Here is a 47,085-nt window from a genome sequence, read left to right on the forward strand (position 1 = left end):
ATCGGTGTCGGTCGAACAAATCAGTCTCTAGGTCTTGACTTCATATAGCTGGTCTTCATTGCCCGGGACCTCCTTACGTGTCGATAGCAGGAGGTGGCATTGTAGCCGGAAGGCATGGAGGCCTCGCGAAGGGCGCAGCCGACCGCACGACAGCGCCTTGCGTCCTTGCGTGCGAGTCCGAATTGCACGTGAACCCACTGTCCTCACACAACCGTCTAAGATGGTAGGGCACGAATGAGCAACCCTTTGGGAGGAAGTATGGCACAGACCACAGACGGACAGCTTACGGCCGAGGTCGACGCATACGTGGAAGAGGTGTGGGAGGATGTCGTAGAAGACATCCGCACGCTCGTGAAGATCGAGTCTGTCGAGGACCTCTCGGCAGCCGAGCCCGGCAAGCCCTACGGTCCCAAGGCCAACGAGGCCCTGATGGCAGCCGAGGGCATCGCCCGTCGTCTTGACCTTGCCGTGACAGACCTCGACGGCTACATCGGCTACGGAGATGTGACCGGCAATGAGGGTGCACCCTACGTGGCCACCATCGCCCACTCGGACATCGTACCCGTGGGGCTTGGCTGGAGCGTTCCCGCACTCGATGTCACCCGCAAGGACGGCTACCTTCTGGGCCGAGGCGTGCTCGATGACAAGGGGCCTCTGGTCCTCTCGCTCTGGGCTGCGCACTTCTTTGCCCGTCGCGTCGAGAGCATGGGCAAGCCGCTCCCCTACACGCTGCGCTGCATCATTGGCAACAACGAGGAGACCGGCATGGCCGACGTCGGGCACTACCTCGCCTGCTGCTCCGAGCCGGCCTTTTGCTTCTCCCCCGACGCGGACTTCCCTCTCATCTGCGGGGAGAAGGGGCTCTACAGCGGCAAGTTCACGTCCGAACCCATAGGTGACGGTGTCATCGAGTCTCTTGACGGTGGCACCGTGTCAAACGCAATCCCCGGGCAGGCAACGGCCGTCGTGCGCGTAGACGCGGACAAGCTGCCATCGCGGGACGGCATTGACGTCAAGGCCGCAGGCGAGGGCCGCGCATGCGTGACCGCACACGGCAAGGGAGGCCATGCGTCCATGCCGGAAGGCACCGTGAACGCAATTGGGGCCCTCGCCGACTACCTCCTTAAGCATGTAGAGAACCTCACCAATGCCGAGAGGCTCTGGTTGCACCTCGAGCAGGAGGTCTGCCACGCCAGCGACGGCAAGTCCCTGGGCATCGCGGCAGCAGACGACAAGTTCGGCGCGCTCACGTGCGTTGGCGGCACCGTCCGCACGGTTGGCGACCGCTTTGTGCAGACAGTCGATTCGCGCTATCCCACCTCGACCTCGGGCAGCCGCATCACGATAGAGCTCAGGCGCTTCGCCGCTCTCTACAACGCAACGTTCGAGGAGGGACGCAACGTTGCGCCCTTCTACATCGACCCCATCTCGCCCGAAATCACCACGCTGCTCAAGACGTACTCCGAATACACGGGCCGCAAGGGCAAGGCGTTTACCATCGGCGGCGGAACCTATGCGCGCCACTTCCGCCGGGCCTGCGCCTTTGGCCCTCACGAGCCCCATGCAAAGGAGCCGAGCTGGGTTGGCATCGAGCACGGCGCCGACGAGGGCGTCTCTGAGGAGAGCCTCAAGCGCGCGCTCAAGATCTATATCGTGAGCATTGCACGCCTTATGGAGCTGGAGCTCACCCAGCCCGAGGAGTAGCCGTCCGCCTCAGCCGGCATCGCGCCTGTCTAACAGCTCATCTCGCCGCCAGTTGCCGCGCCCTTGTGGCCACGCGACTGGCGGCGAGTCTTCACGCTGAGATACGTGCAGGCGCCGTAGAGCAGCGCATCGGTGATCGAGCTCGTCTGGACGCTGCCCAGAGAGCCTGACGAGAGGATTGCGCCCACGAGCTGGACTGCCGCATACGCGAGCGAGATGGCGGATACCCAGAGAAACGGGCGAATCTTCTCGGGTTGGTTAGCGCCTCGAAAGCCCAGGGACCCCACAATGAGGTTGACTGCCGAGGAGACAAGACCTGCTGTGAGGGCACGGCCCGCAAGCTGCCCCGCCATAAGCGATGCCGAGCCAAGCGTCACCGTTTGCGAGGGGTCAAGTTGCGAGATGGCATACCACAGGATTACCGTGATCACTGCATTTAGGGCTGCCGAGACCATGAGGACCTCGGAGAGCAGGCGCAGTGCCCGCTGGTGACCGTCGAGCAGGAAGGACTCCCCCCTCACACCCTCGTCGTGCTCGCGCTGCACGCGGTCGGCAAGCGACGAGCACACCACCACGTAGGTGATGGTCGCCGAGAGCACGATGGGATTGAAGATGAGCACGGTTCCGGCACCCCAGCTCCAGAGGATGGCCACGAGAAGCACGAGGCCAACCAGATAGCAGAGGAACCGATATGGCCCTACCCTACCGGAGCTGCGCGATGCAACAAGCCCCAACCACGCCGTCACGCAGAGCAGGACCCCGGCACCGAGAACCACTACCGCAAGGCCCAAAGGCGACCAGCCAGAAAGCGTGATGCCCGCAATGCTCAGCCCCGAATCGAAGGCATCCACCTGCCCGGTTGCGGCAGCAAAGAGCACAAGGCCGCCCGCAAGCAGGACGATCCCGCCCAAGATAGCCATCACAGCAGAGATGACGCCAAGCGTCACCTGAGCGGGCGTCTGTGGAACAGAGGTCACCTCGCCCCTCTCGCGCAGGCTATGCAAGAACGACGCCGCCCAGCCAGCCCCACCTGGGGGTGGAGGTAACGCCAAACTGGTTGATCCACGAGTCCAGGCTCTGGGTTGTGATCACGCCGCTCAGGCAGTGCCGGACGGTGCCGTTCCCCACGTAGATGCCAATGTGACCGTACAGGCGCGCGGCGGCGGAGTACGGCTCGGTGGGTACGGCAATGATCATGCCTGCCTGGATAGACGACTTGTCTGAGCTGGAGCAATACGACCAGTACATGTCGCAGGCGTTGCCACCAAACGAGCCGATGCCCGCATTGGCAAAGACGTTGGAGACCCACGCCGCGCAGTAGCCCGCACCGGTCGACCCCGTACTGTAGGTGGCGGAGATGACAGCCGCCTGAGAGCCCGAAGAGCCCGAGGGAACGCTTGCGGTGCCGCTCGCAGAGCTGCTGCTGGAAGAGCCACTTGAGGCTCGGCTGGCCGCCACGCGACGAGCCTCCTCTTGGGCGGCGAGAAGCTCGGCGTTTCTCTGGTCGATAAGGCTCTGCACGTTGGAGTTGAGCTGGCCGACGAGGTCCTGGGCCTCTTGCTGCTTGGCCTGGACGTTGGCAAGCTGGGACTCCTGGTCGCTCTTGAGCTGGCTGAGCTGGTCCTTCTGGGAGGAAAGGTCGGCCTGCTGGCTTTCGAGCGCGGCCTTGTCGTCCTCAAGCTGCGACTTCTGGACCTCGAGATCGGCCCTGAGGCTCTTGACCTCCTCGATCATGGAGTTGTCCTGCTCGGACACCTTGTCAAGATAGTAGATGTTTGATGTAAGCTCCTCGAAGGACGCCGAGGAGAGAAGCAGATCGATGGTGTTGGCATTGCCAGACTTGAACGCAGCGGCCATGCGGTCGCCGAGGACCTGCTGCTTCCCTTCAATCTCGTCCTGCTTGGCGTCGATGTCCTTCTGCTTTGCGTCGATGTCGGTCTGCTTGGCCTCGATGTCGGATTGAAGCTGGTCAATCTGCGCGGAAACGTCATCGATCTTGCCAACAGTATCGGAGAGCTGCGAGGACAGGTCCGAGACTTCCTGACCGATCTGGTCGAGCTGCGACTGGGCGGCGTCAGCGTCCGACTGGGCGGCGTCGATGTCCGACTGGGAAGTTGCAAAAGCGGTGGCAGGGCTTACAAGAGCAAGTGCCCCAGCACCGATGAGCAGCCTGAAGGCATCCCTGCGCGTGACGGTACGCGCGGGGGCGAGCGCTTCGTTGGCGCGTCGGCTGCTGGTGCCGCTGGTCTGCATAAGGCCTCCTGGGTACGACTGGGATACGTTTAGGTCACGGATGCCATTCTACCCGTTAGCCGCGGAGAGGACGAAAAACACACGGTGCCAAGCGGCCAGCGGCGGTGCCGACGCCAATGCCAGGGGCGCGCGAAACCGCCAGCCGCCAATTCTACCGATTCTCGATGCGGGCAACGTTACTGATCACAATCGAGATGCTGCCGTCCTCTTGATGCGCGAAATCGATGTAGCCGGGACGCTCGGCAAGCTCGGAGGGAAACGCAATCTCCACGCCCGTATCGGTGCGGATGCGGTGCGTGCGCGTGAGTCGATTGGCCGCACCCCTTCGCACCGGCACCTCCTCGGGCAGCTCGCGCTCGCGGGTGCGCTCCTCGAAGCGCTGCGCCATCTCGGGATTGTCCTCAAAGACCTCGCGTCCCACATCGGCAGGCTGGATGGCCTCGTCGGCATCGGCACGGCGAGCCAGCGCCGCCTTCGCGCGGGAGACCTCCACGGCCGCGGTAAGGCCGTACTCCTCGGAGAGGTCCCCCACGATGCTCGTGACCTCGTCGATAACCTCGTGACTCGAGGCCTCCTGAGTGCACTGCAAAAAGAGCTCCGGGATGATCTGGCGCGGCTCCCCGGCAACGCTTCGCTCCTTGTCGTGGAAGTCGATGTCCAAGGTCTCGGCGTTGATCAGCACATACGTGTCGACCTTCTGCGTAGGGTTGGGAAGCGTGGCGTCCTGCCGGGCAATCTCGTTGCCATTCTCGTCCACCTCGTGGATGAACGCCTGCTTTCTGGGCAAAAGCACCATAGCAAATAGGTGCGTCCCCTCGGACTCGTAGGCATCGGCAACGGCGTCCTCGTCCGCATTGGCCGAGGCTCTCATATCGCCCGTGTCCGTAAAATCCGCAACGAGAAGGTCGCACTGCTCGAGGTCCTCGGCACGTCGCAGCTCCTCCCAGAACCACTGGGCAATCTGGACGGAGAAGTCCGCAAACGACACCCGTCCAGCAAAGTACTCCTTGAGCCCCGAGGCAAAGTTGCTCTCGGGGGCAAACGTCCCGTGCTTGCTCTCGGCGCTTGAGCATATGCGGCGCAGCCTTCGCGTCACGTAGGAGCGGGTCTGGCGGTTGTCAAGGTCAAGCTCGCTTTGCGAGAAGAACGTGCTGCCGCTCTCGAAGTCAAAGACGTGCAGTATGGCATGGCCGATTCTGAGCATGGGCCTCATCCCTCCCGTGGGTCTGCCGGCGGGCGCCGGCTCAAGCACCCAAGTCTAGCGCAGGCCCCGCAGACGAGGCCTCTAGCCTCGAGGCTTTCTGTGCATCCTTCTGCTGCACCTCCCTGCCAGGCAAGCCACCCATGACCCCGGCATGGCAAGGGGCGGGCGCCCGGCCGGGCGCCCGCCCCAATCTCTAGAACTTTGGACTCTCCCCCTTAGGGAGGTCGCTCCCCTGTGGGATGCGACGTATGTTGTAGGCACGTGCTATCTCACAACGGCTCGACTGGTGCGAGCCCAATCTTTGTTCCTCTCGCGTAGTAGGAACCCATCTGGAGTTGTCGGCTCTTCGCCGACCGGGGAAAAACGCGCCTGCTCCTTCTGGGAATCACGTCGCCGTCTCGTTCGGCGTATCCGCGGTGCCACCATGTCGACTTTAACGTTGCGAAGGACCTGCTACCGCCTCGGGGGTGATTTCACGCATTCCGAAGCAGGCGCCTGGATGCTATCTCTTCTGTGCCCATCGGAATGCACCTCCTTGATCGGCCGTCCTTGCTGGGCGACAACCTTTAGTTATTGTCTTTATAACCAAACCGCTGGGGCCATATTATGTGATTCCTCGGCCATACCGCAAACGGTGCCATTGGCTCCGTGACGGAACGCCACGCGCGCTGCTTCGCGAAGAGTGGAATAATGGATAGCTGGTGCAATTCCTGGTCCGATTCCATCCCTTTGCGCGCCTACTCCCGTCTCGCGCCCGAGCGCTCCACAATTCCTCTTGAGGTCTCGTAGGTCACCCAGAAGTAGCCGCCATAGAGCGCCAGCACTATCGCACCCGTGACGAGCGTCGGCCGCATGAAGTTGGCCATGCCCAGCGTCTCCACAACGTTCTTGATGACCCCAAGGGCAACGAAGGAGTGCGCAAGGGCAAGCGCCAGCGGAAAGACAAAGTACACGGCAACCTGGAAGAGCAGGGCGCGGTCGATCATTAATCGCTCGGCGCCAAGCTCGCGAAGGATTCTATAGCGCGTGACGTTATCCGCTGCCGCGGAGAGCTGCTGAATGGCAAGGATCGAAGCGCAGGAGACGAGAAGCACAAAGCCAATGTAGATGGCTACGTAGGCAATCGTGGCCGAAATGCCAACGGACGCAGTGCGAATCTTTGTCGCTGTGGTGTAGTTGAAGTACGGCCAGGTGCTGAGCGTTGGCGCATAGGCATCGGAGAGCGAGCCCTCGGTCGGGAACGCCACCTCAAGCGCATCGAGGAAGTCCTGCTCGGAGATGCCCGGGCGATACGTCACGTCGAGGACGGAATAGCTGCGTGAAAGCTGGTCTCCATGGGTCGCGAGGAATGAGTCGGGAACGACGATGGAGCACCAGGAGCCTCCATCGGTATCCGCAAAGAGGGCGACATCGTCTGCCGAGACAAGCGAGAGCTCCTCGCCAGCAATGGTGATTGACCCGCGCTTCGAGGCGACCTCGCACCAGAAGTCGAGGTAAGAGTGGCTGGTCGTGACAAGCATCGCCCGACCATCGGCGAGAGAGAGCTCCGCCTTGCCTTGCATGCGAAGGGCAGCGTTGAGCTGCGAGATGCCCATGATTCCGAGTGAGGCATCCCCTGACTGCTGGAACTGCTTGGGGATCTTCACGTCCAGACCTTCCAAGAGGGCGCTTCCCGTGAGGCCGTCGGCAGAATAACGGTCAATCTGGCAGCTCTGCTCGACGTACTCGTCCCAGCTTGGTGCTGCAGCACGGATGGACGCAACCATGTCACCACCGACAGCATCCATTGCCGCCACATTATCCGGAAGCGTTTGGTCGAGAGCAACGCCGTTCTCGTCCGTCTCGGGTGACGCCGCAGACATGGCCGTGTAGGACGTAAAGGAGGCGTCGAACGGAGTTCTCTCCTCAATGCTCTGGTTCATCGAGTCTGCGATGGCAAACCCGCCGCAGGTAGATGTTATTGCCAGGAACAGAGCCGCGCACACGATCGAGATGGAGAGCCACGCGCTGTTGATTCGGCTGTTGAGCTGGCGTAGCGAGAACATGTTGAGGCCACGCAGGTAGAGCCTCTTGTTCGACTGCACCGCACGCAGGAGAAACCCCGAGAGCGAGAAGAAGAACAGCAGCGTGCCCACGCTCACGAGGAGGGTGGCAAGTCTGAACTGGCTGTCGATGTAGAGCATGCCGTTCTGGATGAGTTCGTGGTACGCGACACCGATGAGCGCCAGCGATACCACAAACAGCACGACACAGACCGGCAGGCTGCGAATCCTTGCCTTCTCGCTCACCTTGTCGGCGTTGATGAGGTCGATGAGCCCGAAGCAGGAGACGGCACGCACGTTGAACAGGAGCGTAACGGCAAACATGAGCAGAAAGCAGCCAAGCGTGGCAAGGGCTGCTGTGGGCGAGAACACGAGAGAAAAGCCCGAGATGGTCACAGCAAAGACGTGCGCGGTCACCACAAGCATAATCTGCGAGAGAAGAATTCCCGCAAGAAGCCCTACGGCAAGCGCCCCTACGCCAACAATGAGCGCCTCAAGCATCACGATGAGCGACACCTGGCCACGACTCATGCCCAAGGTGAGATAGATGCCAAACTCACGCTTGCGACGTCGGATGAGGAACTGGTTCGCGTAGACGACGAGCAGCCCCAGAACAACGGCGACAAAGACGGACACACCGCCGATGAGCCGCGAAAGCATGGCGATTACCTGGCGAGAGTCCTCGTTTAAGTCGAGCACGGCAGATTGCTGCGTGATGGAGTTGAACGCATAGAAGACACAGATGCCAAAGACGAGGCTCAAGAAGTAGACAGAGAAGTCGCGCAGTGACCTGCGGACGTTGCCGAAGGCGATTTTAGCGAGCATCGGCGGCCTCCCCGCCCAGGAACGACACCACGTCGATGATTTGGTCGAAGAAGTGCTTTCTCGTCTTGGCTCCGCGGACGACCTCGTTGAACACGCGACCGTCCTTGATGAAGAGGATGCGTTTGGCATAGCTTGCGGCAAAGGAGTCGTGGGTTACCATCACGATGGTCGCGCCCGAAGCGTTCATCTGCTCGAAGCTCTCCAGGAGGTTTCTGGAGTTCTTTGAGTCGATCGCACCAGTGGGCTCGTCGGCGAGAACCAGCGAGGGCCGTGTGACGATGGCTCGGGCTGCGGCTACGCGTTGGCGCTGTCCGCCGGACATCTCGTAGGGATACTTTGCGAGGACGTCCGTGATGCCCAGGCGCGCTGCCACCTCGTCCACGCGGCCCTCAATCTGGGACGGCTCGATGCGATTGATCGTGAGGGCGAGCGCGATGTTCTCGCGAGCCGTCAGCGTGTCCAGGAGGTTGGAGTCCTGGAAAACGAAGCCCAGGCGCTCGCGGCGGAATCGCGCGAGCTGGCTCTGCTTGAGTTTCGTGATGTCCTGGCCTTCGATGAGGATGTGGCCAGCCGTCGGTCGGTCTATGGTCGAGATGCAGTTGAGCAGCGTCGTCTTACCGGATCCGGATGCTCCCATGATGCCCACGTACTCGCCTGCGTGCACCTCGAGTGAGACCCCGTCGAGGGCCTTTGTGATGTTTTCCCTGGTACCGTAGTACTTTTCGACGTTTTGACAGGTAAGGATGGCTGGTGGTGAGGCTGATGGCGCTGCGTCTGACATGCCATCGATGGCCGGGACGGTGAATGAAGCCATATACGTTCCTTTCGCTCGTTGACATGACCATACTCGGCGAGCGCGCAGGCGACTGCCATCGATTGAGCTGCATCATACCTTGTGTTTTCGTAAGGAAACGGCGTCGGTGATTGCCGCGAGGCCCTGGCGCAGGGCGTAACGTAACTACGCGTAACAAGAAATCGCCAAACTACACACAGAATTGAGGTTTTGAAGACCTCCGGTGTACTTGAGCGATAAGTGGGAAGAGACCCAGGCATCTCCGCAATGCATCCATTCAACACTCAAATGGGATAACATAATTATCCACTTGCCGATGGAAACCTATCGCTTGCCGGAAGTATTCCCAGGACAATTAAATAACCTTCATATCCTCAATTTTGCGTGTAGTTTCGCCAATCTCAGCTTCACGGAGTACATCGTGATGGGAGGAAGCCATGCAAAAGAGGTTGATTGTCGCCGGGGCTACTCTCGATCGAGCAATATCTGCCATGCATACGGGGGATTTGCTCTACGAACGCTGCCGGATAACTACTCTTCCCCCGAACTCATGCGTCAACACCCGCGAGGAGTTCGACAAAACAAGCCTTATTAATCTGCGATGGCTGTTGGATCCCGCAGAGAATGAGCCTGTCGAGCTGTTCGTGAGTTCACCGAGCGATCGAAATAACAGTGGCGCAACCAAGACCTACCTCCTCCCACAGCAACTGCCGATGGGTAGCCTGGTCCGACTAAGGGATAACATCTTCACGCTTTCACCCGAGTGCTATTTTGTGTGGAAATGCCGCCAAATCCCAGATTTGCCATCACGGCTCATGCTCTGCGATGAGCTGCTTGGCACCTATGCCCGGAAGATACCAGGCGAAAGAGGCTCGGGGTGTGCGTATTTCCTGGAGCCTCTCACCACCGCGCGAAGACTACACGCCTTCCTTCGGCGAGCCGGCGGCATGCGGGGTATACGACCAGCGCGCGACACACTTCGCTGGGCATTGGGAAACTCCTTCTCGCCGATGGAGTCCATCCTCGCAGCAGTCATCATCCTTCCCCAACGCTATGGCGGGTGGGGGTATCCGCGGCCTACTCTCAACCCAACGCTGGTCGTACCAGCCGACAAGCGACACCTCACCCATGGGGATAGCTATATGCCAGACATCGCATGGGCTGAGTTTCTGCTGGACGTCGAGTACGACAGCCGAGAGCGTCACGACACGCTGGCCGAACGACGCAAAGACGAAATCAGGAAGAGCGACATAGAGGCCTTGGGATACAAGGTCATTCCCGTCCACCCCAATGACCTGACAGACTTTGCCGAGGCCGAGAGGCTTCGCTTGAAGATTGGGGAACATCTTGTTGGCCACAAGGGAAGGACAATGCGTCAGCACCTCAAGAGGCTTGACACACCAGAGCTTGCAGAGGGCCGCCGCAGTCTGTTAGAGATGCTACTGCACGGATAGCCGGCAGCGCAAGCAACCGCTATTCTGGTCGCTGCGTCGTTGCCTCAGGGAAGGCAAGGCGTACCTCTGTTCCGGTGTTCGAGCCTATCGCCCGGGACTCAAGGGATATCCCCAGCCCCATCTTCTGGCAAAGCGCCCGGCACAGATAGAGGCCCATGCCTGTCGACTTGGCAAACCGCCGCCCGTTCTCCCCGGTAAATCCTTTGTCAAAGACGCGCGACACATCCGACTCCGGAATGCCAATGCCATCGTCCGCAATCGTGAGCACAGTTTCGTACGCATCCATACCGCGGCTGCGTCGCAGCGCGGAGATGCGCACGTGACCAGCAGCCGCCGCGTCTTCGGGCCGGCGATACTTGGCCGCGTTCACCAAGAGCTGCCCCACGATAAACGACAGCCACTTTGGGTCGGCGCGAACCGTGGCGTCGAGGCCCTCCCCTAGTCCGGGCGTAACGCGCGCGTCGATCAGGGCGCGGGCATTCCTACGCAGCGCATCGCGCACAACGTCTCCAAGCACGACCTCGCGAATGGAGAAGTCACGGTCAAGCGAGCTTCCACGCGCGTAGTAAAGGGCCTGCTCAACGTATCCCTCTATGCGCGCCACCTGCGCATCCATGGCATCGACATTGGGGCTGGGGTGGTTTTGCGCCACGAGGTGCGCCGCCGCAATGGGGGTCTTCACCTCATGCACCCAGGTCTCGATGTACTCGCGATACTCCCGCGAAGCCGTCCGGAGGTCCGCCACCTCGTCTGCCATCGCCTTCGACTCCCGCCCGAGGACGTCGTACAGCACGCGCCCCTCAAGGAAGTCCGGCCGCTCAAGCAGCTCGGGCGTGAGGTAGGGCCTGTCAAGGCCGTCCGCGCTGCGCGACACCTCACGCAAGAAGCCAATGCGGCGCCTGTAGTCAAGAACGTCTGCAGCCAGGCAGGCGACAAGGACGAGAGCCGCCGAGAAGCACGCCGCTCCGGCATCTGTTCCATACCCTACCAGCATAAATGCCCCAAGCATGACGGCTGCGCAGCGAAGGGTAATCGCCGCCGCATGGTCCTTGAGATACGACCCGAATCTCATGGCAGGTCTACTCGATGATGTAGCCCATGCCACGCTTTGTGGCAATGAAACCCGTGACGCCAATGCCCGCCAGCGTCTGCCTCAGGTGGCTCACGTTGACCGTCAGCGTGTTGTCATCCACGAACTCGTCGGACTGCCAAAGCTCCTCCTGGATGCGCTGCCGTGACACCACCGAGCCAGCATTTCTCATAAGAAGCGAAAGGATGCGCAACTCGTTTTTCGTAAGCTCGGCAGTGCGACCGTCATGCGACACCCCGCAGCGCGCCGTGTCGAGCGTGACCCCTCTGTGGGTGACAAGGGAGGACTCAAGCGTTGTAGCAGAGCTGCGCTTGAGCACAGAGGCTATGTGGGCGAGGAGGACTTGGCCGTTGTAGGGCTTGGGAACAAAGTCATCGGCGCCGGCAGAGAGCGAGACGAGCTCGTCCATTTCGTTGTCGCGACTGGTTACCACCACAATGGGGACGCTGCTCTTGCGCCTAAGCTCGCGGCACACGTACTGTCCGTCGATGCCGGGGAGATTAAGGTCAAGGACCACAAGGTCTGGTGAGGCATTGAGGATCTGCCCCACCACGTCCGAGAAGCCCTCGATGGCCCGAGCGTCGTAGCCGTTGCGGCGCAGGAGTACGAGAAGCTCGTTTTTGATATCCAGGTCGTCCTCGACAACCACAAGGCGCTGCATACCCACCCCCATATGACGCGGCGCGGCCACTCTCAGACCGCGTCGAACCGTTGAAATGAGGGTAGCACGAAGACGCACCGAGAAGCAGCCACCTAGCCTTGGGCGGCAGACGAGGGGGCCTGGGACTGCCCACCAGAACCGCCTGGGGCCTGCGTGTCGCTCGGCACCTGACCACCCGAGCCGGGCCCACCCATACCCATGCCACCGTCTGCGCCAAAGCCACCCGAGACGTCCGAGTACGAACCGTCGCTCAAGGTGACACTCGTCTCGGAGGACCCCACGCGCAGCGTGTAGGCCCCGTTGGACTCAAGCCCCGCGCAGCTCACGACCACGCAAGCAAACTGCTTTGTCGCGGTTGTGGAGCAAAGCACGTTACCCGCAGAGTCAAGCACCTCGATCGAGTCGCCGGCGCTTCCGGACGCCGAGACGAGCATGACGCCCTGGCTGCCTGATGCCGCAAGCGTTTGGACCATCCCGGTCGAGCCCGTCGCGATGATTGTGCCGCCCGTCACCGTACCGCTGCCTGCATAGTCAAGCGCACCGTTGCCGTCGTTCGTGGGTCCGCTCACGTAGGTCTCGCCGCCAGAGATCGTAAGGTTGCCGTTGGAGTCGATGCCATCACCCGAGGCATCGACGCGCACGGTGCCACCTGAGATGGTCACATAGGCGGTGGAGTCATTCTCATCCATGCCGCCCATGCCCCCGCCCACCGCGCCACCATCGGCCGCAGACGTCTCCGTGGGGTCCCCCGCCGCGTTGATGCCGTCATCCGTTGCGGTGGCATCGATGACGCCGCCCGTGATGGCGACGTAGGAGCCCTCGAGCGCCTCGGAGCTTTGGCTCACCGTGATGGTGCCACCGTTTATGACCAGCCCGTACTCGGCGTGCAATCCGTCATCTGCAGCGGCAACGTCAATGGAGCCGCCGTCCACCTCGAGGAAGAGTCCGGCGTCAATGCCGTCGGATGTGGCCGTGGCCGTGATGGTGCCGCCAGAGACGTAGACCCAGCCCTTCTCGGCGTCCTCGTCGTTGGCGCAGTGGATCGCGTCGGTGCCCGCCGTGAGCTTGAGCGTTCCCGCCCCAATGGCTACGGAGTCCTTGCCCTGCATGGCGTGGCCGGCAGCCGTGACGTCAACCGTCCCGCCATAGATCACGAGATCGTCCTTGCACACGATGCCATGCCCCTGCGCGCTTGAGACCGAGAGGGACCCCGAGCCGTTCACCGTGAGGTCAGCCTTCGAGAAGACCGCGCCGTCCACGTTGTTGCCATCCCCGGCGTCCGCAAACGAGCCCGTGGTGGCAAGCGCGTTTGTGGTACCCTCGGCCAACGTGAGGAAGACCTTGTCGGCAGCCTTAACGTAGATGGCGGCGGCATCCGCGGAGGTCACGCTCGTGCCGGAAAGGACTATCTGCACTTTGGCATCATCGGCAGCGTCAACCACGATCTGCCCGTCAGAAAGCGTACCCGAGACGACATAGGTCCCTGCCTGGGTGATTGTGACGGTCGAGCCGTCAACCGTAACGCCCGAGCCCGTAACCGTGGTACCACCGTCCGCGAGCGTGATAGCGGTTGCATTGGAGGCATCGTAGTCACCGCTTTGGTCGCGGTCCGAGTAGACGTCCGTCGTGTCGAGCAGTGTGACGGCATTGCCGGACGTGGTCGCAGCCGTAGTGGTAGCCGCCGTCTCGTCCGTTAACACCGCGCTGGCCGCAGACGTGCCGGACCCCGATGACGCTGACGCGCACCCCACAAGCGGGGCCGCGGTCAGGGCAAGGGCAAGGCCTGCAGCCACACAGGTGCGAAGGATGCCAAATCCGGTGTGCATGTTCCTAGAGCCCATAGCCGCTCACCTCCTGATGAGAGAGGGACACTTCCAGGTTGCCGTTGCGAGCCCTCAGCTCGTCGATCATGGCCTTCTCGCTCGTTCCCGCCTCCATACCAACGTCGTAGGTGAGCCTAAAGAGGCTTCCCATGTTGCAGGTCCTGACGGAAGCCAGCTCGTGGTAGGTGGTGTAGCGCGCAAGCACGTCGTCGAAGGCGCCGCTGTAGTCAAGGTCCTCCGGGACGGTAATGCGCAGGCTGAGGTCGCGCGCGTGCGTGCGCGACCGACCCGTGAACTGCTGCAGCGCAAGGCAGGCCCCACCAATCACCACAGTCACCATCGCTGCGGCGGCAAGGTAGCCCATGCCGGCCACAAGGCCCACCGCCATGGCGAGAAACACGTAGGCGATGTCGCGGCCAGAGCCGGGTGCGCTCCTAAAGCGCACGAGGCTAAAGGCGCCCGCGACGGCCACGCCTGCGCCAAGGTTGCCGTTCACCATGGCAATCACCACGCACACGATGGCAGGAATCACGACAAGCGCAATGGTGAACGAGCGCGTGTGCCGCTGCCGGTACGAGTACACGGCGGCAAGCACGGCACCCAGGACAAGCGCGCACAGCGTGCAGACGAGAAGCGGCAGCAACTCGACGCTCGTGGCCGTCGACGCGGTCGCCGTGGAAGTTGAAAACAGGGAGTCAAGCATGCGAGACCTCCTTTTGCGTTGGATGGGATGCCCGCCTAGGCGTGCCAGGCCCTGGCGATGGCCCCCACTGGATTGGTGGCCGGCAGTGAGACGCCTCCCGGCACCATTACGGGAGCGGGTGCCAGCTGGGGACGATACCCCTTGGGATAGCGCAGGCGATATGCGGTTCCGTACTTCGAGAAGGTGGCCTTTCTCAGCCTCTCCTCCGAGAGAAACGCCACAAACCACAGGGGCATGGCCTTGCTCGTCTTGACCTCGAGGATGTTGAGGCCCTGCGAAAGCACCGGCTCGCCCACATCTTCGGTGAGCGAAAGCGAGCTCCAACGGGCATGCACGCGCCTGTCAAACGTGAGCCTAAGATCGCGGTCCTCCGTGGAGAAAAACGCCTCCCTGTCGTAGGCGACGTAGGCCACGGGGAGAAGGCCGCCCTCGCGCGCAGCGGTTACGGCAAGCTCAAGCTCCACCTGCGTCCGTGGCTCGCGAAGGCATTGGCACAGGCCAAGGGCGTCGTCAAGCTCCATGGTGCAGCGACGCTTGTACACGACGCCGTCGCACTTCTTCTTGAGCTCGAGAAAGACCTTGTCATGCTCCCCTGCCGCACGGTAGCTGCGCACGCGAACCTTCTCCTTGTAGAGCGGATGCCCCAGGGAGCGGCGGGCGAGAAGGAGCGTGGGTGTGTCCAGGTAGAGGTTGCGCACCGTAGAGGGGCCGAACTCGTCGGGCGCAACGTGCGCGGATATGAGGCGCTCCAGGCGGAAGCGCTGCGCATCGGTGAGAAGGTACTTGGCCTCCGTGCGCTTGAAGACCATCTGGACGTGCACCGAAGCCTGACCAGGAGACGGCAGTGCTACCTGCGATGTGATCATGCGCCACCTCCCGCATCCCGCCTTGCGCTTCGATTGCATAGCAACAATCTACGAGGTGGGACTTAAAGCGAGCTTGAGCAGCGGACCCCCGCGCCGCAATGGCACGAGGGTCCGACAACGTTGTTGGTTTGCTGAAAGGGACGTGGGCCGGCGCCGGTGACGCAAAGGCCGACGCGCTACGCCTGTGGCGCCTCGCCAGTCGTGAGGACGTGCGCAAGCGCCGCCTCGTCAAGCACCGGCACGCCGAGTGACTGGGCCTTTGTGAGCTTCGAGCCGGCGGAGGCGCCCGCCACAACGAAACTCGTGCGCTTGGAGACCGAGCCCGACACCTTGGCGCCCATGGCCTTGAGCTGGGCTCCCGCTTCGTCGCGGGTGTAGTTCTCAAGCGTCCCCGTGAGCACGAAGGTAAGACCCGCAAGCGTCTGCGGGCGCTCGGGTGCCGTGACCCGCTCTTCCAGGACCACCCCCGCCTCTCGCAGGCGCTCGAGCACAGCGGAGTTTTCCGACACCGAGAAGAACTCGCGCACGGAGGCTGCGATCTTTGGGCCGATGCCGTCGATAGCCGCAATCTCGCCCTCGCCCGCCGCCATGAGCGCCTGGAGCGAGCCAAAGTGACGCGCGAGAAGCCCGGCGACGTTTGCGCCCACGTGGCGGATGCCCAGACCAAAGAGGACGCGCGCAAGGCCGCGAGAGCGAGACTCGTCCACCTGTGCCATGACCTTCTCGGCGATGGTGCGGCCGACAAGAATGTCCTCGCCCTCCGTGTGGTCCTTGTTGCTCGTCTCATAGGCGCGGCCGGTGGGGGTTGCCGCCAGCGCGTCAACGGTGAGCTTGTCGTAGTAGTCTGCGACATCGGTGAGTGTGCCCTGCTCCACAAGGCGCCCTACCAGCTCGTCTCCCAGGCCATCGATGTCCATGGCGTTGCGGCTGCCCCAGTGGATGAGGCGCTCGACGGCCTGGGCCGGGCAGTCGATGGAGACGCAGCGATACGCCACCTCGCCCTCCTCGCGCACCACGGGGCTCCCGCAGCTGGGGCAGTGCGTGGGCATCTGGAACTCCTGGGAGCCTGCGGGGCGAAGCTCGAGCACGGGCCCCACGACCTCGGGAATCACGTCACCAGCCTTGTGCACCACAATCGTGTCTCCCACACGCACGTTCTTGCGGCGGATCTCGTCGATGTTGTGGAGCGTGGCACGCGCGATGGTGGAGCCGGCCACGCTCACGGGGTCAAACTCGGCAACGGGCGTGAGCACGCCGGTGCGCCCCACCTGGATGCGGATGTCACGCAGCACCGTGCGCCTTTCCTCCGGCGGGAACTTGAACGCGATGGACCAGCGCGGCGCGCGGGCGGTAAAGCCCAGCGCCGCCTGACTCGCGAAAGAGTCAACCTTCACCACGACGCCGTCAATGTCGTAGTCGAGGTCCTCCCGGTGCGCCAGCGCCGTGGCGCAGAAGTCGTGCACCTCGGCCGCGCAGGTGCAGCGGCGCGCGTTGGGGTTCACATGGAAGCCACAGCTAGAGAGCCAATGCAGGAACTCCCATTGGCTTGTCACCGAGAGGGGCGACTCGTCTGCCACGGCGTAGATGAAGGTTTCGAGGTCGCGGTGGGCCGTGATCTTGGGGTCTTTCTGGCGAAGGCTGCCGGCGGCGGCGTTCCTCGGGTTGGCAAAGGGCTCACGGCCAGCAGCGTCGGCAGCCTCGTTGAGACGGGCGAACGAGCGCTTGGGCATGTAGACCTCGCCACGGACCTCGATCGAGCGCCCGAGGCCGGCGCCTGCCACGCGAGAGAGGCCCTCGGACGCAAGGGCACGGGGCACGTCGTGGACGGTGAGGACGTTTGCCGTGACATTCTCGCCCACGGTGCCGTCACCGCGGGTTGCCGCGCGCACAAGCTGGGCGTCCGTATAGGTGAGTGCCACGCCCAGGCCGTCAATCTTGAGCTCGCAGGTGTAGGCGACGGGGTTCTCGGGCGTGGATCCCAGCGCCTCGTCGGTACGGGCGAGCCACTCGTCCAGCTCGTCCAGGTTCATGGCATCGTCGATGGAGTACATGCGGCTGGCGTGGCGCACGGGCTCGAACTGCTCCGAGACATAGCCACCCACGCGCTGGGTGTAAGAGTCGGGCGTGACCAGCTCGGGGTGGGCCCTCTCGAGGGCGAGCAGCTCCTGGAGGTGGCGGTCGAACTGGGCGTCTGTCATCTCCGGCGCGTCAAGCGCGTAGTAGGCGTAGGCGGCGTGGCTGAGGATGCGATTGAGCTCGGCCGCGCGGGCGCGCGGCGTGCGCGCGGGAGTCGGAGCGCTTGCGCTGACATCAGCATCGACATCGCCGAAGGGCGACCCTTGCGCTCTCGGCACGTCCACGTCGTTCTCGCTGGTCTTCTCAGCCATGCTTTCCCCTCTCGTACTCGGAAGCCACTACGAAAGGGTAGCGCAAACGCGAGACGGAATTTGGGGCCACGGCTTTTGGGACGTCGCCTGGGCTTGCAGAACGTTCGAATCGCACCTGGCTAGGCGAGAGCGGCCACCGAGGGCGACATGAGTCCCGTGGCCGATACACATTCGGACCCGAATGTGTATCCCGCGCAGGTCGGTACAGATTCGGGCAACGAATGTGTACCGTTTGCTTGTCTACAGGCTCGGAAATGAGTTACACGCTCCGCGTACGCCTTCGCATGCACCAATAGAAAGAGAGCCAGAGGACATAGCCTCTGGCCTGCGAGCTTGTGGTGGGGGTTAGAAGATTTGAACTTCCAATCTTCCGCGTCAGAGATTCCTTTCGCTCGTCGTGCGATCTCAAGCCTACCATCGCTGCCAGAGGGAACCGCGCACGAGCCCCCACTCCATCGTTCCGAATTGTCAGGCCTCGCCCACCGCCCAGCTACAGCAGCACCTGTCGCATAGCACTACGGGGCGTATACTATTTCGCGATATTGACTAATTTTTGTTTTGCGTAATAGGAGCGCATCTATGAAGCTAATACAACGCACGGCATACCTGGACAGGCTCCGGAATGTCGTGGGCACCCCAGACATCAAGGTAATCACGGGCGTGCGTCGCAGCGGCAAGTCGAAGCTCATGGAGGCCTTGGCTCATTGCGCCGGCGAGACCATCCCAAGTGCAAACATCATCCAAGTCAACTTCAACCTGATTGAGTTCGAGGGGCTCCTCGAATATCACGCGCTCAATGAATGCATCGAGTCGCAATACCGTCCCGACGCCGAGAACATCGTCTTCATCGACGAGGTGCAGATGTGCGAGGGATTCGAGAAATGCATCAACAGCCTCCACGCCTCGGGGCGCTATGACATCTGCGTCACGGGATCGAACGCTTTCCTGCTCTCGAGCGACCTAGCCACGCTGTTCACGGGACGCACCTTCGAGTTGGAGGTGTTTCCCTTCTCCCTCGCCGAATTTCGCGAATACTACGAGCTCACGGATGTTGACGAAGCTTTCGACCGCTACGTGCGCGAAGGGGGCATGGCCGGCTCGTACCCCTACACGTCCGAAGCCGACCGATACAAATACGTGGCAGATGTGTTCGATACGCTCGTCCTACGTGACATACGACAGAAGTATCGCATCCGCAACGTGCAGCAGCTCGAGAGGCTCTGCGACTTCATGATGGACAACGTCGGGAACGTTACCTCGATACGAAACATCGCCAAGGCACTCGCGGCGAACGGCCTGAAGGTTTCCGACAAGACGATTGGCGCCTACCTCGGCTACCTCTGCAACTCCTACGCCTTCTACCGCGTGCGGCGCTACGACATCAGGGGGAAGCGCTACCTCGCATCAGGCGACAAGCACTACCTCGTCGACCAGTCGTTCAGGTACGCGAAGCGTGGCACCAAGAACATGGACTGGGGCCCCGTCTACGAGAATATCGTGGCCATCGAGCTCTTGCGTCGCGGTTATGAGGTCTACACGGGCGCCCTATACAAGAAGGAGGTCGACTTCGTTGCGCTGAGGCAGGGCGAGAAGGTCTACATCCAGGTGAGCGACGACCTCTCGAACGAGAGGACCTTCAGGAGGGAATGCGAGCCGCTCCTGCAGATACATGACGCCTATCCCAAGATGATCATCGCGAGGACGAGGCACTCCGAGTACGGCTACGAGGGGATACGCATCGTCGACATCGCCCGATGGCTGCTTGGGTAGGCGCACGGCAATGGTGGCAACCTTCCGCCATTACGCAAAACCGTATATTTTCACTATTGCGTAGTGGGTGGTTCAGCGACAATCGGGGACGGACTTTTCCGAAGACTGATTGCCAGGAACGTGGTCCAAATGCGGTCCAAAAGAAAACAGGCCAGAGGACATGGCCTCTGGCCTGCGAGCTTGTGGTGGGCGTTAGAAGATTTGGGCTTCTGGCCCCTTCCGTGTCAGGGAAGCGCCGGCTCACAGTCTCTCGATTGATCTTCGGCAGTTGGCGCTGACCTCGTTCACGATCTTCTGGCCTAGGGGCCGGAAGGCGGGCTCCACGCTCTCCACGGCATCTGCTTCTCGCGCGATTGCCCCCGGGAGCATGCCTGCCATAAGCTCGAACCTCTCGCAGAGGAGGCCGGCACCAATACCAAGCTCGTCGAGGTTGCCGTCGCGGACCATCTTTTCAACCTGCTCGCGTCCGACCATCCCGAAGCGATTCTCTCCTCCAATTGAGAGGGCTGCTCGCAGTGGCTTCCTTTTGCGCGGGGCAAGGCTTTCGTAGGCCGCAATGGTCGCGACGTCGTAGAGCGGCGCGAGCCTCATGTCTCCGGGAGCGATGTGGAGCAGCGAGTGGTTCTTTGCATGCGCGTCGGTAGCGCCAATCAGGTAGTTGAAGAAGAGATACAAGATGAATCGGTACGCGTTCTCGCGCGCGTTCGAGCCGGTCATTCGCATCAGGCGGAGTATGTCTGACGTCGTTGGGCCGCCCTGCTCGGCATACTTCGTCTGAGGTGGAACGCCGAGCGCCTGGCAGAGGTCCTCCTGGTGGATTCGCCTCACGGTGCCGTCAGGCATAGTGACCCTGTCGTATCGTCCGATGACTATCGCATGCTCGCTCCCGAAGCGACGGTACTCCACGTCCGCGACGGGCAAGCCGATTGTTCGCGCCACGCGCATCGATAGGTACTCGACAAGTGCCTGGCCCTCGTAACCTGCAACTCCCGGCTTGAGGATGTGAGTAGTGGCAGCAGATCCGGAGCACGCATACCACTTTCCTTCCCTCTCCCTGAGGGCAAACTTCGATTGGCACCCTCCGAGCGACCAGTGTCCCAGCGAACTGTCAACGTCTGTCCAAACGGAGGACATGTCAGCTTTCACTTCTCGGAGCCTCGCTTCAATCTCGGCATCCGTAAGCGCGACCAACCCGTCCGTGTCATCCGTGGCTGGCGGTTCGGCATTCTCCTCCAGAACCTGCACAGCTCCAGGACACTCCATGCCCACGACACCCAGAAGGCGGAACGGGTTCTCGCCCGAGACACCATACCTCGCTCCGATGGACGCGCGCGTGGAGGCCTCGTCGGGGAGAAGTCCCTGCAGGAAAGGACGGACAACCCGATTGCCATATCGCGCGAGGCCAACGGGCATGGACAGAGACAGCGGGACTCCGTCGTAGCCACGGTCGTAAGCAAACGAGATGGAGCCATGTGAGTCCTCGGTCAGGACCCCGCACCTGTTACCACCAACGAAGACCGCCTGCCTGTTGGCCCTCATCTCGTGTCCCCCCTCTCATCGAGTCGCCACTGATTGCCGAGGTCGTTCCAACCAGGCACGGCATACGAGCCATGGTTCGCGTCAGCGCCATCCGACTCGCCTATGAACATCGAGAGCCCGAGACAGTCGAGAATCCTAAGGAAGTGTCCCAAGCCCAGATTCTCGGACTCCCCCATCTCAAACGAGTACAGGCTTCGCGCGCTCACGCCCGCCTCCGTGGCAAGCTTCGCTCGCGAGAGGCCCTTGTCCTCGCGGGCCCTTCTGACAATGCTGCCCGCCAGTGCGCTGTTCGTGACCCTGTCATTCATAGCTCTCCGCCCTTCGCAATATCTTGCTATTCGCAATATATCGCGTATCGCATTATTTTGCGAATATTATCGTATAGAGATTTCAATCTCCGCATCGGAAGCCGCGAATTCCTCCAGAGATCATGTCTCACAAACGTGAACTGTCGCCAAAAGGGAGCAGGCCAGAGGAAACATCCTCTGGCCTGCGAATGAATGTATGGTGAGCATCAGAAGATTTGGGCTTCTGGCCTCTTCCGTGTCAGCCTGCCCGGGCTCCTGCGTCACGGCTGAGAACACCCTACGCCACGCGCGCCAGCAACCTGCCCGCGGGCGGCCTCCAGCGCACGGCGTCCCAGCTCGATGCAGCCGAGGACGCCCTGGTCGCCCCTGCAGCCGGCCTCCACGATGTAAGAGTCGATGTCCGCAAGCTCCGGCGTCACGAGGTAGCCGTTCAGATTTTCGAGGACCTTCTTGCGCACCAGCGGGAAGAGCTGTGTCTGCTTCATGACGCCACCGCCAAGCACGATGCGCTGCGGAGAGTAGCACAGCACGTAGGTCGAGATGCCCTCGGCAAGGTAGGTGCTCTCAAGCTCCCATACCTCCGGGCGACCTGCCAGCTCGAAGCCTTTCTTGCCCCAGCGGTGCTCGATGGAGGGGCCGGCGGCCAAGCCCTCAAGGCAGCGGTCATGATACGGGCACACGCAGTTGCCCTCATCACCAGGCTGGACCTCAAGCAGGATGTGGCCTGCCTCGGGGTGGAGCATGCCGTGCAAGAGTCGGCCTCCCACCATCACGCCTGCACCGATGCCGGTGCCAATCGTAAGGTAGACTACCGTGTCGAGCCCCTTGCACGAGCCATACGTGACCTCGCCCAGGCACGCAGCATTGACGTCCGTGTCATATCCAATGGGAATGCCCAGGGACTCGAAGGCGCTCAGGAGGTCGAAGTGGCACCATGCGGTCTTGGGGGTATCGAGGATCTTGCCGTAGCTGGGAAGCGATGGGTTCACGCCGGTGGGGCCAAACGCGCCAATGCCAAGGGCATCAACATTGTGGGAGCCAAACCACTCGACCATGCGACCAACGCAGTCATGGGGACCTCCGGTGGGAATCTCCTCGTGCTCGGTCACCTTGCCGTCTGGCGTCCCCACAGAGAGGATCATCTTGGTTCCACCCGCCTCGAGCGCGCCGATTCTTGCCATAAGTGCTCCCCCGTTCGTCCCGTGGCAAGGCGCAGCACCAAGCGCCAGCCAAATTAGACATATCTAGTCTACAAGAATAAGGGCCTCGCGGCACAATGCCAGCGAGACCCTTGAACGGCATGTACTTCTAGGCGAGGAACGCCTCGGGCGAGAAAACCAGGGCCCTCGCAGGCGAGACCTTCGCCCTAGGCGACGGAGGCCTCGTAGCCAGCGTCCTTCACGGCTGCGACAAGCGCGTCGTCCGTCACGGTGGGGTCTGCCTCGACAACAGCGTCCTTGCCCTTGAGCGAGACCTTGACCGAGCTCACGCCCGGAACCCCCTCGAGAGCCTTGGTCACATGGGCGACACAGTGCTCGCACATCATGCCCTCAACGTTAAGCTTCTTCTCCATAGCATTGCTCCTCTCGCTGTTAGCCGCATCTGTGGCGGCTACGTTACTGGTCTCGGCCGTATTCGCGGCATCGTACACCACGGTAGCCGGAATTGCCTTGTCGTTGGCGGACGCGACATCCCCCTCGCTTGCCCGGCTGGGCTTCCAGGCAAAGAGCCTGAGCGCGTTAGAGACCACAAACACGGACGAGAAGCCCATTGCGGCCGCCCCCACCATGGGGTTGAGCGTCACGCCCAGAGGCGAGAGCACGCCCATGGCCACAGGGATGCAGATCGCGTTGTAGAACAGCGCCCAAAACAGGTTCTGGCGAATGTCTCGCATGGTGGCATGGGAGAGCTCGATGGCGGTTGCCACGTCAGCCGGGTCGGAGTGCATGAGCACCACGTCTGCCGAGCTGATGGCCACATCGGTACCAGCGCCAATGGCGATGCCCACGTCCGCCCTGGCAAGCGCGGGGGCATCGTTGATGCCGTCGCCCACCATGGCCACCTTGCGGCCCTCGCCCTGGAGCTCGCGAACCTTCTGCTCCTTCTGGCTGGGCAGCACACCGGCCACGACCTCGTCGACACCCACCTGGCGCGCCACGGCCTCGGCGGTCTTTGCCTGGTCGCCCGTGAGCATAACGGTGCGCACGCCCATGTGGCGCAGGCGCGCCACGGCAGAGGCCGAGGTTGGCTTCACGACGTCGGCAACGCCGAGAAGGCCCAACACGCGACCATCACGAGCAAAGTAGAGCGGCGTCTTTGCCTGCGCCGCAAGTTCGTCCGCCTGCGGCGCGAGCGCCGAGACGTCCACGCCAGCCGAGGCCATGAGGCGGGCGTTGCCTGCGATTGCGGGGAACCCGTCGACCGTCGCGCGCACGCCACTACCCGCGACCTGCTGGAAGCCCGTTGCGTCCACGCCCTTGTCGGCACCTGCGTTCGACTCGTCCACGTAGTCGCAGACGGCCTGCGCCAGCGGATGCTCGCTCTTGCGCTCGAGCACTGCGGCAACGCGCGCCAGCTCCCCCTCGCCCACCCCTGCAGCAAGGCGGACGTCGGTCACGCGAGGCTTGCCCTCGGTGATGGTACCGGTCTTGTCGAGCACCACGGTATCGAGGTCGCACGCGCCCTCCAGTGCCTCGGCGCTCTTGATGAGGATGCCCACCTTGGCACCACGCTCCGTGCCCACCATGATTGCCGTGGGCGTGGCAAGGCCCAGAGCGCAGGGGCAGGAGATGACCAGGACGGAGACGGCATGGTTGAACGCCGTCGCGAAGTCCGCGGGGGCGAAGATGGCAATCCATCCCAGGAAGGTGACGGCTGCTATTGCCATGACCACGGGAACAAAGACACCCGCGATCTTGTCAGCCTGACGCTCGATGGGCGCCTTGGAGCCCGTGGCCTCGTCCACGAGGCGGATGATGCTCGCAAGCGCCGTGTCATCGCCCACGGCCGTAGCCTCCATGGCAAACCAGCCGCGCTGGCTCACGGTGGCACCGGTCACGCGGTCTCCCACGCCCTTCTCGGCAGGTACCGGCTCGCCGGTGATGGCAGACTCGTCAATCGAGGCAGAGCCCTCACGGATGACGCCGTCGACCGGTACGGACTCGCCGGCGCGCACCACCACGATGTCGCCTACGCGCACCTCGTCGGTGGGCACCTCGACCTCCTCGTCGCCGCGGCGAACGCGGGCCGTCTTGGGCGCGAGGTCCATGAGCGCACTGATCGCCGAGGTCGTCTTGCCCTTGGCACGGGCCTCGAAGTACTTGCCCAGCGTGATGAGCACGAGGATGGTGCCGGCCGAGTCAAAGTACAGCGAGTGCATCATGGCGTAGTGCGCGGTCTCGAGGTCCATGGCGCCAAGCGCCAGCGCCATCTGGTAGACGCCAACCAGGCTGTAGGCATAGCTTGCGGCAGAGCCAATGGCGATGAGCGAATCCATGTTGGGCGAGAGGTGCGCCAGGGTCTTGAAGCCCATGGCAAAGTAGCCGCGGTTGACAAAGAGCACGCAGGTGGCGAGAAGCAGCTGCGTCACCGCGGATGCCATCATGCCCTGCATGCCGTCGAGCCCGGGAACCTCAGGCCAGCCGAGCATGGGACCCATGGCCAGGTAGAAGAGGGGCACGCCAAAGACGATGGACCAGATGAGCTGCCTCTGCTTTGCGTCGATGGCCTTCTGGGCGCCCTCCCGAGGGTCGACGAAAGACGCGCTCCTGGAGGCGTTGCCAACTGCTTGGCGCGGAGACGCGCCATAGCCCGCATCCTCGATTGCAGAGACAACCGCGGCTGCGGTCTTTGGGTCGCCGTCGTAGTCGAGCTCCATCGAGTTCTTGAGAAGGTTGACGTTGGCGTCGCTCACGCCGGGTACGCCTGATGCGGCCTTGCCAACCCTCGCCGAGCAGGCCGCGCAGGTCATGCCCGTAATGTCGAACGTTTGCTTCATCGTGCTTGCTTCCCTTCGCTGTTGCGTCCCTGGGAGCAGGGAGTTGCTGTGGTCTGGCCCTGCCTGCGGACAGGACTCACATGAACTTCTTGAAGAGGCGCATGACCTCGTCGACAACCTCGGTGTCGCCTGCCTGAATGTGCTCGACCACGCAGGTCTCAAGGTGGTCCTGCATGACCTCGCGACTCACGGCCCTCACCGCCGACTCGACGGCGGCGAGCTGGGTCAGGACGTCACCGCAGTAGCGGTCCTCCTCCACCATCGCCTTGATGCCGTTGAGCTGTCCGATGGCTCGGTTGATGCGGCAGGTGACGTCGTGTTTGAGCTCCTCGGAGCGTGGCGTCTGCTTCTTGTGGCAGCACTCTTTGGCGTCCTGGGCGGCAGATAGCTCTACCCGGGCATCTGATGGTTCCATTTGAGACTCCCCTCTTGCTAGAGTCCGTCGCACATACCCCTCATGGGCATCTATCACTGCGTACAATATACCCCTCATGGGTATGAATCAACCATGACGGCGGTGGATTGTGGAGGGGTTGGCAGCAAGCCGCCTGATCCGTGACGGGTTTGAGAGGGGCGCGGCGGGAGGGTGCGCTTGGCGTACGCAGGATGGGCTTTTGTTGCCAAGGTAGGGTCTTGGGGGCTCCCCCCTGGCAAAAGGCCTGGATTGTGCGTACGCACCACCAAGGGTTTCTGGCGTCCCAGTCGGGTTTCCCCAGTTGGGCGAGAAGGCCATGGCAGCACTTCGGGGTTGTGCGTACGCACGACCGAACTTCTCTGCCACAAAAGGCCTCTTGAGCCACCTATTTGGCGGAAGGTCTTACGTATGCGTACGCATAATAGCCTCTTCTTGCCTCATCAGGAATCCTGGAACATCCTCTCGGCAGAAAGACGTACTCGTGCGTACGCACGGCACGGCATAGCTGCCCTCGACGACACCCAGGCACCCACCCGCTACTCCACCGAATCCGGCTCGACGGCGTTGTCGGAATCCCCCTCATCCGCACGCACCTGCGCGGCCTGCTCGAAGGCAGCCTTCATGGTCTTGTTCCCGCGAGTCAAGCGCCTAATGGTGAGGTCCTCGGCTTTGTTATTGGCCAGACGAAGCTGGTTCTCGGACTTGGTGAGACTCTCCTTCACCTTCTGGAGTGACGCAATGGAGCGGTCAATCTGCTCGATTGCCTCGCCAAAGCGCTTGGAGGCCTGCTCGTAGTTATGCCCAAAGCCCTGCTTGAACTTCTCGAGCTTCTCCTCGAAGTTGGTGACGTCGAGGTTCTGCTGCCGCACCTCGGCAAGCTCGCGCCGAGCGGAGACGGCATTCAGGCCCGCGTTTCTCAGCAGGCTAATGATGGGCAGGAAGAACTGCGGCCGTACCACGTACATCTTGGGATAGCGATACGAGACGTCCACGATGCCCGCATTGTACAGCTCGCTCTCGGGCTCGAGCGTGGAGACGAGAACCGCATACTCGCAGTGCTTGTTACGGCGGTCGCGGTCGAGCTTGGCAAGGTGGTCCTCGTTACGTTTGCGGTTGACGGAGCTGTCGTCCTCGTTCTTCATATCAAACATTATCGAGACAATCTCGGTACCGGACTCGTCGCACTCCCTAAAGACGTAGTCGCCCTTGCTGCCATCGACCACATCGTTGTCCTTGTGGAACTCCGCGCGCGGGAAGGCCATCATGCGCACCTTGTTGAACTCGGACTCGCAGTGCTGCTCGAGAGTCTCGCCGATGAGCTTGACCGAAAGGCGCGAGCGCTGGTTCTTGATGCGCTCGATCTCGTCTTCGCGGTCGCGGATCTCCTGGTCCTTGTACTTCTCCTGCTCGACCAGTCGCTGGTTGAGAACGGCGATCTCTTGATCCTTCTTGGCCGAGACCTCCTGAACCCGGGACTGCAGCTCCACCAGGTGCTTGTCACGTTCGGCGGTGGCACGGGTCACAGCAAGCTCCTGCGCACCCTTGGCCTGCGCCTCCTGAGAGCGAAGCTGCTCGGTGAGGCGAGCTATCGAGGCGTCCCTCTCGGCAAGCTGGGCACGCAGGTCCCCCTCGGCCTTGGCGCGCACCGCCTCCACCGAAGCAGCCTCGCGCTGCTCCAGAAGGGTGCGCTGCTCGTCAAGCTGACGCTTGAACTCGGCATCGCGGACCTGTTGCAGGATCTGCGCGTAGCCCGCCTCGTCTACCTGGAAGACCTTTCCGCAGTTAGGGCACTTTACCTCAGCCATGGGACCTCCTCTTGGCGATACTCCTGAGTAAAGGTTACACGCCTCGCGCGACACAAATAGGTGCAACGGAAAGACGCGGCGGGAGCCACAGGGCCCCGCCGCGCTTGCCAAATGCCTTGGATCGTTCCTGGCAGGCTATGCTACCCAGCCGCCAGCTGAGACGACCGTTGCGTCACCATCTGCGCCGTCCGCCATATAGTTGGCCCCGGCGCCGGTGGCATAGGAGCCGGTGGAGTCCTGGCGCTGCTGCAGGCGCTCCTCGATCCACTGCTCGAGCTCGTCCTGCGTCGTGGTGCCGTTGGTGCCGATACCGTTGCCGTTAAGACCATGGCTGTTGTCGGTGGTGCCATTCGTCGAGGTGGAATCCTGCTGTTCGCGCTCTGCCTGCAGCACCTCGTCGGAGCCCAGCGTCACGGTGACGTCCTTGGTCTCGGTGCCACGCACAACCGTCACGGTGACGGTATCGCCAATGTCATGCGAGCGAACCGCGAGGACCATGCCGTCTGCGGAGGTGATCTCTTCGCCGTCCATGGCAACGATGATGTCGCCCCGTTCGATGCCAGCCTGGTCGGCGGGACCGCCTGAGACAACCTCGGCCACGTAGGCACCCTGGTTCACGGACAGGCCGTTAGAGCGTGCGTTCTGGGCGTTCACGGTCTGCATCGAGAGGCCAACGTAGGCGTGCGTGACCTTCCCGCCGTTGATGATCTCGTTAGCGATCTCGACGGCGTAGTTGCCCGGGATGGCAAAGCCAATGCCCGCGAAGGACTCGGTACTGGACGAGTAAAGCGTGCTGATGCCCACAAGCTGGCCCTGGTCGTTCACGAGCGCGCCGCCGGAGTTGCCGGGGTTGATGGCTGCATCAACCTGGATGAGGTTGGTGTAGATGGTATCGCCCGAGCTGGACTGCAGGAGCTCGTTGCGATACAGGGCGGAGACGATGCCCTCGGAGACGGACTGGTCGAGGCCAAAGGGGCTGCCGATGGTCATGACCCAAGAGCCCACGTTAAGCTTGGAGGAATCGCCTATCTCGATGGGCGTCACGGAGTCGCCGTTAAGGTCTGCCTTGATGACGGCAAGGTCGGAAGAGGAATCGGAGCCAACAACGCTGGCCTCGTAGCTCTTGCCGCCTATCGTCACGCTGATTGAGGTGGCACCATCGATTACGTGGTAGTTCGTGATGATGTTGCCGTCGGCGTCGAGAATGACGCCAGAGCCAAGGCCTGAGCCGTCGTCATAGGTGACGTTCACCGAGGCCACGGAGGGCATGGCCTTGGCGGCCACGGCCTCGGCTGTCGATGCCGAGGTGTCGCTCGACGTGATGCTGATGGTGCTGCTGCTCGAGGTAGAGCTGCCCAAGGAGGGGCTGGTGCCGGTCGAGGGGGACTTGTCAAAGGTGCCGGCAAGGGTCAGCGCCAGCACGAGTGCAAGCGCTGCCACGACGCCAGAGAGGGCACCGGCGACGATGGGCTTGCCCAGGCCGCCCTTCTTGTCGTTGCCCGGCTTACCGCCACTTCCATCGGCAGCGCTTGGAGGATAGGCCGCACCCCCGCCGCCGTAATTCGCGTAGTCATGGGCCTGCGTCGGCCGTGCCTGTGTGGGCTGGGAGCCCTGATTCTGCTGAGGGTCCGAGCCCACGCCCGTCATGCCCTCGTCGGGTTCGCCCGCGGAAAAGTCTGCCATGGAAACGTCCCACCCTTCGTCTGTGGCGGCCTGGCGGGCCGTCCTATGTACGTCTGTGAATGTACCCCGATACGCGAGAGGGACCACATCCGGCACCGCATCCCCACGTCCGCGTGACAAGGCTTTTGTGTTCCTGAAACCCAGGGCACAATCCACGTCCTTCTCGCCCCAGTGCATAAAAGGAGCTGCCCTTTGGCAGCCCCGGCGACCAGTCAGTGATACGGTTCACGCGGGCAACGCCTACACACGGAAAAGATAGCCTACGCCACGGATGGTTACGATGTGGGCAGCGACCTGCGGACCAACCTTGGAGCGCACGCGACGGATGTGAACGTCGACCGTGCGGGTGCCGCCACAGTACTCAAAGCCCCACACGCGGTGAAGCAGCGTCTCGCGCGAGTACGCACGCGACGGGTGCGTGGCCAAAAACGAGAGGAGCGAGTACTCCATGAGCGTGAGGTCAACGGGCTTCTCGTCAATGTAGACCTGATACGTGGCCAGATTAATGGTCATGTTGTCGACGGTCACGATGTCTGCCGGCGCACTCTCCTCACCTGGCCACAGCAGAAGCGAGCAGCGCACCTCAAGCTCATCGACGCCAGCCGTGGAGAGGATGAAATCGTTCTTGCCCTGTGTGGGCATGCGCATGGTGGCAAGCTTGTCAGGATCTTGCACCAGAAGCATTGGGATGAAGCCGTTGTCGGCAACAAATGAATCCACGGCGCCCAGCGTATCTTGGGACATGCCATCAGCATCCAGGATGACAAGATCAAACTCATGCCCGGAAGAGACGGCCTGCGAGAAGGTCTCCTCGTTCGCAAGGGCGATGGAAACGTCGATTGCATGAGAGAGTTCGCGCATGCGATCGTGCAGACGTGTGGTACCAGATATGAGCAGGATGTTCTTGTGATGCACGCTAGCCCCCTGCCGGTTGTGCCATAGCTATTGCAGCTTGTCTCGCATAAAATCCATCAACCAGAGTAGCACAGACGTACTCATGGCTGCGCTAGCCCGAGAAAATCCAAAACAACGTGCAGGTAGACGAAACGCCATGCCCGGCAGCCGCCGGCATGGCGCCTCGTTGCCGCAAGCTGCGGACTAGCCGATGGACCCCAGGAACTCGGCCGTACGCGCGTTCTCGGGGTGGTCGAAGACCTTCTCGGGCACACCCTGCTCGACTACCACACCATCCTCCATGAAGACCACGCGGTCGGCGACCTCACGGGCGAAGTCCATCTCGTGGGTGACCACGATCATGGTCATACCCGAGTTCCCAGCCAAGTCGCGGATGACGTCGAGGACGCCGCGGACCAGCTCGGGATCGAGGGCGCTCGTGGGCTCGTCGAAGAGCAGCACGTTGGGGTGCATGGCAACGGCGCGGGCGATGGCCACGCGCTGCTGCTGGCCACCGGAGAGCTGGGGCGGCTTGAAGTCCGCACGGTCGGCAAGGCCAACGGCCGTGAGCTGCTTCATGGCCTCGGCCTCGGCCTCTTCCTTCGAGCGCTTCAAGACCTTGGTCTGGCCAATCATCACGTTCTGCTTGGCTGTGAGGTGCGGGAAGAGGTTAAACGACTGGAACACCATGCCAACCTCACGACGCAGCTTGTTGGCATCGGTCTTGCTCTGCCCTGTAATCTCTTGGTCCTCAATCAGGATGTGGCCGGCGGTAGGCGTCTCGAGCAGGTTGATGCAGCGAAGCATGGTCGACTTGCCGGAGCCGGACGGCCCTAGGACCACGACGACCTCTCCCGGCCACACGTCCAAGTTAACGTCACGCAGGACCTTGGTCTCGTCGAAGGACTTGTTGAGGTGCTCGATGCGCACGATGGGGTGCTCGCCCTCGGTGAAGCGGTGCTTGGTCAGACCCTGGTCGGCGGCAAGGGCGAGACGCGCCGCCTCCTCTGCGGAAAGGGCATCAGGAACGACGGGCATGTCCTCGCGCTTGTGATGGTGCTTACTCGCCATCTGCGACACCTCCGAGGTCGACGGTGGGATGTGAGACAAACGGCGCCGAGAGGGCCGCGAGGACGTCGGCCGCAGGGGCCGCCTTGAGCGGCGCGGCGTGGGAGGCCTCAGCGGAAGACGCGGGGTCCTGCTCGGCCGCGGAAGACTCCCGGGATGCGCTGGTCACGGTGTGATGCTTGGGCCTTGGGCCACCGCCGCGCTCGGAGCGGGCGATGTTGTTCTCGATGATGCCTACGACCTTGATGAGCGGCAGCGTCACGATGAGGTAGTAGATGGCTGCGGCCATGTAAGGGGTGATGTTGCCGGTGGTGGTGGTGAGATTCTTCGAGAACATCATGAGTTCCATGACGCCCACCGAGGAGAGAAGCGAAGTGTCCTTGTAGGACGTGATGAAGTCGCTGGTCACCGTGGGGATCACACGGCGCACGGTCTGCGGCAAGATGACCGAGGTCATGGTCTGGAAGCCGTTCATGCCCAGGGAGGCCGCAGCTTCGTACTGGCCCTGGGGGATGGACTGGATGCCCGCACGGAAGATCTCGGCCAGGTAGGCAGACGAGTTCACAGCCATCACGACGATGCCGAGGACGTTGTTGTCGATGTTGATGCCCACCATGGGCAGGCCGAAGAACATGATGTAAATCTGCAGGAAGAGCGGGGTGCCACGAAGAATGTTGATGTAGCAGATAGCGATGGCGCGCAGCGCCTTGTAACGGCTCGTCTTGAGCATGGCGAAGGCCAGGCCGAGCACAATGGCGAAGGGATAGCACGCAAGCACGATGCCCAGGCAGACGAGCCAGCCTGGGAAGAGCGACGCAAACGAGGTCAGGAGCAGCTGGGGCTTGAAGAACATGCCGAGGAACGGGTTGGAGTTCCAGGCAGCAACCCAAGGCTGGGCGTCAAGCCAGCTTACAGCCGCCTGGAGCGGCGTGTTTGCAATCACCGTAATGGCAGCGGAATCATCAAGCGTGCGCGACTGGCCGTCTGCGGTGGTATAGCTACCCGAGACAACATAGTCACCGCCGTCGGCGGGGAACTGCATGTCCGTGATCTCAAGGCGCACAAGCGAGCCAGCGGGGATGCTCTCCGAGAACTGCACGCTCATCGAGTTGCCTGACGAGGTCGCGGCGCCATCGATGCTCGTGCGGTTGAGGCCGTCGAGCACCGTGACGCGGGTGGAGGCATGGTCGAAGGTCGCGCCGTCGGGAAGGCTCAGCGTGATTGAGGAGACCTCCTCGCCATCGCCGACGGTCCCCTCCCAGGTAAGACGGGTGTCCATCGCACCAATGACGCCCGTGCCGCCATCCTCGTTGGGGCGAGCCGTGGCCTTGTTGGTGGTCATGGCCAGCGCGCTCGTCGGCAGTGCTGCAAGCGTGAAGACGAGGGCGAACGCAGCTGCAAGCGCAAGGGCGAGTGCGGGCACGCGCCTGGTAACGCAGCCGTAGCAGGCCTCCGAGGAGCGTAGGTCCTCCCCTCCCGTCAATACGTTCTCATGCATGTGTGCCAAGGTAATCTTTGCTCCTGAGTGGAAAGCGGGGCCATGTGGCCCCGCCATTGATTTCGTGCCTCGATGATACCTGCTAGATGGTCGAGCCAAACCACTTGGTCTCGATGGAGTCCATCGTGCCATCGCCCTTCATTTCCTCGAGTGCCTTGTTGATGGCCTTCCTAAGGTTGGGGTTGTCCTTCGATACCGCGATGCCATACTGCTCGCCCGTGGCAATCTCCTCGATGATATCGAGGTCGGAGAAGGAGTTGGTGAGCATGTACTTAGCAACAGGCAGGTCAACGACCATCGCACTGTAGAGGCCGGTTTGGACACCGGTGAGAGCGGCCGTGACATCGTCGACGGGGACGCGTGTGGCGTTGGGGAGGTTCTCTTGGATCCAGTCGTTACCGGTGGTACCGCCCTGGCACACGACCTGCTTGGAGGCATCGTTCAGGGTCTCTTCGGTCTCGGTGGAGCCCTTCGGGGCAACGATGGCCTGGTTGGAGTCGAGGTAGGGCTCGGAGAAGTCGACGGACTGCAGGCGCTCGTCGGTGATCGTGATGGCGGCCACCGCAACGTCGGCCTTGCCGCCCTGCTTGATGAGAGGCACGAGGGTGTCGAACTTCTGGTTGGGCAGGTACTCGCACGCGAGGCCCATCCTCTCAGCAACGGCGTTGATGACGTCGACGTCGAAGCCCTCGGGGTCGCCGGTCTTGTCGTCCATGTACTCGAACGGTGCAAAACCCAGCTCGGCCACGACGGTCAGGGTGCCGTCCTTCACAAGCGCATAGGAGTCATCGCTCGAGGAGGACGAGGCGCTCGAGCTTGTGCCCTGGCTGCTGGAGGAGCTGGTGGAGCTTTCGCCGCAGCCTGCGAGCGCCGCGCTGCCCGCAAGGGCACCCGCGGCGAGGATGAACTGACGCCTGCTCATGGAATTCTTCATGGTGTTCCCTTCTCCCAGTCCCTCCCGTCCCGTGACGGGCAGTGCATGTGCTCCCATTGTTGCTGTGCGACGTTACAAGACGTGGTCACGGACCGTTCATGGACCGTTACAGGTCTGTGCCAAACCATTTGGTCTTGAGGTCCTTCAGCGTGCCATCCTGGTCGAGCTGTGCCAAGGCGTCGTTGATTGCGCTCGTGAGCGCGGGGTTGTCCTTGGAAACAACAATGCCGTACTGCTCGCCCGTAGGAATCTCGATGGAGACCTGGCAGTCCGTGAAGGAGTTGTTCACGAGGTACTTCACCACGGGGAGGTCGGCCACGGCCGCGTCGTAGAGACCGGACTGGACGCCCGTGAGCGCCACGACGGGGTCGTCGAGCGAGACGCAGGCGGCGTTGGGGAGGTTCTCCTGGACCCAGGACTCGCCGGTGGTACCGGCTTGCACGGCCACCTTGGCGTCTGTGGAGTCAAGATCGTCCTGCGTGGTCTTGGTGGCGGCCTTCGTGGTCACGAGGCCCTGATTGGAGTCGAGGTAGGGGTCGGTGAAGTCAATCTCTTCCTTGCGCTCGTCGGTGATCGTGAAATTGGAAACGCCCACGTCGGCCGTACCGCCCTGCTTGATGGTGGGGATGATGGTGTCAAACTTCACGGGTGAGAGGTACACGCTCGTAAGGCCGAGCTTCTCGCCAATGGCCTGCATGAGCTCGACCTCAAAGCCTGCGGGCTCGTTGGCCGAGGTGTCGGTGTAGTCAAGCGGCGGGTTGGCGAGGTCGGACGCGATAGTGAGCTGTCCGTCCTTCACCAGCGTGTAGGTGTCCTGCGATGCTGAAGTTGTTGCGGTGCTGGCGGACGAGCCCGTCGAAGACGAGGCAGAGCCACATCCAGCAAGTGCCGTCGTGCCCATGGCAGCGATGGCGCACGCGAGAAAATCGCGGCGCGTGAGTAGTGATGCGAGCTGCTTCATGAGGTGCTCTTCTCTCTGACGTGAGGGGAACATTACGGCCTTGATACCACCCCTCCGTTGGTGAAGTAGTTTGACCCAACGGCTCCGCGAACGGTTGGTCTCGGTGCTTTCTTAACAAGATTGACAAAGAGCATCCGCTTGTTTTTGCAGATATTTATGCATATCCATCTCGCTGTTAGACCACGATTGACCTGAGAAGGGCCCAATGTTGTCCGGGCCCCCACCTGCGATGCATGCCGCCAAACAAAGACATCGCAGGACGGAGGCCCGGATGGATTCCATGATGCTGCAGCGCCCGCAGAAGCTGGGGATAACGGAGGAGCGCGAGCTCCTGGAGAGGCTGAAGGCCCTCATGGCCGGGGAGATGGCGGGGTCCGCGCTCGCAGGGTCTCCGGAGAGGTGCCCGGGATGCGGGTCTTCGGACTCCTTCCGCAAGGGGCGCGACTCCCACGGGCTCCAGAGATGGAAGTGCCGCTCGTGCGGCAGGACCTTCTCGGCGAGGACGGGATCGGTGCTGGCCATGTCGAGGCTCTCCGCGGCCACGTGGGCCGCGTATGCGGAGGGCGCGCTCGCGGGGGTGTCCCCCAGGGAGCTCGCAGGCGCCTGCCACGTCTGCCTCAGGACGTCCTGGTTCATGCGCATGGGGCCCTCCGGGGCGATGGGGTCGGCGCTCCAGCCCTTCGGGGATGGCCCCGCCGCATCGTGCCAGGCAGACGGCACCCACCTCGACGAGTCGCTTGCGGGCAACAGGGGGAGGCCCGATCTGAAGATGCCGAGGGGGGCGCACGCGCACGGCCACGCCGTGCGTTCCCGCGGCGTATCGGGCGAGAAGGCCTGCGTCGAGCGCGCCGCGAACGGCCTCGGAGACGAATGTGCCGTGCCCTGCGGCAGGGGGCGCCTTCTCCGGCGTCGCCCGCAGCTCATGGGTCGCCACGGACGACCATGCGGGGTACGCGCGCGTGCTCCCTGCGCTCGGGGTCTCCGGGCACGTGGCGACCGTTGCGAAGGAAGCCACGCACGGCGAGCTCGGCCTCGCCAACGCGATGCGCCAGAGGCCCAGGGAGTCCCTGCTCCCCTTCCATGGGATGTCGGCGAAGCGGCCGGGGCACCATCTCGCCTGCTTCCTGTGGCTCGAGCAGGCGAGGCATTCGGATGCCAGGAAGGGGGACATGCTCTCCGGGCAGCTCGCAGGAGGCAGGTACGTCCATACCAGGCGCGAACTCGTCGAGATGGGACAGCCCTTCTGGGACTACTGGGAGGACAGGGGCGCCAGGCCAATCATGGTCTAACAGCGAGACGAGTATTCCCAGATCAAGGGCGTTGTGTGGGCACCCCATCCCGGGCAGGCAGGCTTCGAGTCTCTCGGCAACGTGCTCTCCGGCAAGGTGAACCCTTCCGGCAAGACGTCCGACACGTTCGTCTACGACCTCACGACGGCTCCGTCCTGGAACAACTTCGGCGATTTCCCATATGACAATGTGCAGGAATTCCAGATCGACTCCGCCCGCGGTGTCCACTCTCCGCGCTCCGTGAACTACACCGAGAGCATCTATGTCGGCTACCGCTTCTGGGAGACGGCCGCAGACGAGGGCCTTGTCGACTACGACGCAAGCATGCAATACCCCTTCGGCTATGGCCTCTCCTATACGACCTTCACGCAGGAGATGAGCCCCACCCAGTATACGGATGGCACCGTAAGCTTCACCGTGACAGTCACCAATACCGGCTCTGCTGCGGGCAAGGATGTCGTGGAGGTCTACGGCAACCCGCCCTACACGAACGGTGGCATCGAGAAGGCAAGCGCCAACCTCATTGCCTACGAGAAGACGAAGCTCCTCACACCGGGCGAGAGCCAGACGATACCCATCAGCTTCGATGACGATGACCTCGCATCGTACGATGACAAGAATGCCAAGGCCTATGTACTCGAGGCGGGCAGCTACACCATCTCCATCAACTCCGATTCCCACACCGTCATCTCCAAGCAGACAGTCGACGTACCCGAGACCATCGTGTACAACACGGACGCCAACGCGCACAACGGCGACTTGGTCGCAGCAACGAACGAATTCGACGATGTCAACGGCGGGCTCGAATATCTCTCGAGTGCAGACGGCTTCGCGAATGCCGCAACAGCTCTCGCGGCTCCAACGAACTGCAGCATGTCCGACGAGTACAAGGCCACGTACTACAACAACGGTAACTATGACCCAAAGCAGTTCGACGATCCTTCTGATGTCATGCCCACGACGGGCGCGAACAACGGCCTTCGCCTCTATGACCTTCGCGGTCTCAACTACGACGATCCGAAGTGGGACGAGCTTCTCGACGAGCTCACCGTCGACGAGATAAACACCCTTATCGCCAATGGCGGCTATCAAAACGCAGCGGTTGGATCGATTGGAAAGATACGCCTGTCCGATGTCGATGGCCCGGCAGCCCTCAAGGACAACTTCTCCGGTGTGAGCTCCATTGGCCTTCCCTCGAACGTCGCCCCCGCCTGCACCTGGAACAAAGAGCTGGCTCTCAAGTATGGCGAGACGATCGGCGACAGGGCCCACGACATGCACGTGACCGACTGGCATGCGCCCTCGATCAACCTGCACCGCTCCACATTCGGCGGCAGGAACTTCGAGTACTTCTCCGAGGATCCCGTCCTTACCGGCACACTTGCCTCCCAGCAGGCCCAGGGGGCAAAGGAGAGGGGCGTCTATGCCTTCACGAAGCACTTCGCGCCGAACGAGCAGGAGACCCAGCGCAACGGCCAGCTCTGCACATGGGCGAACGAACAGTCCATCGGGGAGCTCTACCTCAAGCCCTTCGAGACGGTCGTGAAGGACGGCCCGACAGGCGAGGCCATCATGGGCTCGTTCAACTACATCGGCAATACCTATTCGAGTGCCAGCTTGAACCTCAATCAGAGTGTCCTGCGCGATGAATGGGGCTTCCAGGGCATGGTGGAGACCGACTACTTCTCCGGCACGAACTATAGCTATCAGAATGCGGACCAGGTCATCCGCGGCGGCACCGACATCATGCTGGCAACGACGGAGACCACGAACTACGTGACCGACTTCAGCGCCACCTCCGTGATCCAGATGCGCCGTACAGCGCACAACATCCTGTTCACGGCGGTGAACAGCTGGCGCTACGAGACGGACCCCCTCAGGCGAAGTCGCCGACTGGCTCAAGGTCATGGTCGGTATCGACATTGCGGCCGCCGCAGGCCTTGCGGCTCTGGGGTATGTCGCCTGGCGCAGGTACGGCGAGCGCAAGGCCGCCTGATTCACGCTCGGTGAGGTGGCAGCCCAGCAGGAGTGAAGGAATGCCGCCTCTATAAACGACAAGGAACTGGTCTCGGCACCACCGGGACCAGCTCCTTCTTGCAGAAGGTCGAGGCCACTCTCCGCATGGTCCGCACAATCGCAATCGCCGCGGCGCCCGCCCAAGCCCCTCAATGAGAAAGGCGCCCGCCGAGTCTCCGGCGGGCGCCTTCAGTCCCACAAGAAACGCTCTCTCGACTACACCCCACCGTAGTAGTGCACGCGCTCCCAGTCGGTGACGGTGGTGCAGAACTCACCCCATTCGCGGCGCTTGCTCTCTACCAGGTAGCTGAAGATATGCTCGCCCAGCGTCTCACGCATAAGGTCGGACTCCTCGAAACGCTCGACCGCCTCGCCCAGAGTGCGCGGCAGGCGCTCGATGCCTTTGGCTGCAAGTTCGTGCTGACTCCGCGAGAAGGTATCGACCGTCGCCTCCTCCGGAAGCGGAAGCTCATCCTCAATGCCCTTGAGGCCCGCTGCCAGCGTGACGGCAAGCGCAAGGTAGGGATTGGCCGTGTTGTCGGGACTGCGCAGCTCAACGCGGGTGGCAACGTGCTTGCCGGGCTTGTGCGTAGGCACGCGCACCAGCGCGGAGCGGTTCTTGCGGCCCCACGTGGCGTAGTTGGGAACCTCGCCGGAGGTGATGAAGCGCTTGTAGGAGTTCACCGTGGGGTTGGTAACCAGTGTGAACTCGGGCGCATAATGGAGAAGACCAGCCACGAAGTGCTGCGCAAGCTCGGAGAGGTGCGCGGGATGCTCGGTCTTGGGCGCCCAGAAGAGGTTCTCTCCGTCGTGGTCGAAGAGCGACATGTAGAGGAACAGAGCCGAGCCCGGCGCATCGGAGAGGGGCTTCGGCATAAACGACGCAAAGAGGCCCTCGGCAGCCGCCTCCTGTTTGATGGCCAAGCGAGAGGACATTATGTTGTCGGCGCAACTCACGGCCTCGGTGAAGCGCAGCTCGATGACATTCTGAGATAGGCCGCCGCCGTGGAAGGAGTACTGCACGGGGACAGACATCTTCTCAAGCGTGAGCGTTGTCTGGCGACGCAGGTCATTGGCAACGTCGGTCGGCGTGAGGTCGAAGTATCCGGCCTTGTCCAGCGGCACAGGCTCCACATCGTTGTCGAAGTAGAAGTACTCGATCTTGGGGCCTACGTTAAAGACGTAGCCCTCGTGGTCCGCACGCTCGAAGACGCGCTCGAGGCAACCGCGCGAGTCGCCAGCGAAAGGCTCGCGGGAGGGCGTGCAGATGTTGCAGAACACGCGCGCGACGCCACTCTCGGTGGGACGCCAAGGCAAAAGCTGAAAGGTTTCCGCATCGGGGAATGCCAGCATGTCCGACTCCTCGAGACGAGCAAAGCCGTCAATCGACGAGCCGTCAAAGCCGATGCCCTCCTCGAAGGCCTCCTCAAGCTCCTCGGGCGAGATTGCGAACGACTTCAGCGTGCCCAGCACGTCTGTGAACCACAGGCGAACAAAGCGGATGTCACGCTCCTCGACGGTACGCAGAACGAAATCGATGTCCTTGTCGGTGCTCATGGGTCTCCTCCCGATTGTTCGGGCGTTGCTACGTTCGCTTAGTCGGGATAACGTTCCCACAAGCGTGTTTCATGCCTGTTACCTCCGGCCAGCCGCATCGAATTATGACGTGGGGGGCGCGTTGGGACAACCGTCGACCCTTAAGGGAGTGCGTCTAGGGCTTGGCGGACGACTGCCCGCTACCGAAGGCCTCGTTCGCACGACGAAGCATGTCGTCGGCGGCCTTGCAGCGGCCTCCCCCATTGCGAGCAGAGCAACCCGTCTCTCCACAGGTAGAGCAGCCATCCGCCTTCCCGCTTACAACGGCGCGCACACACAGAACCGTCACGGCTACGACGGCAAGAACGATGATGACATCGATGGGGCTCATGGCGACCTCCCACCACAGCAGTTTTAAGTTAACATATGTCAACTATACCCATTTGCGTCATACTATGTATGGATGTGCGAAAGCGCACGCAAAGCCCAGGAGAAGGGAAACCCCATGGCCGACGATCAGAACATGCACCTTGTCATTATTCGTCACGGCGAGTCCGAGTGGAACAAACTCAACCTCTTCACCGGTTGGACCGACGTCGACCTTACCGACACCGGTCGCACCGAGGCTGCTGCCGGTGGCAAGGCGTTGAAGGAGCAGGGCTTCGACTTCGACGTTTGCTACACGTCCCTCCTCAAGCGTGCCATCCACACGCTGAACATCGTCCTCGACGAGATGGACCGCGCATGGCTGCCCGTCCACAAGACCTGGCGCCTCAACGAGCGTCACTATGGTGCCCTCCAGGGCCTCAACAAGGCCGACGCCGCTGCCGAGCACGGCGAGGAGCAGGTTCTCGTCTGGCGTCGTTCCTTTGACGTCCAGCCGCCCGCGCTCACGCCCGGCGACGAGCGCGACCCCCACGTCCAGGCCATGTTCCGCGACGTGCCGCAGGAGGACCTCCCCTACACCGAGTGCCTGAAGGACACCATCGCCCGCGCATGGCCGTACTTCGAGCAGGAGATCAAGCCGCAGCTCGAGGGTGGCAAACGTGCCCTCATTGCCGCGCATGGCAACTCCCTGCGCGCCCTTGTGATGCAGCTCGAGCACCTCACCCCCGAGGAGATCCTCAAGGTCAACATCCCCACCGGTGTCCCCTGCTCCTATACCTTCGACAAGGACTGGAACATCCTCGACAAGCACTACATCGGCGACCCCGCCACCATCGAGGCCAAGATCAACGCCGTCGCCAACCAGGGCAAGGCCAAGAAGTAGGCTTCGCTGTCGCTACAGCAGCGCAGTTGTCCCCCGGCGGCTCGCATCGCTGGGGGACTTTTTTGTGCGAGCAGGCATGACGCGCTCTGCAACCCTGAGCTGCCTCCCGTTTCTCGGACATAAGAAATGGGAGGCCTCTGCATGGCTGACAGGACACCTTGCGATGCGGAGACCAGGCTGCGAGCCTCGGTCCCCTTCGATGGTGGTGCGGGCTACAAGGCGGCAGCCAACGTGTTGGGTGTCCCCCGGGAGGCCGTGAGGGAATGGCTCGGCGCTTACCGGCCCTTCGGGGTCGATGGGTTGGTGGCCATGGGATCGGCGCACGCGAGCCATCCGTTCGAGGCCAGAGTGGCGAGGGCATAACAGGGGTGGGGGCAACGGCGAGGTTCGGGGTCGCCTCGCTGGCGCCTCCCAAGAACTGGACAAGGGCCCACCGGGAGGGCGGCGGGGAGGCGCTCCGGCCGAAGCGCAGGGAGGGGCCGCCCGGGTCGGCGCGACCACGGCCCAGGGCGACGTGAGGGCCCGGGCGTCAGGTCCAGGGACCCGAGGCGGAGGTCTCCTACCTAAAAAGATCGATGGCCCTGAAAGACGGGGGGAGCGTCCCCAGACCGCGAGAGGGCGGTCATCGTGAGCGGGCCTTCGGGGCGGCACCGCCTCCTCGGCCTGCCCGAGTGCGCCAGGCTCGCAAGGTCGAGCTACTGCTGCACACTGTCGCACCCGAAGCCTCCCGCCACAGACCCGGGCCGTGGGACGAGTTGGTCGAGATGTTCTCGAGGACCGCAAGCGGCTGCGTGATCCGACGCGGGACCGACTGCCACAGACACAGCTCGCTCGGGGGCGTGTCGGGCAGGGACCTCTCCGCGGACGGCCCGTGGCAGAGGCTCGGCGTGCAGCTCGGCGATCTCGTCAGGCTCCTCGGCGCTAAGGTGCTTGTAGTGGCGCATTTCCCCTCGGCTTCCGACGTTGACCCAGACGAACGGCATCGTAGCCTCCGGAGGTGCGCCACGCTCGTCGCCTGGCGCTATGCTGTTGCACCCAGAATGCCAATCCGCCACCTTTAAAGGGCCGAGCTTTCGAGCGACTGATGGAAGCCAACTCGAAGAGTTTCTGCGGCCCTTGCCGCCATAGTTTTCGACGAGCTTGCGAAAGCCCAGCCAGAGAGCCGTCTGTAGACGTACCCCCGCCCGGGCTACTCGCCGTGCGCGGCTAGCCACTCGGAGGACTACTGGGCCATGTAGCAGTCCCCGCCGTTCTCGGCGACGAACCCGTAACGATTGCGCGCGGTCACGATGTCACCGTGCGCCTCCGCGAGCATGCCGCGGCAGCGCTCCATGCTCACCTTCTGTTGACGCGTGACGCTGAGGGCGCCCATCGTCCCCAGATGCGCCCACCCGAGCAGAGAGCGGTCAGGCGTCCGCGGGCGTTCGCCAGAGCGTCCCCGTCACTGCGATGCCTGGCCACGACCGCGCGCACATTGCATGCTGAAAGCCCGTTGGACATGCTCAGCTTGGGATAGGACTCCACCTTGTCTACCCATTGGGGGGCGATGTCGTCATAGCCGAGCTGCGCCGAGCACATGGCGTAGAGCACCTCGTAGGTCGGCTCCTCGCGACGCCTTTTGCGCTTCTCCATCAGAAGGGACGTCGCCTCGAGCATCTTTCGTACGTTGCAGTCGGCGGACAGGATGCTCAAGAACCTGTTGAAGTTGCGCCTGTTGAGGGCAACTGCGGTGAACGAAACGCACAGGCACACCGCTGCGTACACGACGAGGCCCTCGATGCTTGGTCCTTGGACGGTAATGAGGGCCGCACAGACGGCCAGCGCGACGACGACGCCGAGCACGATGCAGCAGTGCCTGTCGAGGAGCCCCCGCAGGCTTCCTGCGCGCTCGCGTCTGCATAGGGAGATTTGACACGAGGGGCTTCGGGGCCGGGGCATGTCGGCATGGCACTGTTCTCCTTTCGGGGCGATGGGTGAAACCTGGGCTGCGGGCGTCGCAGGCGTCTTTGACCGTCCGCCTGCCCGTGCTGGCGAAGCATACGGGCACCGTTTGTCGCCGCGCCCAACGAGGCCCATCATATCACCTTCCTCCAAGCGTCTTGCGAGCGCCCCGCCGCGTTGTATGCGCAGGGGCATACCGAGGACATGCTGCTCGGGGCGGGACGGGCTGAGCCGAGGCGGTAATATCCCAATGGTTCCAGTTTGCCCCGTTTGCCACCCGAGGGTGGCAAACGGCCAGAACCTCGCCTTGCGAGAGGAATCGGTGGTTTCCTTGAGGTGTCAAGAAAGTGTCGTACGGCAGGTAGACAGCGGGAGGCATCATGCGGGCTGCTGGTATCGAGACCGGGGGAACGAGAAGGGCACGCATCTGCTTCGGGCCCATTAGATCGGAGATCCTCAAGGCGAGGTCCTATCCTCCGATGACGGTGGCCGCCCTCGCCATCGTGGCGTTCTCGGTCATCTCGAGCGCGTACCTCACCTACATGGCCTGGTCGAAGCCTGACGAGGCGGCGGGCCTCGTGCCGTCTGCAGCCTACCAGCTCGCGCTCCCCGTGCAGCAGGTGGGCTTCGCCCTCATGGGCGCGCTCGTGCTCTACATGGACGAGGCGCAGGGCATGGCCCCGGCGCTCCTCGCCGTCCCGGATCGGGGCAGGCTGCTCGCCGCCAAGGTCGCGACCTCGGCTGGTCTGTCTGCCGCCGTGGCCTCGCTCACCGCCGCCGCAGCGTACGGAACGCACGCCATGGTCCTCGCCCTGGTCGGAGACGGGGCGGACGCGGGTGCCGGCGAAATCGTGCGTGTGGGCGTGCTCGTCGCCTGGTGGACGGCCCTCTCGGTGCTCGTGACCTCCCTTTCCCTGCTCACGCGCAGGTCCATGCCGGTCTTGGTGCTCGCGCTGGCGATGATGCTCGCGCTCTCGTCCGTGCTCCGGGGCATCACGCCTGCTGCGACGTGGCTTCCCGACCAGCTCGCGCTCTGCCTCTACCAGGTCCCGCCGCCTTCAGGCGGCATCGGCATGCCCTCGGCGCTCGCCGGGCTGGCCTGCTGGCTCGCCACCGCCTACGCAGGTGCGTGGGCATCGCTCGCAAGGTGGGGCGTGTGAGCAGCCGGAGAGGGTGCCTGTACGGCGTTCGAGATGGGTGGAAGCCTCCCGGAATGAGGCAAGATCGCATGGAGGAGCGTATGATTGAGATAGATTCTCTTGAAAAGACCTACGGGACGTGCAGAGCCTTGGACGGCCTCACGTTCTCCGCCGGCCCGGGCCGCGTCACGGCGTTGCTCGGCCCGAACGGCGCGGGCAAGACCACGGCCCTGCGCATACTCCTCGGACTCGACGGGGCCGATGCCGGCACCGCGCTTGTCGACGGCACGCGCTACCGCGACTTCCCAGAGCCGCTGCGGGTGGTCGGGGCGCTCCTCGACGGCTCGGGGGCAGCGGGCTTCCGGACGCCACGTACGCACCTTTCTTGGATGGCCGCGAGCAACGGGATCACGCGCTCGCGCATCGACGAGGTCATCGGCACGGTCGGACTCGCCCCGGCTGCCAACAGGCGCATCTCGGGGTTCTCGCTGGGCATGAGGCAGCGCCTCGGCATGGCAGCGGCCCTGCTCGGGGACCCGGCGACGGTGATACTCGACGAGCCGACGAACGGCCTCGACGCCGAGGGCATCGTCTGGATGCGCCGCATGGTGCGGGGCCTCGCGGAAGAGGGGCGCACCGTGCTCGTGACGAGCCACCTCCTGCACGAGGTCCAGGAGACGGCCGACGACCTCGTCGTCATGGCTGCCGGACGAGTCGTCCGGCAGGGAGCGCTGGACGACCTGGTCGAGGACGCATCGGACCTCGAGGAGGCGTACTTCTCCTGGACGCACGGGCGCGAGCAGTATGCCGCACACGGGGAGGTGGAGCGATGAGGCTCGCGAGGTGCTTTCGCGCGGAGTGCCTGAAACTCCTCACGCGTCCGTCACTCCCCCTCACCGTAGCGGGTGTGCTCGCCGCCGGCATAGCCCTCGCTTGGCTCGAGACTCCGGCGGTCCTGCAGGTCATGCTGTCGGGTGACCCGGGTCTCGCACCGGGAGTGGATTTCGAGAACATGGGCTTCGACATGGTGTCCGCCTGCCAGCTGGGCATGGTCGTCGTGGGGGCGATGGCGGCGTCGGGTGAGTACGAGGGAAGCGGTCTGAGGGCGAGCCTCCTCGCCATGCCGAGCAGGACGGTGCTTTTCGCGGCGCAGGCTGCCGCGCTGGCGCTCTTCTGCCTCGTGGCGGCCACGGTCTCGGTGGTGGCCATCTCGTTGACGGCGCAGCTGCGGCTCGGGGGCTATTCGGTGCTCGGCTCCGGGCTCTCGTCCGATCTGGCGCGCGACTGGGCGGGCGCGGTTCTCTTCTGGGTGGCAAGTGCGCTGATCTCGTTCTCCCTCACGCACGTCTTCCGCAGCGTCGTGGTTCCCCTGTTCGCGATGGTGTGCTTGTCGCTCTCGACCTACGCGGCCCTGTCGCTCACCGCGCTTGCGCGGTTTTTGCCCACCACGGCTGGCGTGCTCCTCTTCGATCCCCTCTCGATAACCGTCTCCTATCCCGATGCGGCCATGTCGAGGCCGCAGGCGGCCTTGGTGGTAGCGATGTGGGCCCTCGTCGTGGGCTGCCTTGCCGCTGTGCTGTTCGCGCGGCGTCCGAGCAGGTGAGGGTGGAGAGGGCATGCGGTATCATGCGGGCATGGGACAGCCTCACGTCTGGGAAGGAGGCCGGAGATGAGCGAAGAGAGAAGTCCGTCGTCTGCGGGAGAGCGGCATTCCGCACCATCGCGAGGCTCCGCACGCGCCTCCGCCCTCATCGCGGCGCTTGCCCTCGTCGAGGGGTTCTCCCTGCTCGTTGTGAGCGCCCCCGACCAGCAGGGGCCTGCTTCCGCCAACACTCCCTTTGCCTTCTTGGGTGTGGTTTCGTTCGCCGCCCTCGTGGGACTTGCCTTGTGGCTCGCCCACGATGCGGCCCGATCGCGGCGGGCTGCCTTGTCGGCGGAGGAGCGTTCCGAGGAGGCGGGCAGACGCCAGCGCGGGGCGGAGACGCGTGCGCAGATTGCGGGAGAGCTCCACGACAGCGTGGGTCACGACCTCACGGCCATCATCGCGCTCACCGAAGGCATCGGCCAGGCGCGGCAGGCCGACGCCGATGTCGTCCGGGTGCTCCGGCGCGTGAACGAGCTCGCACGCGCCGGGCTCGAGGACACAAGGCGCGCGGTCGCCAGCCTCGAGGCGGCCGAGATGGGTCGCGAGGCCCCGGGGTTCTCCCCGTCGGACGAGCGCTCGTGGGGCCAGATCTCATCGCTGCTCGGCGAGGCGCGCATGGCCGGCAGGGCGGCTCCCTGCTCGGAGCTGGGGGCGCGTCCCGACGACCCGCGTCAGGCCGAGCTTGCGTACCGCGTGGTGCGGGAGGGCGTCACCAACGCCCTGTGCCATGCCGAACATGCCGGCTGCATCGCCGTCTCTCTCGAGCACGCCCCGGACGGCTCGTGCCGTGTCGCGGTGCGCGACGACGGCGAGGGCGTCTCCGCCGATACGGGCGGCGGCACGGGGCTGCGCCGCCTGGCGGATCGAGTCGAGAGCGCTGGCGGGACCATCGGCTGGGGGGCCGACGAGGGAGGATGGTCCCTCGAGGCGGCCCTCCCGCCGTCAGGCCAAGGGGTCGCGCGATGATCCGCGTGATGCTCGTGGACGACCAGAAGGACGTGCGTGACGGGCTTTCCCTCATGCTGTCACACGATCCCTCGGTCAGGGTCGTCGCGTGCTGCGCGAACGGCGCGGAGGCGCTCGAAGCGCTGCGAGCGCTCGACGCCGCCGCTGGCGCGCTTCCCGATGTGGCGCTCATGGACGTGCGCATGCCCATCATGGACGGCATCGACGCCACGCGCCGCATCCACCGCGTCTGGCCGGATGTCGGGGTGCTCATCCTCACGACGTACGATCAGGACGATTACGCGCTCGGCGCCCTCGCGGTCGGAGCCTCGGGATTCCTGCTCAAGGACGCGCCCGCACGTGCGATCGTCGATGCGGTCCATGCCGTGTGCGCGGGAGACGCGGTACTCACGCCGCGCGTGACCAAGGAGGTGATCACCCGTGCCATCCCGGAGGCCGCGGGCTCTCGCGGCGCTGACATGTTCTCGCGGCTGCCGCCGCGCGAGCTGGAGGTTGCCTCGCTCGTCGCCGAGGGCCTCTCCAACGCGGAAATCGCCGCACGCATGTCCATAGAGCCGACGTCGGTCAAGCGCTCCGTCTCCCGCATCATCTCCAAGCTCGGCCTCG

38 protein-coding genes and 1 pseudogene are annotated in these 47,085 nt (G+C 63.1%); 13 read left to right on the forward strand and 26 right to left on the reverse strand.

The genetic code is table 11. The features are described from left to right. Positions 1 to 258 precede the first annotated feature (258 nt). The gene (locus tag ACO59D_RS08145) at positions 259 to 1,704 is read left to right on the forward strand and encodes a Sapep family Mn(2+)-dependent dipeptidase (RefSeq protein ID WP_485126555.1); all 1,446 of its coding nucleotides are present in this window, start codon (positions 259 to 261) and stop codon (positions 1,702 to 1,704) included. Between the two features lie 29 nt (positions 1,705 to 1,733). On the opposite strand, the gene ACO59D_RS08150 is transcribed toward ACO59D_RS08145, so the two are convergent. From ACO59D_RS08150 to ACO59D_RS08170, 5 genes are all read right to left on the reverse strand, one after another. After that, positions 1,734 to 2,681, reverse strand: a complete 948-nt coding sequence (locus ACO59D_RS08150; RefSeq protein WP_485126556.1) for a hypothetical protein — start codon at positions 2,679 to 2,681, stop codon at positions 1,734 to 1,736. 19 nt (positions 2,682 to 2,700) lie between these two features. After that, positions 2,701 to 3,957 carry a coiled-coil domain-containing protein gene (locus tag ACO59D_RS08155; RefSeq protein WP_485126557.1) on the reverse strand — a complete coding sequence of 419 codons (1,257 nt, stop codon included), beginning with the start codon at positions 3,955 to 3,957 and terminating at the stop codon, positions 2,701 to 2,703. Between the two features lie 151 nt (positions 3,958 to 4,108). Then, the gene (locus tag ACO59D_RS08160; protein WP_485126558.1) at positions 4,109 to 5,161 is read right to left on the reverse strand and encodes a nucleoid-associated protein; all 1,053 of its coding nucleotides are present in this window, start codon (positions 5,159 to 5,161) and stop codon (positions 4,109 to 4,111) included. A gap of 737 nt (positions 5,162 to 5,898) precedes the next feature. Beyond that, entirely contained in the window at positions 5,899 to 8,028 is a 2,130-nt protein-coding gene (locus ACO59D_RS08165) for an FtsX-like permease family protein (protein ID WP_485126559.1), read from the reverse strand. Next, positions 8,018 to 8,842 (reverse strand): ABC transporter ATP-binding protein, encoded by an 825-nt coding sequence (locus ACO59D_RS08170; RefSeq protein WP_485126560.1) that lies wholly within the window; start codon positions 8,840 to 8,842, stop codon positions 8,018 to 8,020. Before ACO59D_RS08170 ends, ACO59D_RS08165 begins: the two co-directional genes overlap by 11 nt. Positions 8,843 to 9,258: 416 nt before the next feature. Between ACO59D_RS08170 and ACO59D_RS08175 the strand changes: the two genes are divergently transcribed. Then, positions 9,259 to 10,275: a hypothetical protein gene (locus ACO59D_RS08175; RefSeq protein ID WP_485126561.1), complete on the forward strand. Its 1,017-nt coding sequence runs from the start codon at positions 9,259 to 9,261 to the stop codon at positions 10,273 to 10,275. 19 nt (positions 10,276 to 10,294) lie between these two features. On the opposite strand, the gene ACO59D_RS08180 is transcribed toward ACO59D_RS08175, so the two are convergent. From ACO59D_RS08180 to ligA, 6 genes are all read right to left on the reverse strand, one after another. Then, positions 10,295 to 11,347, reverse strand: a complete 1,053-nt coding sequence (locus ACO59D_RS08180; protein WP_485126562.1) for a sensor histidine kinase — start codon at positions 11,345 to 11,347, stop codon at positions 10,295 to 10,297. 7 nt (positions 11,348 to 11,354) lie between these two features. Continuing rightward, positions 11,355 to 12,026: a response regulator transcription factor gene (locus ACO59D_RS08185; RefSeq protein WP_485126563.1), complete on the reverse strand. Its 672-nt coding sequence runs from the start codon at positions 12,024 to 12,026 to the stop codon at positions 11,355 to 11,357. Positions 12,027 to 12,118: 92 nt separating this feature from the next. Next, positions 12,119 to 13,867 (reverse strand): carbohydrate-binding domain-containing protein, encoded by a 1,749-nt coding sequence (locus ACO59D_RS08190; RefSeq protein ID WP_485126564.1) that lies wholly within the window; start codon positions 13,865 to 13,867, stop codon positions 12,119 to 12,121. Further along, a complete protein-coding gene (locus tag ACO59D_RS08195; RefSeq protein WP_130810498.1) occupies positions 13,857 to 14,552 on the reverse strand; it encodes a DUF4956 domain-containing protein in 696 nt (231 codons plus the stop codon). Before ACO59D_RS08195 ends, ACO59D_RS08190 begins: the two co-directional genes overlap by 11 nt. A 35-nt stretch (positions 14,553 to 14,587) precedes the next feature. Beyond that, the gene (locus tag ACO59D_RS08200) at positions 14,588 to 15,418 is read right to left on the reverse strand and encodes a VTC domain-containing protein (protein WP_485126565.1); all 831 of its coding nucleotides are present in this window, start codon (positions 15,416 to 15,418) and stop codon (positions 14,588 to 14,590) included. 176 nt (positions 15,419 to 15,594) lie between these two features. Continuing rightward, positions 15,595 to 17,805 carry an NAD-dependent DNA ligase LigA gene (ligA, locus tag ACO59D_RS08205; RefSeq protein ID WP_485126566.1) on the reverse strand — a complete coding sequence of 737 codons (2,211 nt, stop codon included), beginning with the start codon at positions 17,803 to 17,805 and terminating at the stop codon, positions 15,595 to 15,597. Positions 17,806 to 18,384: 579 nt separating this feature from the next. Between ligA and ACO59D_RS08210 the strand changes: the two genes are divergently transcribed. Continuing rightward, positions 18,385 to 19,575, forward strand: coding sequence for an ATP-binding protein (locus tag ACO59D_RS08210; protein ID WP_485126567.1), 1,191 nt, complete (start codon positions 18,385 to 18,387; stop codon positions 19,573 to 19,575). A 240-nt stretch (positions 19,576 to 19,815) separates the two neighbouring features. Here ACO59D_RS08210 and ACO59D_RS08215 read toward each other — a convergent pair whose 3' ends face one another. The 12 genes from ACO59D_RS08215 to ACO59D_RS08270 all read right to left on the reverse strand — a co-directional run bounded on the left by ACO59D_RS08215 (position 19,816) and on the right by ACO59D_RS08270 (position 34,677). After that, positions 19,816 to 21,114 carry a type II toxin-antitoxin system HipA family toxin gene (locus ACO59D_RS08215; RefSeq protein ID WP_485126568.1) on the reverse strand — a complete coding sequence of 433 codons (1,299 nt, stop codon included), beginning with the start codon at positions 21,112 to 21,114 and terminating at the stop codon, positions 19,816 to 19,818. Beyond that, the gene (locus ACO59D_RS08220; RefSeq protein ID WP_485126569.1) at positions 21,111 to 21,422 is read right to left on the reverse strand and encodes a helix-turn-helix domain-containing protein; all 312 of its coding nucleotides are present in this window, start codon (positions 21,420 to 21,422) and stop codon (positions 21,111 to 21,113) included. The genes ACO59D_RS08215 and ACO59D_RS08220 overlap by 4 nt, the downstream gene beginning before the upstream one ends. 260 nt (positions 21,423 to 21,682) lie before the next feature. Next, positions 21,683 to 22,603 carry an ROK family protein gene (locus tag ACO59D_RS08225; protein WP_485126570.1) on the reverse strand — a complete coding sequence of 307 codons (921 nt, stop codon included), beginning with the start codon at positions 22,601 to 22,603 and terminating at the stop codon, positions 21,683 to 21,685. Between the two features lie 185 nt (positions 22,604 to 22,788). Further along, complete coding sequence (locus tag ACO59D_RS08230) at positions 22,789 to 25,419, reverse strand: heavy metal translocating P-type ATPase (RefSeq protein ID WP_485126571.1); 2,631 nt, start codon at positions 25,417 to 25,419, stop codon at positions 22,789 to 22,791. A gap of 76 nt (positions 25,420 to 25,495) precedes the next feature. Next, positions 25,496 to 25,834: a metal-sensing transcriptional repressor gene (locus ACO59D_RS08235; RefSeq protein WP_485126572.1), complete on the reverse strand. Its 339-nt coding sequence runs from the start codon at positions 25,832 to 25,834 to the stop codon at positions 25,496 to 25,498. A gap of 536 nt (positions 25,835 to 26,370) precedes the next feature. Then, positions 26,371 to 27,639 carry a DUF2130 domain-containing protein gene (locus ACO59D_RS08240; protein WP_485126573.1) on the reverse strand — a complete coding sequence of 423 codons (1,269 nt, stop codon included), beginning with the start codon at positions 27,637 to 27,639 and terminating at the stop codon, positions 26,371 to 26,373. 135 nt (positions 27,640 to 27,774) lie between these two features. Then, on the reverse strand, positions 27,775 to 29,322 hold the full coding sequence (locus ACO59D_RS08245) for a S1C family serine protease (RefSeq protein ID WP_485126574.1): 1,548 nt from the start codon (positions 29,320 to 29,322) through the stop codon (positions 27,775 to 27,777). Between the two features lie 240 nt (positions 29,323 to 29,562). Next, positions 29,563 to 30,237 carry a winged helix-turn-helix transcriptional regulator gene (locus ACO59D_RS08250; protein ID WP_130810516.1) on the reverse strand — a complete coding sequence of 225 codons (675 nt, stop codon included), beginning with the start codon at positions 30,235 to 30,237 and terminating at the stop codon, positions 29,563 to 29,565. A gap of 183 nt (positions 30,238 to 30,420) precedes the next feature. Continuing rightward, complete coding sequence (locus tag ACO59D_RS08255) at positions 30,421 to 31,287, reverse strand: amino acid ABC transporter ATP-binding protein (protein ID WP_485126575.1); 867 nt, start codon at positions 31,285 to 31,287, stop codon at positions 30,421 to 30,423. Next, a complete protein-coding gene (locus ACO59D_RS08260) occupies positions 31,277 to 32,782 on the reverse strand; it encodes an amino acid ABC transporter permease (RefSeq protein ID WP_485126585.1) in 1,506 nt (501 codons plus the stop codon). Before ACO59D_RS08260 ends, ACO59D_RS08255 begins: the two co-directional genes overlap by 11 nt. Positions 32,783 to 32,864: 82 nt before the next feature. Then, positions 32,865 to 33,716 carry an ABC transporter substrate-binding protein gene (locus tag ACO59D_RS08265; protein ID WP_485126576.1) on the reverse strand — a complete coding sequence of 284 codons (852 nt, stop codon included), beginning with the start codon at positions 33,714 to 33,716 and terminating at the stop codon, positions 32,865 to 32,867. A gap of 106 nt (positions 33,717 to 33,822) precedes the next feature. Then, a complete protein-coding gene (locus tag ACO59D_RS08270; RefSeq protein ID WP_485126577.1) occupies positions 33,823 to 34,677 on the reverse strand; it encodes an ABC transporter substrate-binding protein in 855 nt (284 codons plus the stop codon). 364 nt (positions 34,678 to 35,041) lie between these two features. On the opposite strand from ACO59D_RS08270, the pseudogene ACO59D_RS08275 reads away from it, so the two are divergent. From ACO59D_RS08275 to ACO59D_RS08285, 3 genes and pseudogenes are all read left to right on the forward strand, one after another. Then, positions 35,042 to 35,164, forward strand: a pseudogene (locus ACO59D_RS08275) (IS1/IS1595 family N-terminal zinc-binding domain-containing protein); the annotation flags it as partial. Positions 35,165 to 35,549: 385 nt separating this feature from the next. Continuing rightward, complete coding sequence (locus ACO59D_RS08280) at positions 35,550 to 35,966, forward strand: hypothetical protein (protein ID WP_485126587.1); 417 nt, start codon at positions 35,550 to 35,552, stop codon at positions 35,964 to 35,966. Positions 35,967 to 35,987: 21 nt separating this feature from the next. Next, complete coding sequence (locus tag ACO59D_RS08285; RefSeq protein ID WP_485126586.1) at positions 35,988 to 37,976, forward strand: glycoside hydrolase family 3 N-terminal domain-containing protein; 1,989 nt, start codon at positions 35,988 to 35,990, stop codon at positions 37,974 to 37,976. Between the two features lie 222 nt (positions 37,977 to 38,198). Here ACO59D_RS08285 and ACO59D_RS08290 read toward each other — a convergent pair whose 3' ends face one another. Both ACO59D_RS08290 and ACO59D_RS08295 read right to left on the reverse strand, forming a co-directional pair. After that, entirely contained in the window at positions 38,199 to 39,539 is a 1,341-nt protein-coding gene (locus ACO59D_RS08290) for a glutamine synthetase family protein (RefSeq protein WP_130810524.1), read from the reverse strand. A 154-nt stretch (positions 39,540 to 39,693) separates the two neighbouring features. After that, complete coding sequence (locus tag ACO59D_RS08295) at positions 39,694 to 39,909, reverse strand: FeoB-associated Cys-rich membrane protein (protein ID WP_130810526.1); 216 nt, start codon at positions 39,907 to 39,909, stop codon at positions 39,694 to 39,696. Positions 39,910 to 40,023: 114 nt separating this feature from the next. Between ACO59D_RS08295 and gpmA the strand changes: the two genes are divergently transcribed. After that, on the forward strand, positions 40,024 to 40,788 hold the full coding sequence (gene gpmA / locus ACO59D_RS08300) for a 2,3-diphosphoglycerate-dependent phosphoglycerate mutase (protein ID WP_485126578.1): 765 nt from the start codon (positions 40,024 to 40,026) through the stop codon (positions 40,786 to 40,788). A gap of 141 nt (positions 40,789 to 40,929) precedes the next feature. Continuing rightward, positions 40,930 to 41,151, forward strand: coding sequence for a helix-turn-helix domain-containing protein (locus ACO59D_RS08305; RefSeq protein ID WP_485126579.1), 222 nt, complete (start codon positions 40,930 to 40,932; stop codon positions 41,149 to 41,151). Between the two features lie 972 nt (positions 41,152 to 42,123). Here ACO59D_RS08305 and ACO59D_RS08310 read toward each other — a convergent pair. After that, positions 42,124 to 42,630: a hypothetical protein gene (locus ACO59D_RS08310; RefSeq protein WP_485126580.1), complete on the reverse strand. Its 507-nt coding sequence runs from the start codon at positions 42,628 to 42,630 to the stop codon at positions 42,124 to 42,126. A 479-nt stretch (positions 42,631 to 43,109) separates the two neighbouring features. Between ACO59D_RS08310 and ACO59D_RS08315 the strand changes: the two genes are divergently transcribed. The 5 genes from ACO59D_RS08315 to ACO59D_RS08335 form a co-directional block, all read left to right on the forward strand. Further along, positions 43,110 to 43,889, forward strand: a complete 780-nt coding sequence (locus ACO59D_RS08315) for an ABC transporter permease (protein WP_130810537.1) — start codon at positions 43,110 to 43,112, stop codon at positions 43,887 to 43,889. 80 nt (positions 43,890 to 43,969) lie between these two features. Beyond that, the gene (locus tag ACO59D_RS08320) at positions 43,970 to 44,701 is read left to right on the forward strand and encodes an ABC transporter ATP-binding protein (RefSeq protein WP_485126581.1); all 732 of its coding nucleotides are present in this window, start codon (positions 43,970 to 43,972) and stop codon (positions 44,699 to 44,701) included. After that, positions 44,698 to 45,471 (forward strand): ABC transporter permease, encoded by a 774-nt coding sequence (locus tag ACO59D_RS08325; RefSeq protein ID WP_485126582.1) that lies wholly within the window; start codon positions 44,698 to 44,700, stop codon positions 45,469 to 45,471. The genes ACO59D_RS08320 and ACO59D_RS08325 overlap by 4 nt, the downstream gene beginning before the upstream one ends. A gap of 66 nt (positions 45,472 to 45,537) precedes the next feature. After that, the gene (locus tag ACO59D_RS08330) at positions 45,538 to 46,479 is read left to right on the forward strand and encodes a sensor histidine kinase (protein WP_485126583.1); all 942 of its coding nucleotides are present in this window, start codon (positions 45,538 to 45,540) and stop codon (positions 46,477 to 46,479) included. After that, positions 46,476 to 47,085 (forward strand): response regulator transcription factor (locus ACO59D_RS08335; RefSeq protein WP_485126584.1); only part of this gene is annotated, 610 nt, incomplete at its 3' end. The genes ACO59D_RS08330 and ACO59D_RS08335, both read left to right, overlap by 4 nt.

This window comes from Tractidigestivibacter sp. (assembly GCF_057241865.1).

Excerpts from the sequence above, each read along its gene's own strand:
- ACO59D_RS08240 (WP_485126573.1), bottom strand. The coding sequence starts at position 27,639 with ATGGCTGAGGTAAAGTGCCCTAACTGCGGAAAGGTCTTCCAGGTAGAC.
- ACO59D_RS08215 (WP_485126568.1), bottom strand. The coding sequence starts at position 21,114 with ATGAGGGCCAACAGGCAGGCGGTCTTCGTTGGTGGTAACAGGTGCGGG.
- ACO59D_RS08180 (WP_485126562.1), bottom strand. The coding sequence starts at position 11,347 with ATGAGATTCGGGTCGTATCTCAAGGACCATGCGGCGGCGATTACCCTT.
- ACO59D_RS08325 (WP_485126582.1), top strand. The coding sequence starts at position 44,698 with ATGAGGCTCGCGAGGTGCTTTCGCGCGGAGTGCCTGAAACTCCTCACG.
- ACO59D_RS08185 (WP_485126563.1), bottom strand. The coding sequence starts at position 12,026 with ATGCAGCGCCTTGTGGTTGTCGAGGACGACCTGGATATCAAAAACGAG.
- ACO59D_RS08290 (WP_130810524.1), bottom strand. The coding sequence starts at position 39,539 with ATGAGCACCGACAAGGACATCGATTTCGTTCTGCGTACCGTCGAGGAG.
- ACO59D_RS08295 (WP_130810526.1), bottom strand. The coding sequence starts at position 39,909 with ATGAGCCCCATCGATGTCATCATCGTTCTTGCCGTCGTAGCCGTGACG.
- ACO59D_RS08190 (WP_485126564.1), bottom strand. The coding sequence starts at position 13,867 with ATGGGCTCTAGGAACATGCACACCGGATTTGGCATCCTTCGCACCTGT.
- ACO59D_RS08145 (WP_485126555.1), top strand. The coding sequence starts at position 259 with ATGGCACAGACCACAGACGGACAGCTTACGGCCGAGGTCGACGCATAC.
- ACO59D_RS08260 (WP_485126585.1), bottom strand. The coding sequence starts at position 32,782 with ATGCATGAGAACGTATTGACGGGAGGGGAGGACCTACGCTCCTCGGAG.
- ACO59D_RS08225 (WP_485126570.1), bottom strand. The coding sequence starts at position 22,603 with ATGGCAAGAATCGGCGCGCTCGAGGCGGGTGGAACCAAGATGATCCTC.
- ACO59D_RS08270 (WP_485126577.1), bottom strand. The coding sequence starts at position 34,677 with ATGAAGCAGCTCGCATCACTACTCACGCGCCGCGATTTTCTCGCGTGC.
- ACO59D_RS08230 (WP_485126571.1), bottom strand. The coding sequence starts at position 25,419 with ATGAAGCAAACGTTCGACATTACGGGCATGACCTGCGCGGCCTGCTCG.
- ACO59D_RS08160 (WP_485126558.1), bottom strand. The coding sequence starts at position 5,161 with ATGCTCAGAATCGGCCATGCCATACTGCACGTCTTTGACTTCGAGAGC.
- ACO59D_RS08200 (WP_485126565.1), bottom strand. The coding sequence starts at position 15,418 with ATGATCACATCGCAGGTAGCACTGCCGTCTCCTGGTCAGGCTTCGGTG.
- ACO59D_RS08235 (WP_485126572.1), bottom strand. The coding sequence starts at position 25,834 with ATGGAACCATCAGATGCCCGGGTAGAGCTATCTGCCGCCCAGGACGCC.
- ACO59D_RS08265 (WP_485126576.1), bottom strand. The coding sequence starts at position 33,716 with ATGAAGAATTCCATGAGCAGGCGTCAGTTCATCCTCGCCGCGGGTGCC.
- ACO59D_RS08210 (WP_485126567.1), top strand. The coding sequence starts at position 18,385 with ATGAAGCTAATACAACGCACGGCATACCTGGACAGGCTCCGGAATGTC.
- ACO59D_RS08320 (WP_485126581.1), top strand. The coding sequence starts at position 43,970 with ATGATTGAGATAGATTCTCTTGAAAAGACCTACGGGACGTGCAGAGCC.
- ligA (WP_485126566.1), bottom strand. The coding sequence starts at position 17,805 with ATGGCTGAGAAGACCAGCGAGAACGACGTGGACGTGCCGAGAGCGCAA.
- gpmA (WP_485126578.1), top strand. The coding sequence starts at position 40,024 with ATGGCCGACGATCAGAACATGCACCTTGTCATTATTCGTCACGGCGAG.
- ACO59D_RS08315 (WP_130810537.1), top strand. The coding sequence starts at position 43,110 with ATGCGGGCTGCTGGTATCGAGACCGGGGGAACGAGAAGGGCACGCATC.
- ACO59D_RS08165 (WP_485126559.1), bottom strand. The coding sequence starts at position 8,028 with ATGCTCGCTAAAATCGCCTTCGGCAACGTCCGCAGGTCACTGCGCGAC.
- ACO59D_RS08155 (WP_485126557.1), bottom strand. The coding sequence starts at position 3,957 with ATGCAGACCAGCGGCACCAGCAGCCGACGCGCCAACGAAGCGCTCGCC.
- ACO59D_RS08220 (WP_485126569.1), bottom strand. The coding sequence starts at position 21,422 with ATGAATGACAGGGTCACGAACAGCGCACTGGCGGGCAGCATTGTCAGA.
- ACO59D_RS08245 (WP_485126574.1), bottom strand. The coding sequence starts at position 29,322 with ATGGCAGACTTTTCCGCGGGCGAACCCGACGAGGGCATGACGGGCGTG.
- ACO59D_RS08195 (WP_130810498.1), bottom strand. The coding sequence starts at position 14,552 with ATGCTTGACTCCCTGTTTTCAACTTCCACGGCGACCGCGTCGACGGCC.
- ACO59D_RS08175 (WP_485126561.1), top strand. The coding sequence starts at position 9,259 with ATGCAAAAGAGGTTGATTGTCGCCGGGGCTACTCTCGATCGAGCAATA.
- ACO59D_RS08305 (WP_485126579.1), top strand. The coding sequence starts at position 40,930 with ATGGCTGACAGGACACCTTGCGATGCGGAGACCAGGCTGCGAGCCTCG.
- ACO59D_RS08170 (WP_485126560.1), bottom strand. The coding sequence starts at position 8,842 with ATGGCTTCATTCACCGTCCCGGCCATCGATGGCATGTCAGACGCAGCG.
- ACO59D_RS08255 (WP_485126575.1), bottom strand. The coding sequence starts at position 31,287 with ATGGCGAGTAAGCACCATCACAAGCGCGAGGACATGCCCGTCGTTCCT.
- ACO59D_RS08330 (WP_485126583.1), top strand. The coding sequence starts at position 45,538 with ATGAGCGAAGAGAGAAGTCCGTCGTCTGCGGGAGAGCGGCATTCCGCA.